A 57,671-nucleotide genomic window follows, 5' to 3' on the forward strand; every position below is an offset into this window, starting at 1 on the left:
CTGAACTGCACCCCATAAGTTAGACTTTTTAAACTTATGAGGTGTGCCCTATGCCAATTCCGAAGCATTCAAAAGAGTTAAAATTAAAAGTCATTCAAGCTTATTTAGATGGAAGTAAAGGATATAAAATCCTTTCACAAGAATTTAATGTTGATCTCCAAACCATCCGCTTATGGATTGAAAACTATAAGGCACAAGGTGAAGATGGCCTGAATGTTAAAACTAAAAAAACCTACTACTCTTCCGAATTTAAAATCAAGGCTGTACAAATGCTTCTTGATAAGATACCGGTAAGAGAAGTTAGAAGACGGTTAAATCTGAGCGGGACGTCAATTTTAAGAAGGTGGCTCGCTCAGTATCATAAAGAAGGGATTGCCGGGTTTAATACTACGAGGATTTATACCAATATGGTTAAACAAGATAAAACCAAAATAACTAAGCCTATAAAAGAAGACAAAGATAAATCTCAACAGGAACTCATTGATGAAGTGACCGCTTTACGAGCGGAGGTTGCCTTTTTAAAAAAGCTAAAAGCCTTAAAACTGAAGCAACGTACTTAAATACACTTTGTACTGCAGACACTGTTCAGGTTATTTCAGAATTAAGGCAAATTTATCCATTAAAACTCTTACTCAGTATTGCAAAGATTGCTCGTAGTACTTATTTCTATCACATGAAAGCTGTACGCTCTAATGACAAATATACTGAGTTAAAACAGCAGATTAAGTCCATATATCACAAGCATAAGGGATGCTATGGCTATCGTAGAATTACTCTTGCCCTGAAAAGTACAGGAATAATAATCAACCATAAATGTGTATATCGCCTTATGAAAACCATGGGAATTAAATCACGTATCAGAGCATTGAAATATCGCTCATATAAAAGTGGTTGTGTCGGGACGGTGGCTGATAACATTATGCAACGGCAATTTAAAGCGAACCATCCCAACCAGAAATGGGCAACTGATGTGACGGAATTTAATGTTAACGGTGAAAAACTTTATTTATCACCAATTATAGATTTGTTTAATGGGGAAATTATTACCTTCCGAATCCAACGTAAACTCAATTATGAGTTAGTGAAAGATATGCTCATTCATGCTTTAGCTAAACTTAAGCGACATGAGAAACCAATTCTCCATTCAGATCAAGGATGGCAATATCAAATGGCTCATTACCAACAGCAATTAAAGCAACATGGTTTAATTCAAAGTATGTCTCGTAAAGGAAATTGCTTAGATAATGCTGTAATAGAAAGCTTCTTTGGAATATTAAAATCGGAATGCTTTCATGGAGAAAAATTTCAATCAATTGATGAATTAGAGAAAACGATACGAGAATACATTCATTATTATAATCATGAGAGAATCAAGGTGAAGCTACAAGGTTTATCCCCTGTACAATATAGAAACCAGTTTATAAAAACTGCTTAACTAACTGTCCAACTTTATGGGGGCAGATCATTCCGCCGCAGAGGGGGCACGCAGGGATGCCCACAAAAAAGAAAGTCTTTTTCGTGTGCTTTGGCTAATGGTCTGCTAAAACCAACTGGCAATGTAGGCCAGCAGGCAAAGGATAATCGGAGGGGTTTTAGGTGTCAATGTGATATTGGCTAGAAATAAAGCTTTAAAAACTCTATAAAATAACTTTACTTAAGATTTAGTCATCCATTCTAGAATCTTTTATTTTTGAAATTTAAAAATATAAGTAAACTTAAAATGTACTCCGCTATATTAATTAAGACTTTGAATGCCGACTGATGCTTATTTTTCCTCCATAATACATAACGAACGGCTAATCCAAGGAAGGAAATGTTATTTTTATGGTTACAATAAGGGATTCAAACTAAAAAATGATTGTTGTTAGATCTAAAACAAGGTGAAGTTTTATATTAGCTAATTTTTTAAGAATTATTCTCTAATTTAACTAGTAAATTTATACACCGATAAAATGAATAATTAAATCCATCTTATCGGCTTGCTAGAAGAGGTTTTTAAAACCTTATTTTTTATTGTTTAATATATTTTGGAAATTCTTTTAAAACCTTATGACAAAAGTGGCCCTGTGTATCCTCTTTCTTCCGCTCTTCAAATTCCTTCATCCCAAATTTCATAACCTCTCTACCATATTTTTCGCCGAGATCATGTTTAGTACATTTTGCGGCAGCCTCTTTTAACTCTTCTGAATAATAGTGATAGTTACAATCAAGTTGAGCTCGGCTTAAAAAACCATGAAGCTCTACTGCTTTCTCACATTGTGTTTGCTCTAGAAGATTTTTAGATTCTTGACTCGCATAAATTGATGTTCCTACTAATAAAGTGAAAATCGTTACTAAAAAATTACGCATTATTTCCCCGACAAAGTTATTAAAAGTATTAGTCATAATATTGCGGGCGTATTAAATAATAATTATCACTAAGTGTCTATTAATAATAAAGAAAACAGGATAACCTTCTTCTCTTTCGAATATTTAATCACCTTATTAAAATTAGGTGATTAAGTTTTAACAAATAAATAATCTTTATTATACTCGCTTATTTAATTGTTAAATTAGTACTTTGGTTAGGGATTAAAGTATGTGCTTTTATGAATTTCAATAATAATATTTAGCCATTTAGGATATTTGATAAGATTTTTGGAAAGATGAGCGCTATGACCAATAAGAATATATTTATTATTTAACCAATATTTGATGAATCTAATGTATGAATCAAAAATTCCTAATATTTGATTTTTTGGGTAAGATCCGCAAAGAGCACTGTTTAGTCACCCTTACTGAAACAGTGCTCTTTGCTTCATCACAACTCCTATCCAGTAGAGTCCGATGCATAGAAATAGTGTATGGCTGTGTCACTCAAAATGTTTACTGAATTTTCAGTTTTTTTAAATGATATCAGCATAAAAATCACGTATATTTAAAATTAACAGAAGAATCTTCTTTGGTTTATATTTTGAACAGCACAGAATACACACTAGATCGCATAGATCGGAAAATATTATCTGCCCTACGTAGAAATGGCCGTTTAACGGTTGCACAGCTCGCCGAAGAAGTCGGGCTTTCATCTTCGCCTTGCTGGACTCGACTCAAACGTTTAGAAAGTCTAAAAATTATTGAAGGCTATACCGTAAACGTAAACCCCAAAGCGATTGGCATTCATGAGTTGTTTTTTATCGAAATTACCCTAGAACGCCACGATGATGAAATGTTAGAAAACTTTAGCGAGGCTTTGGCAGACATTCCAGAAGTGGTCGAAGCGCATTTAGTTACGGGCGACTATGATTATTTGGTGAAAGTGGCCGTAAAAGATGCCGAGCATTACGAACGTTTTTTACGTAAAAAGCTCTACTCGATTAAAGGAATCCGCCACACGCGTTCAACCTTTGCTTTACGACCACTTAAATCTGCCAATACTGCCGATTTAATGTTGATTGAATAATTTACTTATAGGGAGGGCTTTGGGTGGTTCATTGTTTTAATTTGATTTTATTCAATGTTACACATAAAGCCCTCTTGTCAGCTTCTTTAAGTTGAGGATGCTGAACAGGCCACATATAGCTACAGCCATGAGGCGCTTTGTTATTATTTTTCTTAAGTTCATAGGCGATATTTTTTAGCAGCTCTGTGTTTAAAGCGCTAATTTTTAAGCGTACTTCACTTAAGTCTTGAGGCTTCCAGTTGGTTTCCGGACTCGACAACCAGTCGGCGCGATAACGGTATTGGATTGCTTTAGCCACATCCATTTGCACCACTATAAATGGCTTTACTGTTTCGCTGTTAAGCCCAAAAGAGTCAGCTTCAGAAAGCGATTGATCGAGTACTTTCTTTTCTTGTGTTAAATCTTCAATCGGTAAATGCTGCTCTGCCTTATAGCCTGCAACATCTTTCATATAAGATAAACGTTCGTTAATTAAACGCGCGGTTTGCTCATATTGATATGCTTGTGCCAGTGAAGAAAAGCACATCAAAGCTGCCACTGTAGTCGCTACTTTAACCGTTTGTTGAATATTCTTAATATTTAACATTTAAGTACCTTCAAAATTATTGTTCTGTTGTCATTCCAAAGCAGTACTCTATTTTAAGAACACTCGAAAGTAAAATCTCAAGACACGCTAAGCTCTTGACTCCATGCAGTGTTAGGTTGTTGATAGATGTGCTGACAGACTTGTTTAACAGATGAAATAAAGTGCTGGTTTTGCCCATCCCATTTTTCCACCATGCAATATGTCACGTGTATTCCTTTAGGCTGAAACTCTCTTGCCAATGACTGTGATAACGCTCGAATACTCGCAAACATGCTTTGACTTAACACATCGTAGTGAGTCGAGTTATTAGATGGCGCTCCAAGAAAAATAACAGTGCCCCGCTGCCGCTTTAGCATTGGTTTAATCACTGCTTGTGACACGCTCACTGCGCTTAAACCCGTTGTTTGCCAACTGTGCTCAATTTCTTCTAAAGATAAAGCTTCAATATTTGGCGCAGATGAAAAATTTGGCTGAAACACGCATAACTCAATGCTATGACTATGGCTGGCAATATATTTTAGTAAACTTTTTAAATGCTCGGTATTCACCAAGTTTAAACGGACACTCGTTATGCCATCATTTACACGGTTTACTTGTATATTCTGAACGCTAGAATCATGTACAGCTTGATAGACATGCAATGGAGATTGCTCATTTTTGTCTAAAATTACAAAGTTCTGGTCAAGTAGTTCTATATCATGGCCTGCAACCACCACACAGCCCTGCTTTTTTTGAAACTTCTGAAATATTGTTTTTAGCATATGAGTCTCTCAAAATTTTTCTTGATATGGACGTAAATCTAGCTCGTGTGTCCAAAGCTCAGGGCTTTGCTGATAGAGCATCCAATAGTTGTCAGCTATTGCATTAATATTGAGTCCACCCGTTCCCCGTGTGAGTCGAATGAAACGTCCTAGACCAAATAAAGCTTTATTAATTCTGTCGCCATCCACCATTCCATCAATAATGACATGAGCAATATGAATGCCTTGAGTTTTATAAATTTGAGCTAAGTTTAATGCATAAGTCCGCAAGGCAGATTTCCCCATAGTGAAAGCTGCAAAAAAAGGCTTTCCACGCAACGAAGCACTGGCTCCGGTAAAAATAAGCGTACCGTGGTTTTGTTCTTTAAATATTTTTAAACAGCTTTGAGAAACTAAATAGGCCGATAAAAAAGTGGATTGCCACATTTGAGTAAAAAACGATAGCGGACTACGTAAAAAAATTGAGGGAATATTTCCCCCAACATTATGAATAACTGCAGTAATGCGTTCATTCTGACTTATGATGGTGTCAAACAATGCCTGTACTTGATTGATATCTTCTGCATCTAGACGAAATGCCACAGCTTCACCTGCATTGGCATGGATTTCGGCAGCTACTGTCTCAATTTTTTGGAAAGTACGTCCAGCAACGTAAACTTTTAAGCCCTCTTTTGCAAAGCGATGACAGACAGCAGCACCGATGCCCTGTGATGCCCCAACGCCAATAACAACTGCACAATCTCGTATTTTATCTGATGTTGCTGATGCCATAGTCGTCTCAACCTGTTTGTTTTTTATACCATTCTGCCATAAATGGACGATCCAAGATTTCCTTACCAAACTTCTTACTTGTACGAATGACTTCACCAAGTTGAGCAACTACAGCTATGTCTGCAATCGTTTGATTCTCACCTACTAACCATTCACTTTGTGATAAAACCTGCTCAACACGGTCGAGGTGTCGTATAAATTCTTCTTCAACATTTTCAGCTTTCATTCTGCCCAAGCCTTGAAAGAAAAGCTGTGTTTTTAGTTCAGCTAAAATAAAACCCTTCACCATAGGTTTTTCATATGCAGGGCGGCCAATACTGCTAATACGAATTGCTTCTTCTAAAGCTTCCGAATCATTTACTCTTAAATATACTTCATAAAAATAGAGTGATTCATCTGCCCAGTCTTCCCAAAGTTCTGCAAGTGCCTTTTGATTTGCGTCTCCGGGATAAAGTCGAGGTGTATCCGGAAAGGTTTCGTCTAGGTAGCGAGCGATACGGGTACTGTCTTGTATACGCTGCCCTTTATGGTCAATAACAGGTACTTTGCCCACTTTACTGAGCAAAGGAACTTTCGCTCCAAGAATGCCGTTGTAATTAATCGTTTCGTATGGGATTCCCTTAAATTTCAAAGCTCTTGCAACTTTTTGACAAAATGGAGAAATTTCCCATTGATGCAAAATAATATCCGACATTTATTCACCTTTATTTTTAATTGCCTGTTTTGCCACTCAGTTCCTTTTTGGAACTAACTATTAAATATACAGAATATCTTTTTAAGTCAAACTGTTTTTGATGACGACCAAGTTTCAAAAACTAAGAATATTTTAACTTTCTCTTTTTATACTCAAACTATTGTGGACAATATCAAAGGTATCACGCGAATCTATTGAAATAAAAGATCCACGTATATTCTTAAAATTAATAAGTCACTGTCACAACAACACTATCAGAATAGTTTCCCGGTTTAGTTGAAATGGAAGTGCCTTGCGGAATTTTTCCATAAACGGGTGTACTTTGGGCGCTACCTGTACCAGTTTTTGAGACTCCACCTGAACCACCAACATTGGTTACACCTCCTGTGGCATCCCATACCGTACTATAGTTAGAATCTTTATATAGCTGATAGGGAATATAATCATTATTGTCATGAATCATACGCCTAAAACCACCAGCTATGCGGTGGTTTCCATCCCCTAAATAAATGCTATAAGGTGTTCCATAGTTGCAGGTAGTATTCACTGCTCCTTGAGCTATGTAATCACGCTTAGTCGTACCAATATCATTAATATTGCCGAAATCTACAGTTGAAGTTGAGTTTAATTGGCACAGACTTGGGACCACAAAGTTTGCTGTTAGTAATGTATCACCAGAATCCCAACCACCAAGTAAATCGCCACATGACAAACCCAAAAGATCCATATCCCAATACAACCGGACCGAAGCCGTATAGGTTCCTTTAGGATATGCAATGAGAGACCCTGTTCGAGCTGGTACTTTTATATTTACCGAGTAACTCACAATATTATTTGATGCGACTGTTGCTACTGGACCATACCACACATTGGAGGATTGGTTGGTAGTAGAAGAGCCAGCCCCGCCTACAGTTGCAGTAACTGTATAGGGTAAAGTCACACTATTATTCGCAGTGGTTGCTCCTGTAAATACGGTTTTCATACACATAAAATTAGAAATCTGGGGAAGTCCTAAATTCGTACAAGTAATTGTTCCTGAAAGGTTTACGGTTGCATCACTATTAATATTTGCTGCAGTGTAATTAAAAGTACTATTTGTAGTCCCGCTTACCGTGCAAGCAGCTTGTGCAGGACTAAAAAATGCATAAACGAGATAAAACAAGCAAATGCCTATGAAGTATTTTAAAGACCGTGGAAGTTTTTTATAGCTCTCTATTTGAGCCTTATTCATAAAATTTAATGACATACATAAGGTCCCAATTTTTTAGTTGAGTACTGATTACTGTTATAGGTAAAGTCAACTTGGCATGAGCCATGATCAAGAAGATCGACTACAAGTTTGTTTTGTTTTAATAAGTTTGAAATAAACACTTCACCGTCATAGCCAACCACTCCATCTTGCTGTCCATTAATTTGAACGCTATACCCCGGTAATAACGGTGAGTTATTTTTATCAACAAGTTTCACTAATCCTGAGATGACCTGATGTGCACCAAAATCAATCATTGTTCCTTGGCGATAACCTACAACAGTTTTTTGTTCAGTGGAGTTAACGCTCCAATTTAGAGGCAAGAATGAAGGATCTAAATAAATATGGTTCTCTTGATATGGCATGAGACTAGGAATCAAAAATCTCCCTGATTTATCCGTAAAGCCTAAATTTACTCCACCATTTAAGATTTGGCTTTGCGGGCCTGCATTAGTGACAACAGCATATCCATCTCCAATTTCATTGGCCGCAAAGAGCCGTCCTGCTGCAGCTACCAAAGATCCCGTTGCCGAAAGAGCAACCTGATCGTTATCTCCAATTCGGTTATAGCGACCTGCCAAATAAGCAGCACGGGCACGGTAAGAGGCATAGATTGATGCATTGTTGTCATGGTTATCCTGATCTCGCTCAACATAGCCTCCCCATCCAAATGACCCAATTTGCGGATCCGACAAACCGAAAACTTCTTGTCGATAACTCAATCTACCGCTGTCGCTAGAAACACTAGTAATGGCATTGAATTTATTCGAAGGTGTATATCGCAGCGCAAAGTAAATACCGTAGTCCTTGTGATTTTCATAATCTTTATAGGCAGAGGTATAAAATCCCCAGTTCTTGTTCAGACTTCCACTTAAATTGGCCGATAGCAGTTTATATTGGTTATCACTATATTTAATCTGGTTATACCCCAGATAGGCCCCATAACCTGCATAAAAGTTATAGTTAATTCCTGCCCTAAAAATTTCATCTGCCAGCGCACTGTAGTTGAGGTAGTTTTGTGACTCAGCATCGCTCTGATTATCTTTTAAATATCGAACCTGAGATACGCGTGCCAAATCAAAATAGTTATCGAATATTTTGCGGTAACTGGTGTTAAAAGAAATATTTTTACTAATCCGACCTTCTAAACCCAACAAGGCAGAATAACCGTTTTCATCTTTATACTGGCTTGCTGCAATATCAGCATTAATCACCCCAATACCGAACAGGTTCTTGGCAAAGCCTGTTCCAATGTTAGACAAACCATCTGTTGAAGCCTCTACCCCACCGCTTAAGGTTAATGAGTTGCTGTAACCATATCGAATTGACCCTGATGCAAAGGTAGCATCGTCATAATCGTTCGAGTATAGGCCATAGTTATAGCGCGGAACCCCAACATCCACTGAAAACTCATTAATACCTTTTGCCAGAATCTTGGATGAAAAATAGTAAGGCTTTTTGGTAATGCTCTGCCGACCAGTAGCATCCGTAGTTACAAGTGTGACCTCATTTCCGGAAATAAACGGGAGCTGTTTAATATCAAAAGGGCCTGACGGGACAAGTCCTGAATAAATCTTTTGCTGGTTAACGTATAAATCCAGTGTTGAAGGCAGTGCGGCTGAACCGGAGAATTGTGGCAGTGCCGAAGTGACAATATCGCCACGTTGAGTATAGGCACTCGACCATTGAAAGCCTGCAAGGCGGACGCTGCTGCCCCAATCCGAACTATTGGAGATAAAGTCCCCTAGGGTATATATCCTGATCTTTTCAGGGTCTACATATTGCCATTTACTTTCCAGACGTACCCATTTTTCGTGGCTATAACTATTTTCATCATTTCCGTTATATAACACACCAGACGAAAAGTTACCGATCGCACTGTTGAAAATTCCCTCTGCCGAACCGGAGAAAACATTCTCATCATTAGTTATGGTGTGATACAGGCTATAGTTCAGGATTGCAGCGTTTAAAGGCTTTATTTTAAGTAGCTGCGGACTGGTGATCTGCTGCCCTTTTAAGTCAACCGAATAGCCTGTCATCATGTGAGGAGGTACTTGTAAGTTTAAAGACTGCTCATTCTCCAAGTATTTAAACCGGATATCTTTAAGCTCATTAAGACAAATCCACTGGCTATCAGAAATGGAATCATTCATTTTTAGTCTTAAAGTTTTTAAGTCACGGGCACGGATATATAATTTTTTATCTTGATCTTGTCTTACGGCTACTAAATCCTCAGAAGGGTTGGAATTAATAGAAATATTTAAAAAAAGCTGTGCAACGTTATTATCTTGCTCCTGTTCATTCATCTTTATCTGCGTGTTTTTACTTTTGCTGTCAATCGTATCCGGAATACTTGGAACCGGCACATTCGTATTGTCCTGTAACTGTTCAGCAAAAGCATATGCAGGAAGATATGTAACACATAAGACACCTATAATATATTTCATATAAGCCTCTTATAGCGTGACTTTCTTACCATTAACTGTTAAGGAAATACTGTATTTATGGTCGGGCTGATATGAAAAATTACTAATCGGATAGCTTCGTGATTGTTCTGCAAGAATATAACCATTCACTGTATTTACTTTAATGGAGTAACTCTTATTTTCTGTTAGATCTACAAGTTTTAAGTCATTTAAAAGTGCATGCCTGTTTCCAATATTGCTGATATTTAAAGAAGTGGTTTTTTGACTATTATCAATTTTCCAATTTAGTTGAGTAATCGCATCTTTATTCACTACAAATACAGGTAATGATGAGCGAAGTAAGACATTTACACCTTGACTAACTTTGCGGCTATCCATAGGTTTTGGCAGCTCATCAATAATAATACGATAAGTTTTTTCGCCAGAAACTGGCGTTGGATTAACCCTCACTACACGTAAATTATAAGAGTCATTAGGTTGTAATTTTAAAAAAGGTGGACTAACCGCAATTTCATCCGTAGGGGTTAATTGATCCTGTCCATTGTTTTGACTCCATTCAAATACACGCACCTGTAAATCGGTACTTTCATTTGACTGGTTATATAAACTAATCGAAGAAGCACTTTGATTACTTAAAATTTCCACCGTTACGGGTGAAAGACGAATTGTAGCGGCATAAATAGTGCTCGATAAAGATAAGAATAATCCCGTAATAATAAAAATGTTTTTTTTCATAATTAACCCAAGTATATCTTTCTAAAGTATTAGCCCTTTTAAAGGGCTAACTATATTTATAATTTATAAAATTTAATAAGTTACTGTGACTGTCACAGTGTCAACATAGCTACCTGCACTTGGTAAAGTTGTACCAGCAGGGATACGGCCATACACGTTAACTGTCTGGACATTACCCGTGCCTGTTCCACTATAAGCAGTTGTTGCAACTCCAATAGCCGTAGCACGTCCTGTGTCAGAGTAAAGGTTATAAGGAATATATTCTGTAGTAGACGCGCCACCAATCATACGACGTTGAGTTGATAGAACATTTTGTCCACCATCAAATGATAAAGTCCATGGCACTGTGTTGTTACACAACACCCTAATTGGAGTACCACCAGTAGTCGTAGTATCTGCGTCTACATTACCAGCCAGAGAACTTAAGGTGCCAAAGTCTAGAACTGCATTAGCTGTCGTACCAGTAGCTGAGGTATTCAGGACACAGCTATTTGTTACTGTAGCTCTAACCGTCAAGGTGCCTGTTGCTGTAGCGGCATTGGCTGCATTGAGAGAAGATAATCCTACAGCAAATGCTGATAAATAAAAAAAAGTCTTTTTCATGGTTAAAACCTTTTTACATTAAATTGTTGGAATTAATAGATGTAAAAAAATTAATCTTCACCATTACAATCACTTTTATTCGACTGCTCTTTTAAAGCTTATATTTTTTACTCTATTTTTGGCATCATACATAAAAAAATTTAAATTGTATGAGTATGTTTTTATTTCAATTTTCAATTAATAAAATACAATTACCCATTCTAACCCTTCATTAACAATTCATTAACAATACAAAAAACAAATAATTGATTTTTATTAATTTAATTAAATACCAATAAAATAATTTAGAAAAATTTTAAATAAATATTTCAATATTTTTAGCAAAAACTATAAGTATAAAAATAAAATTTATAGAATAATTTAAAATATTTTTCTAATTAATCGATAAGTAGTCTATATTTTTAAGAATAATTAAAAGATATATTTAAAATAAATCATTAATTATTAATTGAGATATAATTCCTATTTCTTTATATTTTTTTGATTTAGTTAATTATATAAAAATAAAGGCCCCTCAAGAGGCCTCTATTCAATATGCTTAAATATTATTAAACGCTCAGCATACTATTTAAAGTTTCAGAAACGTTTTTAGATTTCACTTTAGGCTGCAATGCTTGTAAAGCCTGTTGCACTTGAGTGCGCTGAGGTTCGGCAAGCGTGTACCAGCGAGATAACACCTGTAATAAGCGTGAACCTAAAATCGGGTTTTTCTCGTCCAGATATTCTGCAAGATTAATAAAGTGAGCTACACCAAAGCCCCATGTATTTTCAGGGTTATTTGACAAACCACCACTCACGGCGCGAATACGGTTTGGTGTGGTTAAGTCATAATCAGGATGCTGAGTTAGATATTCAATTGTCTCAACTGTAGCATTTGGGTTTGCCGCCTGAATCATAAACCATTGGTCCAAAGACAATGCTTCGTCTTTAAAGCGGTTATAGAAATCAGCTAGGGCTTCTTGTGCTTGAGGCGCACTTTGCCACACTAGTACACGCAGCGCACCTAAACGTTCAGACATATTCCCCGTGCTTTGATATTGCTTATAAGCTAATTCAAATGCACTTTGGTCACCCTGACGCGCCATCATCATGAGCATAATGTTCTTTAATGCACGTACACCCATCGCTAAAGAAAATTCTTTTTGCAAGTCAGGGTCCAGTGTAAGGTACGTATCTTTCCAGAACGACCCCAACTCTTGAGCCAAACGATTGAGTAAGGCTTCACGTTTTACATGAATATCGGCTGGTGCATAGTTTTGATCAATACGGCTACCTAAATAACCTTCAGTTGGTACATCAAACAAACGCGATGCTAAAAGTGGATCACGACCAACTAATTCAGGCAATGTGCTTTGAATAGCTTGAATATAGGTATCCGCAGAGTGATCTTCTAACAAAATACGTTCAAGCAAGGTTTGTGTTGCTTGCCATTGGTTAAAACCATTTGTTTCATGTTGAATTAAGAATGCTAATTCTTCATCACTGTAATCAAATACCAGATTTACAGGTGCAGAGAAATTACGTAGTAGTGAAACAACAGGTTGCTCAGTTACTCCTGTAAACTCAATAGCTGCCTCGTCTTGGTCAAACAAATACACACCATCTTTAACACCATTTACAAATAGGCTTTCGCTTTGGAGCGTATATTGTTCACCTGTTTTCGCATTAAATAATGCCAACGCTACAGGAATTGGGACAGCTTTTAAATTTGGATATTTCGGATGCGCTTTTAGGCTTTGTTTAAAGCTTAAACGATAAGTTTGCGCTGCTGCATCATATTCACCTTTCGCTTCAAGCTTTGGTGTACCTGGTTGATTATACCAAGTTAAGAATGCAGATAAATCAACACCTGAACCTGCAGAGAGTGCAGCAACCCAGTCTTCAACAGTTACGGCTTGTCCATCATGACGGCGGAAATATTCATCCGTTCCCTGACGGAATTTTTCTTTACCCAGTAATGTCGACATCATGCGGTTAATTTCCGCACCTTTTTCATAAACAGTCGCTGTATAGAAGTTATTAATTTCGACAAAGTGGTCAGGGCGTGGTGGGTGCGACAATGGACCTGCATCTTCTGGGAATTGATGCGATTTAAGAACAGCGACATCGTCAATACGTTGAACCGCAGCAGATTGTAAATCTTCCGAGAAAGATTGATCACGGAATACCGTTAAGCCTTCTTTTAAGCACAACTGGAACCAGTCACGACAAGTAATACGGTTCCCTGTCCAGTTATGGAAATATTCATGGGCGATCACAGACTGTACACGCATAATCGCTGCGTCAGTTGTGTATTCTTCATCGGCAAGTACGCATGAGGTGTTAAAGATATTTAAACCTTTATTTTCCATGGCACCCATGTTGAACTGGCTCACCGCAACAATCATATAGTTGTCGAGATCATAGGCACGGCCATAGTGCTCTTCATCCCAGCGCATAGAATGTTTTAAAGCTTCCATTGCGATATGGCATTTTGGAATGTCTTTCTCAATGGCATAGATTTCTAAAGCGACATCACGTCCTTCCGAAGTCGTATAGCGGTCTTTCAATACAGCTAAATCACCAATCACACAAGCAAACAAATAGCTTGGCTTTTTAGTCGGGTCTTGCCAGATCGCAAAGTGACGGTTTTCACCAACTTCACCTGTTTCAAGCAAGTTACCATTCGCAAGTAAAACCGGATATTTTTTGTCTGCTTCTACACGTGTAGTAAAAACTGAAAGTACGTCTGGACGGTCTGGATAGAACGTAATTTTACGGAAACCTTCAGGCTCATTTTGCGTTACAAATAAGTCGCCAGCTTTATATAAACCTTCAAGCTGAGTGTTGGTTTCCGGGTGAATAATCACTTGAGTTTGTAAAATGACTTCATCTGGTGCATCAGTGATCACCAGTTGTTCACTATCGAGTGAATATTGTGCAGGAGTAAGATCTTGGCCATTGAGCTGAATAGATTGCAACTCAAGATCACGGCCCAGTAGCACCAAGTCTCCAGCAGTTTGACGCTTCATGACTAATGTTGAATCAACAATTGTTTTATCGTCATAGACTTGAATATCAAGATTAATTGATTCGACCAAGAACGCAGGTTTTTGATAATCTTTTAAATAAACTGTTTGATCTGCCTGAACTGGAGGCTGCGCCGCAATATTCATCTTTATTCCTTATATACTTTTGGAAACCGTAGTACGAATTTTATGAACTTGATCATACACATTCATACATACTGTGTTTGTTTACCTTTATAAAATTAATGGGACTTCATTTATACATTTCAAATTAGAATCGTCTTTTATTAGCACAGATTAGACCAAAATTACGATAATCGCTGCTTATATAATCAATCTATACAATAAAAATAAAACTCCTTTCGCTTTTAACATTTTTGAGGAGCTGCTTACATTTTGGGCATGGTTCTTGCCTTATCCAATATACCAGTATAAGTATTTCAATCAGAACAAGAGGAACTCACTATGGAATTAAAAGCTTATTTACATCGAATAGAAAACATTAAAGCGATTCATGATCTAGATGCAGCAGGACTCGACCACCATGTAATTGCCGTGTTCTTGTCTGCCGAAGGTATTTCAATGACAGCTCAGGAGGTAACCACTATCGTTAATACGTATGACGCCTTAGGTAAAGTGAAATTACCAAGTAAAAAAGTGCAGGCACTGATCAATGCCAAAAAACTTGGACAAAATGATGAGACCTTGCCGTGCCCTGTTTAATCTTAACTTTTAACCTCTTATGAAAACCTAAAGTCAAAACAAAGACTTTAGGTTTTCTATTTTTGCATCAAACAAAAAGACAATCTCATCTATCGGCAATGCGGCTGTGTATAATAGGTCAGTCATGATTAATTTAAACGTTCGGAGCGAAATGGCCTTACAAATTCTACAAAAACAGCTAGATGAAAGTAGCCATTGCCCTCTCTGCCAAGCGTCGATGTACTGGGTAGATGCCGAACAATTTGAGCAAGACGTTCAATTTCATGAATGTAGCCATTGCCAACACCGTGTATTTAAAGACACAAAAATGACGTGTCATTGCGACCAATGCACTAAACAAAGAAAAAAGCTTTTACAGCAGACCAGATTACAAGAACAACGCCAGTTTAAGTCAAAAGATCAACCTCAGCGCAGTCTGGAGCAACTTAGTTTTTTAAATAAACTTTTTATGCTTAGTCTGCTCGATGACTATGCACGAGACGATGTTGCACATGACGAATACATTCACTGGGACCAGATAAAATATCAGCCGATAACCCCCAACTGGATGTTCCAAAGCCATCTGATTAAACAACTTCATAAAGATGGGATTTTAAATGCACAAGATCAAACCGATGAACCACAGTGCTTTTATTTAAATATTCGTCTAGATGGTTATAGCGACCCAAGTTTATTTAGTGTAGCTCAGCAACTACGTCACTGGTTTTATGAAAACCTAAGTCTTGGTATTCCATTTCGTAGTGCAGATGAAGTGAAGGACGTGCTGTTTCAGGTGCTCTATCAAGAAATTATTCAGTTCACCCAGTTCTATTGCCGAACTTGGGGTATCCAAATTGCAGGAAGCTCTAATTTTCAAGCCTTTTGCTACCGTTTAATGGACTCATTGGCGATTGGTCAAATTTATTATCTTATTCAGACTGCACTTGAATATCTTTATAAACAAAAGGCACTACAGCCACGAAACGAAAAATTTATTAACACCAATCTATTAAAGAAAACTTTAGAGCAATATCGGGAACGAGCTTTGGCTGAAAAGTGGGAAACTTCGATGTTGCCCCGCCCTTACAATATTCCTTACAGTAAAATGAGCCATATATTATTTAACCGCTTTTTAGGTTATGACGAACAGATATTTGTACAACCTGTATGGAAAGCATGGCGAAAAATCGAACCTCGTTTAAACTTTTACTCGGTTAAACGTTGTATGTACTGTGGTTCAAATGATCTAAGCGTGGACTATGATGCAGCAGATTATGTGTCGCTGATTTGCCAAAATTGCAAACATCAAGATCACTATTTTACCCGTTAACTTTCTTATCTCTGGCTTAATAAGGATTATTAGATGATTTCGACATCCAACCTCATTGAACAGGTGATTGAAGCTTGGCAAAACATGCAGGCAAAAACGCCGCTGGTACAATGTATTACCAACAGCGTTGCTGCCAACTACACAGCCAATGTATTACTTGCTTCCGGTGCTTCACCTGCCATGATTGATAATCCTTATGAAGCAGAAAGTTTTACCAAAATTTCATCGGCTTTAAGCATTAATTTAGGCACACCGACTTCAGAGCAAATGCAAGCCATGCAAATCTCTGCCAAGACCGCACAGCTCAATAACATTCCGTGGGTACTCGATCCGGTGGGATATGGGCCAATATTAGCTTGGCGTAGTCAAATGACAGACGAGCTTTTACAGTTCAAACCAAGCGTTATTCGTGGTAATGCCTCAGAAATCAGTACGCTTGCAGGCAACCAAGTTCAATCTAAAGGTGTGGATAGTACCTTAAGTAGTGATCAGGCCTATCAACAGGCTTATGCACTATTAGCACATGCAGACTGTATCGCTATTTCAGGTGAGTCAGATTATATTTTATCTAGAGAATTAGATGCTGTGATCCAAGTAAACGGCGGAAGCCCGTTACAACCCAAAATTACTGCAACTGGCTGCGCTTTGGGTGCATTAATTGCTGCATATAGCGCCGTGACGACACCAACCATTGCAGCTCTTTCAGCTCATATTCATTTTGCAATTGCAGGTAAACTTGCTGCAAATCAAGCTCAAACGATGGGTAGTTTTAGTAGCATATTTATGGATTATATCCATATGCTAGATGCTAACCTGATTGAGCAATACGCAGATATCAAACTTTTAAATAAACAGGCATAACCTAAATTATGCCTGAATTACACTAGACTCACTTTAAAAGTAAGTAGATGTCGGTAATAAGTCAGACTACTTTTACATAGTGCTCATTGCTATTCTTGATCGAAATTGCGCTTTTTTGAGTTATACAACTTGCTTGAAATAATCGTCTCTTGGCATGTCGATAAGTTCAACACACAATTGAATTTCTTTATTAAACTCTTGTGGTAGATATTTTTTGTTGCTGAGCGCCGCTAATAATTGCTCACCCACAAGCTGTTTTTGTTCAGCAGTTCTTCCCGACAAAATATAGGCTTTTACATGGATATAGGCTTGATCAACCCCTAAGCCAATCAGAAACACCTCATCTCTACGCGCACGACTTTTAATGTCTTCTGGACTAAACAACTCTGTTTCAATCAACGTGGTATTAATTTCTTCAAGTAATTGTTTTGCATTTAGTCCAGTTAAGTTATCTGAATAATCAACTACAACGTGCGGCATAGCCACCTCAATTTATATAATAAGTCATTAAGCCAATTAAACTTTATTCAATAAATAATAAAGCTAATCGAACCTGATCATATCCCATTCGAGGGCTAGTTGCTTCAACAATTGGTCTTAGTTTGATCGAACCATCATCAGAAAAATGATCCGGATTTTGGCGTTTTTTCAACTTCTTATAAATTTTACGCACTTCTTCGACCACTTCTTCACCAGGATGGGCAACCGAAATATCTAGCTTTTGTTCTTTATGCAGTCGAGCCAAGTGATTAATAATGGTTGCAGGTGTTAGACCTCGTTCATGTGCGATATCTTCAATTTCGTAGCCTTCTTCAAACAATGCACGAGTTTCGTCCAAAGTCGCTGAGGCGTAATTTTGCTTCTCGCCTCTCGCTAGTTTTTTCTCATTTCTTGAAATTTCAGTTTCATTTAAGGTTCCACCACAATGACGAATAAAGGCTTTATGTTGAGCCGTTAAATCGACATTAGCAAAATTATCTTCGGCTTCTTTAGAAAGTTCTTGAAAACGGCGATCAGCTTTTACAGCCAGACTATCTAACTCCAAAGCTTGTTCATTAAAACCTAATAATTTTAACCCTGTTAAAGACTTCAAACGTGAGAGCGCAACATAACCTTGCCCTTTTTCAAAGGTATGCATCAGGTTAATTTCAGCAGCTTCCAAAGTCATACCTTGGCTTTTATGAATGGTAATCGCCCACGCCAAACGAAGTGGAATTTGCTGGAAACTTGCAATGACTTTTCCTGCTTCATTTTCAATTGACCATGTTTCAGGCGCTACCAGCAAAGTTGTACCATCGGTTAATTTTACCTTTGGCAATAACCCATTTTCGTCATCTTCTTCAAAACCGATCACCTCACCTAAACTTCCGTTGATATAACCCATATCAAAGTTGTTTTTTACAAACATCACTTTGGCATGTTTTTTAAGTGTGAGTTCTTCCGGAGCACGAACTGAAGACTTTAAAGTTTCTAATAATTTTTCATTACCGTCTAAAACGGCATTAAATTGATGCCCTTCATTATCAATTTCGTTTAAGTGCTGATAATTGATATTATCGACATCCATGTTATGCGTATAAAGACGAGTAAAGGTTTCGCCAATGTCATGAGTACGGGATTGATGCAAAGCTTGCAAATGCTCGGTTTGAATACTTTGCGCACGAATCGCATTTAATATCTGATTCAGAATTTCATCATCTTGGCGGTGTTGTTCTGTTAAATAACATACCCGAAATTTGGCTTCGACCCATGCATCAGACATAAAACAGAACTTGTCACGGTTGGCTTCACCATTACGGCCTACAGGTGGCAACTGGAAGAAATCTCCAGCCACAATCACTTGAATGCCACCGAATGCTTCATCACTTTCTTTAAAATATTTTAAAACCTGATTGACCAGATTAAGCTGCTTCGCATGGAGCATTGAGATTTCATCAATCACAAGAACTTGCGCGTTTTCAAGGTGTTCCTTGAGATATTTACGCTCTTTCATCCGTTTCAAGTCATCGTCAGTTAGATGATCTTTGATGCCAATACCAGCCCATGTATGAATGGTCATGCCATTCATATGCGTTGCAGCAATACCGGTAGACGCTGTAATCGCTACAGGTACTTTACGCGCTTTTAAATAATGGATGTACTGATTGAGTGTATAGGTTTTCCCTGCACCAGCCGAACCGGTTAAAAAGACATTTTCACCTGCTTTTAGCAGTTTAAGTGCAGTTTCCTGTTTCATAATCTCATATGTACATCTTCAACAGCCCATAGCTTAACGATTTTCCCGAAAAATTTAAATGAATGAGCCAAACTTTCTATAAAAACAATATAAATCAATAACTAATACCAAGTTGGTATTTGGTAGGTTTTTGGTAGGTAGGAAAATAATCTACACATCACAATACTAAGGCCATGGTGAGGCTCACCTGTAATAACAAACAATGGATTTATGGAAAAAGGAATCACTCCATGGCTTTTAAAAATATTGCAGATCAAACAAACGGTTTTTATATTCCTTGCGTATCACTCTTTGGACCAGGATGTGCCAAAGAAATTGGAACAAAGGCGCAGAACCTCGGCGCAAAAAAAGCATTAATTGTGACCGATGAAGGGCTATTTAAATTTGGCGTTGCAGATCTTATCGCAAGCTATTTAACCGAAGCAGGCGTAGCGAGCCATATTTTCCCGGGCGCGGAACCTAACCCAACCGATATTAATGTTCACAACGGTGTGAATGCCTATAACGAAAATGGCTGTGACTTTATTGTGTCGTTAGGCGGCGGCTCATCTCATGACTGTGCAAAAGGGATTGGCTTAGTGACTGCGGGTGGTGGTCATATTCGTGACTACGAAGGCATCGATAAAAGTAAAGTCCCAATGACGCCATTGATTGCAGTGAATACAACGGCTGGTACTGCATCTGAAATGACTCGTTTCTGTATTATTACCAATACCGATACTCACGTAAAAATGGCTATCGTGGACTGGCGTTGTACCCCTCTCATTGCGATCGATGACCCGAAACTCATGATTGCAAAACCAGCTGGTTTAACCGCTGCAACAGGTATGGATGCGCTAACCCATGCAGTTGAAGCATATGTTTCTACAGCAGCAAACCCAATTACCGATGCTTGTGCAGAAAAAGCAATCACCATGATTAGTCAATGGTTACAACCCGCTGTCGCAAATGGTGAAAACATCGAAGCTCGTGATGCTATGAGCTATGCGCAGTACTTGGCTGGTATGGCATTTAACAATGCATCTTTAGGTTATGTTCATGCAATGGCACACCAGTTGGGCGGGTTCTACAACCTACCTCATGGTGTATGTAACGCAATCTTGCTACCACATGTTTGTGAATTTAACTTAATTGCTTGTCCAGATCGTTATGCAAAAATCGCAGAATTAATGGGTGTAAATACCCACGGTCTCACCGTAACAGAAGCTGCATATGCTGCAATTGATGCCATTCGCAAACTGTCTTCTTCAATTGGTATCCCATCTGGCTTAACAGAACTTGGCGTAAAAACTGAGGACCTCGCGGTGATGGCCGAAAATGCTCAAAAAGACGCATGTATGCTCACCAACCCACGTAAAGCAAACCATGCACAAGTTGTGGAGATTTTCAAAGCAGCACTTTAATACTGATGTAACGCTATGTTCCTGTAGTAAGTCAAATCCCTCCGACCGTTGACTTACTTTTTGGGGAATACTTAGCTCCAGCGGTATTCCCTTTTTTTTAAAGCCTATACTCCAACCTTCTCTAAACCTGATTGACAATTTGCCCATTTCATTGAAGGATACTCAACATGACTTAATGACAATAGCTCGATAAAAATGAATACATCTACAGCTAAACACAATTATGCCCCAGATATTTTAGGTGCCGGCTATGAACAGCTAACGCTCAACTTTCCAGATGATTATGAAGGTAAAGTTGTAGCCACCTTAGTTCGTAAAAAAGCCACTCAACCGACTCAAAAAGCCGTACTTTATATTCATGGTTTTTTAGATTATTTCTTTCAAACCGAAATGGCCGAGCAATTTAATGCCCATGGTTATGACTTCTATGCACTCGATTTAAGAAAATATGGCCGCTCAAAACTGCCTCATCAAATTTTCTATAATGTGCTCGATTTAAATGAATATGATGCCGAAATTACTCAAGCATTAGAGATTATTGGCCAAGAAAAACATACACAAGTTTTACTTGCAGGTCACTCAACAGGCGGCTTAACGGCAACGCTTTATGCTGCGCATCATCCTGATCATCCCCTCATTAAAGCACTCTGGGCGAATAGTCCGTTTTACGATTTTAATTTAAGCTTAGTCGAAAAGAAGTTTGGTATTCCAATGCTCAGTCGAGTAGGAAAATATCTGCCAAAAGTTAAATTTCCAAGCCAACTGAACAAATGGTACACCACCAGTCTTCATAAGCAGCTTAAAGGTGAATGGGATTTCAACCTCGATTGGAAACCAACCTCTGCCCCGACAGTTCAACTCAGCTTTGTACATGCAATTCATACTGCGCAAAAAGAAATTCACCGCGGTGTTAAATTGAATATTCCAGCCCTGATTATGCATTCGCACCAAACTAAAAACCCACGCAAATGGGGACCCGATGCAACTCAAAGCGATGTCATTTTAGACGTTAAAGACATTGCTAAATTTGGGAAAAAAATGAAAGGCGATGTCTCGGTTGTCTCTATTCACAATGGTTTACACGATTTAGTCCTTTCGGCCCAGCCAGTAAGGGAACAAGTCTATCAGCAACTATTCCAATGGCTGGATCAAAAAGTCACCTAACTTAGCTTAGGTGAGTCAATATATTTCACTAGCAATTGATACGCAGGATGTTCACTCGGTAATAACTCCATAAGACGTTCTACCGCATCGATTGCTTCAGGGAAATGAGCTAAATGCTTAAGTAATAAATCTGTTTCTTGTGTTTTAAAAATCGCATCACTTAAGCGCGACTCAAGGCAGTCACGCCATGCACACAGAAAGGGACTTTCGGTTTTTGCCAGAAATACACCCGTATAAAGCTGTAATGCAGAGGCGACATATCCAGCATCAAGCGCTTGTTCAGCTTGTAAAAAATCGGCCTCAACATGCACAAGTAACCGATATGGACGTGAACCAAGCAAACCTCCCAATATATCTCGCAATTGAGACATTTCAGCTTTAAGCGTACCCATGCTTACTTTACGCTCACCATAAAGTGCCTGATAGAGATGCTCTAAGGTTAAACCATGCGGACATAGTGCCAATATCGTTAAAATTTCAATTTGACGCGGCGTCAATAATAAACTTTTGCCGTTAAATTTAACTTGCGGCGTCGAAAATGCCCGGATGTGTAAGTGCTGGCGCTGTTGTTCTAACAAGGCAGATTGAATAATGGAGGCACAACGCTCAGCGGCCAAAATACCCAAGGTATTATGGTTTTTCCATGTGGTTGATAAATCTACCACCCCCAAGGTTTGCTTTGAGTATGGATCGATAATGGGTGCTGCATAACAAACCCAATCGTGAATCGACTCCATATAATGTTCATTGGAAAAAACACAGCTTGATTGTTGAGTTTTTAAAGATAACGCCAATGCATTCGTACCTACAAATTCTTCACGCCATTGACCACCTTGTACAAAATGTACACGTTCAGCAGCGCTCTGCATTTGAGCACTTGAGGCTGTCCAGATAATGGTACTACCGATGTCACCCACAGCAATAACCATAGAAGACTGCTCTGCAATATGACGTAAGTCATCAGCACACTGGCTTAGTGCCAGATCTAAAGCATTTTGTGAAGCAGATTTTCTTTCAAGTAGAGGTGCTGCAAATCGTTCTTTAGGAATCGCAGCAGAAGCTGATCGTTCCCACGAGCTCGCAATACTTTGGCCGAGTTTGGCAGCGTTCTGAGGAGAGAGACTATTTTGCGTGCGCAGTTGATCAATCAACATCCGTTGCTGCAATAAATCCTTTTTTGTGAACATTTGTAAATTCCTTATATATTCACATTTCTATTCCAACCTTTCTCCAACCTTCTTCTTTATATCCTAATTATACAAAGTACGAAAGTACTTACTGACAGGGTTCTTGTTAGTCTTTAGTCCTAAAAAAGCAAAGGAATATTTATATGCGCTATATCGATCCAAATCAACCAGGCTCAAAAGTTCAATTTAAATCACAATATGAAAATTTTATTGGCGGTGAATGGGTTGCACCTCTAAAGGGTGAATATTTTGATAATGTGTCACCAGTGGATGGAAAAGCTTTCACACGCATTCCACGCTCTAGTGCTGAAGATATTGAACTTGCTTTAGATGCAGCACACAAAGCGAAAGCTTCATGGAATAAATCTTCACCGACTACACGTTCTAATATACTTTTAAAAATTGCTGATCGTTTAGAAGCAAATCTTGAAATGCTTGCGGTTGCAGAAACTTGGGACAACGGTAAAGCAGTTCGTGAAACTTTAGCAGCTGACCTTCCACTTGCAATCGACCATTTCCGTTATTTCGCAGGGTGTATTCGTGCTCAAGAAGGCGGCATCTCTGAAATTGATGAAGATACCATTGCCTACCATTTCCATGAACCACTAGGTGTGGTTGGTCAAATCATTCCATGGAACTTCCCGATTTTAATGGCTGCATGGAAGCTCGCGCCAGCTTTGGCGGCTGGTAACTGTGTGGTGATTAAGCCAGCTGAGCAAACTCCGGTAGGTATTTTGTTGGTTGCCGAACTCATCCAAGATATCTTACCGCCGGGCGTACTTAATATTGTGAATGGTTTCGGTGCAGAGGTTGGCCGTCCGTTAGCGACAAGCCCACGTATTGCCAAAATCGCGTTTACCGGTTCAACTCAAACTGGGCAAATGGTGATGCAATATGCGACCGAAAATATTATTCCAGTCACGCTAGAGCTTGGTGGCAAGTCACCGAACCTTTTCTTTGAAGACATCATGGATAAAGAAGATGACTTCTTAGAAAAAACGCTGGAAGGTTTTGCCATGTTTGCCTTAAACCAAGGTGAAGTATGTACTTGCCCTTCTCGTGCTTTAGTACAAGAAAGTATTGCTGATCAATTCTTAGAGTTGGCCGTCGAACGTGTAAAACGTATTAAAACTGGTCATCCTCTTGATACTGAAACCATGATTGGTGCTCAAGCATCTTTGCAACAACAAGAGAAAATCTTACGTTGTATTAATACGGGCCGAGAAGAAGGTGCAGAACTCTTACTTGGTGGTAGTGGCCGTAAAGAAGTAGGTGATGGTTTCTATGTTGATCCGACTATTTTTAAAGGCCACAACAGCATGCAAGTTTTCCAAGAAGAAATTTTTGGTCCTGTACTGGCTGTGACAACATTTAAAGACTTTGACGATGCAATCAAAATTGCCAACGACACTATGTATGGTTTAGGTGCAGGTGTATGGTCACGTTCAGCCCATATTTCTTACCGTGCTGGTCGTGCTATTGAGGCGGGTCGTGTCTGGACAAACTGCTATAACATCTACCCTGCTCATGCTGCATTTGGTGGCTACAAGAAGTCTGGTATTGGTCGTGAAAACCATAAGATGATGCTAGATCACTACCAACAAACCAAAAACTTGTTGGTGAGTTATTCAACCAAACCAATGGGCTTCTTCTAAGTTTCGCACCAAGTTGATACCAAACTATCAATGCTAGAAGGAAACAAGCTCATTAATTATATAAGAAGCCGGTAATTTAAATTGCTGGCTTTTTTATTTAGTACAGTCAGCTCTCAGATTTTTACTATCTGGATTAAAAAAGTATCATCTAATATTTAAAGCACATCATTTAGGCATTGCTTTTGCATTCATTCATACAAACCAACTCGCAGGAGTATTGTATGAATCAACCAGAAACAGCTTCCGTTATTTCTTCAAGTGCAGAAGTCTCATCAGCAGAATATTTTGCTCAGCGCCAACTTAAACAAGGTACCGTGGGTTGGTTACTCCTGATTGGTTTAGGCGTAGCTTATGTGATATCAGGTGATTTTGCCGGCTGGAACTTCGGTATTGCCCAAGGTGGTTGGGGTGGTATGTTTATTGCCACTGCTCTTGCTGCCTTGATGTACCTGTGTCTATGTCTTTCTATGTCAGAAATGTCCACCATGATGCCGACAGCAGGTGGCGGTTATAGTTTTGCACGTGCTGCCTTTGGACCTTTTGGTGGTTATTTAACAGGTACAGCGATTTTAATTGAATACGCAATTGCGCCTGCCGCTATTGCCGTATTTATTGGTGGTTATTGCGAATCTCTATTTGGTATTAATGGCTGGATGATTTACCTCGCCTGTTACGCCATTTTTATGGGTATACATCTCAAAGGTGCTGGCGAAGCTTTAAAAATCATGTTTGCGATTACACTTGTCGCCGCTGTTGCCCTTGTCGTGTTTATTGGGGCAATGATTCCACACTTTAATGCACAAAATTTATTTGATATTCCAGTTAGTACAGGTGTTGGCGCAAGTCTTTTTTTACCTCATGGCTACTTGGGCATCTGGGCCGCGGTTCCTTTTGCTATCTGGTTTTTTCTTGCAGTAGAAGGTGTTCCGTTAGCAGCAGAAGAAGCAAAAGATCCAGCCAAATCTCTGCCACGCGGTTTAATCGGTGCAATGCTCATCTTAACAGCATTTGCCATGCTTATTTTGTTCTTGGGTGCAGGCGCAGCAGGTGCAAGTACTTTACAAAACTCAGGCGCCCCTCTGGTAGATGCTTTGGTTAAAGTTTATGGCACCAACACTTGGCTTGCGACATTCGTAAACTTTGTGGGTTTAGCTGGTTTAATCGCAAGTTTCTTCTCAATTATCTATGCCTATTCGCGTCAAATCTTTGCATTGTCACGAGCTGGTTACTTACCTACTTCACTCTCTTTAACCAATAAAAATAAAGCCCCTTATCTTGCAATTATTATTCCGGGCATTATCGGGTTCTTGCTTTCACTTACCAAAGAAGGCGATTCACTCATTTTAATCGCGGTTTTTGGTGCAACTATTTCTTATGTGCTGATTCTTTTATCACACATCAAACTGCGCTTATCTAAACCCGACATGCCTCGTCCTTATAAAACTCCAGGAGGAATCATCACTTCAAGCATTGCACTAGTTTTAGCAGTCGCTGCTGTGGTCGCAGGTTTTGTTGTTAATCCGAAAGTGTGGTTTATTGCTGCCGGTATCTATGTCGTATTTATTGCTTACTTCTTGTTCTACAGCCGCTATCATTTAGTGAAAGGAACACCAGAAGAAGAGTTTGCAAATATTAAAGCCGCAGAACAAGAACTATAAATAAAAGGATGTAACTATGAGTTATCGCAATATTGTCGCCAATCAACAGTATCACTTTGCTGACCTAAAAACGTTAATGGCCAAAGCTACACCGTTACGTTCAGGCGATGAGTTAGCAGGTGTAGCTGCCAGAGATGCAACCGAACATGTTGCGGCACAAATGACTTTGGCTGATGTGCCATTAAAAACCTTTTTAAATGAAGTTGTAATCGATTATGAAACTGATGAAATTACACGACTGATTATTGATGAACATGATCTGGCAGCCTTTACCCCTATTTCACACTTTACAGTAGGCGATTTTCGAAATTGGTTACTTGGAGAAGATGCCACTGCCCAAAGCTTAAAAGCTTTAGCATCAGGTTTAACTCCAGAAATGGTGGCTGCTGTCAGCAAAATTATGCGTAATCAAGATTTGATTTATGTCGCCAGCAAATGTGAAGTGGTCACCCAATTTCGCAACACAATTGGTTTAAAAGGACATCTTTCTACCCGTTTACAACCCAACCACCCTACCGATGATGTGCTCGGTATTTCAGCCAGTATTTTAGATGGGTTGATGTATGGCAATGGCGATGCCGTAATTGGCATTAACCCTGCCACGGATAACCTGCATAATTTGTCAGAGCTACTGAAATTGCTTGATCATGTCATTCAGGAATATCAAATTCCAACGCAATCTTGCGTACTTACGCATATCAGCTCAGGCATTCAACTGGCTGAAAAAAATGTACCGATTGATTTAATGTTCCAATCAATTGCCGGCACCCAACTGGCTAATGAAGGTTTTGGAATCTCACTCGATTTACTACAAGAAGGATATGAAGCCACCCTCGCACTTAAACGCGGAACCATTGGACAAAACGTCATGTACTTTGAAACGGGTCAAGGTAGTGCCCTATCAAGCAATGCTCATCACGGCGTTGACCAACAAACATTAGAAACTCGTGCTTATGCAGTAGCCCGTAAATACAATCCGCTTTTAGTGAATACAGTCGTTGGCTTTATTGGTCCCGAATATCTTTTTAATGGCAAACAAATTATACGTGCGGGACTGGAAGATCACTTCTGCGGCAAGTTACTCGGAGTACCAATGGGCTGCGACATTTGTTATACCAACCATGCAGATGCCGACCAAAATGATATGGATGTTCTCCTTACTCTATTTGGTGCCGCTGGCATTAACTTTATAATGGGGATTCCGGGTTCAGACGATGTCATGCTCAACTATCAAACCACTTCCTTCCATGATGCCCTCTATTTAAGACAACTCTTAGGTTTAAAACCCGCTCCTGAGTTCTCCGCTTGGCTTGAACAACAAGGGATTTTTAAACAACAAAACTCTCAAATTTGTTGGGCAGACCATATGCCTGACCAATTCTCTCGTCTGCTTATGAACTAGGGAGAACACCATGAAACTTAATCGTGATATTCAATATCCATCCTCTACCCATCAGGATCAGTGGGAAAAGCTCAAACAGTTTACCGATGCCCGCATTGCTCTGGGTCGTGCAGGTTGTAGTATCCCAACACGCGCCTTACTTGAGTTTCAGTTGTCTCATGCGCAAGCAAAAGATGCAGTTTATCAAGAGATGGATGTTTCCTACCTCTCGGAGCAATTAGCACAGCAGCAGCTGCAAAGTTTTCATATACAAAGTAATGCACCTAATAAAGAAATTTATCTTAAACGTCCAGATTTGGGGCGCCAACTTTCAAATCTATCAAAAGATACCTTAATTAAGAAGTATGCAGAAAACCCGCAACAGTATGATGTTTGTATTGTGGTAGGTGACGGTCTCTCTGCAAGAGCGATTGAAGCAAATGCCATCGCATTTATTGCAGCGCTAAGTGAACATATTCAGCAAGAAAATTGGAGCCTTGCCCCAATTGTACTTGCAACAGGGAGCAGAGTTGCTTTAGGCGATGAAGTTGCAGAAATATTTAAAGCATCCATGCTTGTGATGCTAATCGGTGAGCGCCCTGGTTTAAGCTCTCCTGACAGTATGGGAATTTACTACACATGGAATGCATATTCAGGCTGCCTCGATGCCAAACGTAATTGTATTTCTAATGTTCGCTCAGCAGGTTTAAGTATTCCAGTTGCAGTACAACGTTTAATCGCTTTAATGAAAAAATCCAAACAACTTGGTTTCTCAGGAGTTAATCTAAAAGATGAGCATCAACTTTCAAATATAGATTTTGCAGAAACTCAAAAGCTATTATTTTAGGCAATGGAATATGCTAAGAGATTTATTGAAAAATAGATAATCCTTCGCATAACAATATTATCTTAACGAAAAATAGCAATTTTCAGGTATTGACGATTTGTATGGATATTTTCTTCTTTATATTTATCGCTATACTCCACCTATTGATCTTCTATGAATCATTTGTATGAACACAACAAACGCCTTCCCTAAAACTATTTATGCCATTCAGCATCTTGCTTTCGAAGACTTAGGTTCATTAGAAGATGTCTTTTATCAACTCGGATTTCGCGTTCGTTATTTTGAAGCAGGTGTAGATGATTTAACTGCTGCTTTTGCACATGATGGATTAACTATTATTTTAGGTGGCCCAATCGGGGTTTATGAAACTGAAGATTATCCATTTTTAAAAGATGAAATTGCCTTACTTAAACAACGTTTAGCAGCAGATAAACCTACACTTGGTATTTGTTTGGGTGCACAGCTTATTGCTCATGCACTTGGTGCAAAAGTATATGCAGGACATCAAAAAGAAATTGGCTGGGGTCCACTGAGCTTAAGTTTACGTCCTAATCAGGTATTATCTGCTTTGCTTAATAATATCCATGTTCTACATTGGCATGGTGACACTTTTGACCTCCCTGAAAACGCGGTGTTATTAGCTAGTTCAGAGATTTATACCAATCAGGCATTTGAAGTTGGAAATAATATTCTCGCGTTGCAGTTTCATATTGAAACAACGGAAGAAAATTTTGAGAAATGGTTAATTGGCCATACATGTGAACTTCGTAATGCCAAAATTTCAATTCCAAAACTGCGTGAGCAAAATATTGAATATGCCCCTGCACTTGAGCAAGCTGCATTTGAAATCATTCAAAAATTCTTAAAAAAAATTGGATATAGTGCTTAAATGAGTGATTTTTTAATCCGCATTAAATATAGCTTTTTACTACCTCGTATTTTTTGATTGTTTTTTAAACAAAAAAAGCTTTATATTTTATTTTTAGAAACATTTCAGAAAAATTTCAGTGTATTATTAATTTGTAACATAAAATATACGCTGATTTACTATGGATATCTGGAAGTTTATTAAAAGCTTTAATACGGTTAATACTTATTTAATGCTTTCAACTATGCTTCTCATACTATTAGTTCTTTATTTTTATGTGATTAACCCGGCCTAAGCTACTTTGCCAAGGACGTTAATCATAAAGAAAAAGAAAATATGAGAAGACACCTAAATAAAAAGCCCAACTTTACAGTTGGGCTTTTTTATATCTGCTGTTTACTCACCACATGGTATTCATCTTGCGAAAAAGTAAGAGATAATCAATCTCTTACTTTTTCTCAGGCTTGAAGCTGTCTTTTAAGTCAAGAACACGGTTAAACACAGGCTTCTCAGGAGTATGATCGTATTGATCAGCAACGAAATAACCTTCGCGTTCAAACTGGAAGCGATCTTCTGGCTTCGCTTGAGCTAAAGCAGGTTCGATTACAGCTTGAACCACTTTCAAGGAATCTGGATTTAAGTTTGCTAAGAAATCATCACCAGTTTCAGGGTCAGCTTCTGTAAACAATCGATCATAAATACGTACCTCAGCAGGAATACCTTTAGTTGCAGATACCCAGTGAATTACGCCTTTTACTTTGCGGCCTTCAGGATTTTTACCTAAAGTATCCGGATCGATTGAGCACTTCAGCTCAACGACTTCACCGTTTGCATCTTTAATGACTTCATCACACTTAATCACATATGCATGGCGTAAACGAACTTCACCATCAGGAATTAAACGTTTAAAGCCTTTTGGCGGTACTTCTTCAAAATCTTTACGGTCAATATAGATTTCTTTAGTCAATGGAATCACGCGCTCACCCATATCGACATTAGGATGACGAGCATGGGTAAGGTCTAAATCTTCCGGTAAGTTCGTAAGTGTTACTTTTAATGGATTTAACACTGCCATACCGCGCGCTGCCGTATTCTCTAAAGATTGACGAATACAGAACTCAAGCATTGCGACATCCACAATACCGTCAGTTTTAGACACACCTACACGTTTACAGAAATCACGTAGGCCTTCTGGTGTGAAACCACGGCGACGCATACCGACAACCGTTGGCATCCGAGGATCATCCCATCCATTCACATAACCGCCTTCAACCAATTTACGTAATTTACGTTTAGACGTAATGGTGTAATCTACGTTTAAACGAGAAGATTCATACTGGTGCGGCACAGCTTTAGACTTAACTTTTTCAACAATCCAGTCATAAAACGGACGGTGGTCTTGGAACTCTAATGTACAAAGTGAATGTGTGATTCCTTCGATCGCATCAGACAATGGATGAGCATAGTCATACATTGGGTAGATTTTCCACTTATCGCCTGTTTGGTGATGCTCTGAATGTAAAACACGATACAAAATTGGGTCACGCATATGTACATTCGGGCTTGCCATATCAATTTTGGCGCGTAAAACAGCTTCACCCTCTTTAAGTTCACCATTGCGCATTTTTTCAAAACGAGCAAGGTTTTCTTCAACAGAAGCATCACGATATGGCGAATTTTTACCTGGCTCAACAAAGCTACCACGATTTAATTTGATTTCTTCTGGAGACTGCAAATCAACATATGCATCGCCTTGTTCAATCAACTGAATTGCCCAAGCATAAAGCTGATCAAAATAACCGGAAGCATAACGTGGTTCGCCATTCCAGCTAAATCCAAGCCATTTCACATCATTGGCGATACCATCAACATACTCTTGTTCTTCCGCATCCGGGTTAGTATCGTCAAAACGTAAATTACAAAGACCATTAAACTCTTCAGCAACGCCAAAGTTGAGGCAAATTGCTTTTACGTGACCAATATGTAAATAACCATTTGGTTCTGGCGGGAAACGCGTTACGATTTGTTTGGCACGTCCGGCAGCTAAATCATCGGTAATGACTTGGCGAACAAAATCTAATCCAGCCTGTTGTTCTTGCTGCGCAGAATCGACAGAGGCATGAGTATTCGGTGTCGGGTTGTTTGGCAGGTTCGAGACAACATCATTAGGCTTCATAGTGTATCAATCACTTCTTTGTAGATAAATTTTCGAAAAAATAAACGCTATCTTCATTTTTCACAAAGATTTTAACGTTTTTTACTTGCCTTGTAGTTTACAGTTTGCTTATGCTTCTCTCAACCAAAAACCCATGGTCAATTTGCCCATGTTTAGGAGATTAATGTAATGAGTTTTCCTCAAGTCGAATTAAACACCAACAAAGGTCGTATTGTTCTTGAGCTTAACACTGAAAAAGCACCGAAAACGGCTGCTAATTTTCTAGAATATGTACGTGACGGTTTCTATGATGGCGTGATTTTCCACCGCGTTATTGACGGTTTCATGATCCAAGGTGGTGGCTTTGACGAAAACTTCAAAGAAAAAGCAACTCGTGATGCGATTGAAAACGAAGCTGACAACGGTTTAAGCAACGATGTAGGTACCATTGCAATGGCACGTACTCAAGCTCCACACTCTGCTTCTGCACAATTCTTCATCAACGTAAAAAATAACTCTTTCCTGAACCATACTTCAAAAACTGCACAAGGTTGGGGTTATGCTGTATTCGGTAAAGTTGTTGAGGGTATGGACGTTGTAGAAGCAATCAAAGGCGTACGTACAGGTAACCGTGGTTATCACGCTGACGTTCCTTTAGAAAACGTTGTTATCGAATCTGCTAAAATTATTTCTGAATAATTTTAGGATAAAGCTGTGACTTATCTGTTTATTTCAGATTTACATTTGTCACCTGAACACCCTCGACTCGTTCGAGGGTTTTTAGATTTGTTGGTGCATTATCAAAATAAACAAACACAGCTTTATATTTTAGGTGATTGGTTTAATGCTTGGATTGGTGATGACTATTCAGCGCCTTGGCTCGACGAAATTGTCGAGGCTTTAAAAGTATTTAACCAAAAAGGTAATCGCGTTTATTTCCAAGTGGGTAACCGAGACTTTGCTTTAAATCAGGTTTTCCTAGATAAGTTTAATGGTGTATTACTTCCTGATATTTATTATCTCAACATTGCAGGTCACCAATACCGTTTGGAACATGGCGATGCGTTATGTACTGATGATATTTCCTATCAAAGATTTAAAAAAATTATCCGAAATCCCTTCCTAGTTGCTTTTTTACGCCGTACCCCCTTGAGTTTCCGTACAAAACTGGTCAATGGTTTTCGCAAAAGAAGTCATTCAGACAAACAGCAAAAAAGTTATGAAATTATGGATGTAAATGAACAAGCTGTTCTCTCTGCCCTCACAGATGTAGATATACTTATTCATGGACACACTCACCGTCCAGCAATTCATCAATTACAACATAAACAGCGGATTGTTCTTGGCGATTGGCGTGAAGATCATGCACAAATTTTAGAAATTAATTCCTCTTCACATCTGCAGCAAATCAAACTAACTGATTGGTATTATTAATTAATATTCAGTTATTTTTCAAAATCTTAGCTTGTTTATTTAAATCAAAATCCCAAATCATACATAGACAGGTAATAAATACAAATTTCCAGTTTATATGTACATACTTTTGATATTCGATATATAAAATTAAAAGACACAATACAAATGCAAAAATTAAAAAGGCTTTAATAATTCTAATTTCTCGCAGCCTACTTTTTCGATTAATTGATATTAATTCAAACATTTTCAATAAATTAGTAAAAAATTTATATAAGTATTATATTTCTTTATCACATTAAAATGCAGATGTTTTTCTCTAAAATCGCGTATGATGCCAAAGATTAGAACCCTTCCATTGTAATAAGATTGATATGGAGTAAAGTATGGATTTATTAAATACGGTTAAAAGTCGCTACACAACCAAAGCGTACGATCCTGAGAAAAAAATTCCTCAAGTAAAATTCAATAAGTTATTAGAAATTTTACGCTTTACCCCTTCTTCAGTGAATATTCAACCTTGGCATTTCTTGGTTGCAGACAATCCTACTGCTAAAGAACGCATTGCCAAAGCCTTAACAGGACGATATGCCTACAATGCACCCAAGGTTCTTGAGTCATCACATACCCTTGTATTTTGTACAAGAACAGATATTTCACCCGAATATTTAAACCAGTTACTTGAACAAGATGATTTAAGTGGCCGTTTTAAAGATGAGAAAGCCAAACTTGGTCAAAAGGATACTCGTCATGGCTATGTTGAGTTTTACCGTAATGAGCAAAAGAACTTATTCGGCTGGATGGAAAATCAAACTTTTATCGCTTTAGGACAACTACTGTTTGCAGCTGGTCTTGAAGGTATAGATGCAACTCCAATGGGTGGCTTTGACGAAGATGTTTTAAATGAAGAATTTGGCTTAAAAGAAAAAGGTTTGCGTAGCTCTGTAATTGTTTCACTGGGTTATAGAAGCGAAAATGACTTCAATGCGAAATTGCCAAAATCTCGTCTGCCGGATGAAATTATTTTTACACATTTATAAGAATTCAGTGGAGTTCAAAAGAACAGTCTTTTGAACTCCTATTTCATAGCTAAGGCTAAACAAACCAATCCACTTATTCCCAAAATCGTTCCTAAAATCGTTGGGAGTTTTAATTTTTCTTTATATAAAACTACGCCACAAACTATTCCAAGTAACACAACCAAAATATTCATACTCGCAAAGACAATGGCTGGAGAATCTTTGAGTAAAATATGCGCTTTAACGTATAGGGCAATGTTTGAAAAATTTAGTACGCCTAGCATTAACCCAGCAAAAGTATTTTTAAACTGCCATGCTGAATTTTTTTGAAATATTAAATAAATAATCGATAAAACAAAGGCCGTTATAAAAATTAGATTTAAAGTCAAAGTAAACTGTAGGCCTAAGCTACTCGTATATTTTAACAAGATATCTACAGCGGCATATCCAAACCAGACACTCATCAAAGCAAAAATTGCTTTTTTTGATTGAGATCCGGAAGACTCGTTAAAATGACCTAATAAAATTAAGAGAACAGCAAAAATTCCCAAACCTATCCCTAATAATTTAAGAGAATTAAACTGCTCTTGGAAAAAGAAATAAGCCGCTAATAAAGAAAGTACCACGGACAGCCGCTGAGCAATTTCGGTTTTGACAATACCTGCGTACTCTAAAGATTTAGCAAGGCACAAAAAAATACTCGGTAGAATGACGCCTAAAGCCACTATTAGCCACCAAGGTGTATGTTGTATAGAAATATGCTGAATATCTGGCTTAAACCACAGATAACATAGCAAGCTGGCACTTGCGTAATTCCATGCAATCATTTGCATGGGTTGATATCCCTTTTTCTTTAAATTTTTAAGTAGTACAGAAACCAGAACACTGCACAATGCTGCAGCAAATATTAATACCATTTGCAAAGAACCTATTAATTTAAATTTTAAGAAACAGAGATGGACCGCAGGTAGCTTTAATATGCTTTTTTATATTTTTAAAGCCATAAAAAAACCAGTCATCACTGACTGGTTTTTTTCAAGCTAATCAATTAACGATTGTTTTCGTCATCTTGACCATCTTCAAATTTAGAATCGTTATCAAAACCGCCTTGATGTCCGCCGAAGCCGCCTTGACCACCGAAGCCGCCTTGACCACCGAAGCCGCCCTGACCACCGAAGCCGCCTTGACCACCGAAGCCACCTTGACCACCGAAGCCACCTTGACCACCGAAGCCGCCTTGGCCACCGAAGCCAGCACCTTGAGCACCACCAAAGCCAGCGCCTTGACCACCGAAGCCACCTTGACTACCACCCTGAGCTGGGAAACCTGCACCTTGTGCACCTGCTGGACGTGGGTTACGAGCTGGAACAACTGTAGAAATTGCGTGTTTGTAAACCATTTGACTTACAGTATTTTTTAATAAAACAACATATTGGTCAAAAGATTCAATATGACCTTGTAATTTAATACCGTTAACAAGGAAAATAGAAACTGGGATGCGTTCTTTACGGAGAGAATTTAAGAACGGATCTTGTAAAGTTTGACCTTTAGACATTTTTAACTCCAAAAAAAAATTTTTAAATCAGCGCAAAAAAACTATCTTTATTTTTCAACTAAAAATTATAAAAAGACAGTGTGCAAATTTTGCTTTATCCATAAGAGTTTCGCAAGTCTTCTTTCGCCTGCTTTATCGTCAAGTAAGTTTTAAAATCGTGTATTTCTTGCAAAGAACGTAACCACGTATATTGACGTTTGGCAAGTTGTCGTGTTGCAAATAAGGCTTTATCCTCCATTTCCTGCTTTTTTTTGAGACTCATATCACTTTTTAATAGAAATTCTAGAGCTTGTCGATAACCAACAGAACGCATAGAGGGTAAATTTTCATCTAAATCGTATTTTTCAATTAGAGACTCGACTTCACTCAAAAAACCGATATCCCACATTTTGCTTAATCTTTGCTCAATGCGTTGATGTAATTCTAACCGATCTGGAAGTAAAGCGTAGTTATGAAATGTGTATCGATATGGTACATTTTTTGGTTGTTCTGCCTGCAATTTGGTAATTGGTTGACCTGTAATACGGTAAACTTCCAACGCCCGAATAATTCTTTGTTTATCAGAAACCTTAAACTTCACTCCAGCCGCCGGATCTACTGCCACCAGCTCCTCATAAACAGCTTGCCACCCTTCATTTGCTGCTTTTTCTTCAATTGCTGCGCGAACATTTGTATCTGCACTTGGCAAGTTACTTGATAATCCTTCTAAGAGAGCTTTGAAATACAGCATGGTTCCTCCTACCAAAATAGGAGTTTTGCCACGTGAATGCATCTCATCAATTAAAGCACAAGCATCTTCAACAAACTGAGCAGCCGAATAGACCTCAAGTGGAGTAATAATATCAATTAAATGATGTGGATATAGCTCCTGCTCTTCACGTGTTGGCTTAGCCGTACCAATATCCATATCTTTATATACAAGTGCAGAATCAACTGAAATTAATTCAAAATTTCCACGTTCATAGAGTTCACATGCCAAAGCGGTTTTTCCGCTTGCAGTCGGTCCCATTAAATTGATGACGGGCAATTGGTTTGACATGTAAAACTACTCTCCTCGAGCAAATAATTTATCTAGTTGAGATAATGGAAATGCACGCCAAGTTGGGCGACCATGGTTACATTGGCTCGCAAATTCGGTTTGTTCCATTTGGCGAAGTAAAGCATTCATTTCTGAGAGACTAAGTTGTCGATGTGCACGTACTGCACTATGACACGCCATACCAGCTAACAGTTCATCACGCTTTTGCAATAAACCTTGTGCTTCATCATTTGGATCTAAGTCATTGAGAAGTTCGGGAATAAGATTTTCAAAATCTGCTTTTTGCAAAATAGCCGGCACGCCACGCACAATGACTTGCTCATCGCCATATAAATCAATCTCTAACCCTAAGCGTTCAAGCTGAGGTTTTAAATCCTCAACACGAATAGCTTGCATACGACTAATTGAGATCACTTTAGGGATAAGCAACTGTTGAGATGTCCAGAACTCAGGTTTATCCCAAGCATTTTTCATTTGTTGCAGCAAAATACGCTCATGTGCTGCATGCATATCAACAATAATCAGGCCTTCAGTATTTTGCGCCAAAATATAAATTCCATGAAGCTGGGCAATTGCGATACCTAATGGAAATTCATCTACCTTAGCGACAGGCTCAATATTTTCATCAACTGAAAAATTAGCAGGTTGATCACGTAATGGAGCCAAGTAAGTCTTTAATGCATTATTTAACTGCGCAGAACCATTATATTTTGGAGTTTGTTCCGCATAATGAACAGCTTGGGGACGACTATTATTAAAATCAGTTAAAAGCTCAGTAGAAGGCTGATAACCATTAGGTTTGTCTACTGCTGTATCAGCGGCTTGCGCTGTACGGTGCAATGTAAATTGTTCTTGGTATTTAGGCTGAGGTTGTACCGAAAGACTTTGAGTATCGTCCACTTTCATGGCTTGTGCTAAATCAGCACTAGCTGTCTGAAATTGTGCTAGCGTTTCTTTAGCATAATGTCTTACAAACTCATGTACTTCACGTTGATTTAGAAAACGAATCTCATGTTTCGTCGGGTGAACGTTAACATCAATATTTTCAGGATCAACTTCTAAGAAAAGTAAATAAGATGAATGCTGATGGCCATGTAAAATACCGTCATATGCCATTCTTAAAGCATGTGAAATGGTTTTATCTTTCACAATTCGGCCATTTACATACACATATTGTAAGTCTGCTTGGGCACGTGCATCTGAAGGATGCCCTAGCCAACCTGACAAACGCATGTTAATACTTTCGGCATCGATCCAGTAAGCATTTTGAACAAACTGTTGACCCAATAATTGCTGTACACGCTGAAATCTTAATTCACCGCTATCTGCTATTGGTAAATTAATTCGAATATTATCGTTATGCTCAAGTACAAAACGTATATCAAAATGCGTTAAAGCTAAACGGCGTACAATTTCTTCAATATGCCCAAATTCAGTGGTTGGTTTTTTTAAAAATTTACGGCGAGCGGGCACATTAAAAAACAAGTCCTGAACTCGAATATGGGTGCCCTTTTGTGCAGCAACAGCTTGGACTTGTTGATGATCAAAGGCGGTACCATTCACCTCAACCTGATGACCAATTCCGCTTTCATCTTGGCTACTGGTTAAAGTCAATCGTGAAACTGCTGCAATAGAAGCAAGTGCTTCACCACGGAAACCTAAGCTAACAATGGCATGTAAATCTTCTGCTGTTTTAATTTTACTGGTTGCATGGCGCATCACTGCCAATGGTAAATCATCAGGATGAATCCCATGTCCATTGTCAATAATCTCGATTAATGTTGAGCCGCCTTGTGCAATCCGCACAATTAATTCGGTTGCACCTGCATCAATTGAGTTTTCTAATAATTCTTTTACGACCGATGAAGGACGTTCAATCACCTCACCGGCAGCAATCTGGTTCGCTAACGCGGCGTCTAATGTATGAATACGACGTTGTGTTAGCTTTTCATCAGTCATGAAGCTGTTCCTGCAAAGTCTGGTACAAATGCTCTGTTGGTAAAGTTAAGGTGACGAAACGATTGAGTTCATCATCTGATTTTTGAATATCAATGACGATATCTGCTTCAGGGATTTCGTCTCCACCTTTCGATGGCCACTCAAATAAAAATAGTGCATTCTGAATATCTAGATAATCACGGATTCCCATTAATTCAAGTTCGTACGGATCATTGAGACGATATAAGTCAAAATGAAAAATTTCTTTATTATTGATTTTATATGGTTCAACCAACGTATACGTCGGACTTTTAACCGAGCCTTTATGCCCTAGAGCTTGCAAAAAATAACGGGTCAATGTCGTTTTACCGGCGCCCAAATCTCCAATCAGATAAATCACGCCAGCCTGAACATGCTGCGCCAATGCCTGAGCTAAACGCTGGGTATCTTCTTCATGATTTAAGACCATTTTCAATGAATACGACATAACACACATAACATGATTCAAAATAATCGATATGATACCATTGCCCTGCTTTAAAGCCTACTTAAGTGCTTAAAGTTGGCTTTTTTTACATCACATTTATTAAATATTGACACACTTTTATGTCTAGCTCGATTGAATTTTTCCCACCTATGATTGATGGCGTAAGCGCAAGCCAAGTCTATCTTCCTTCACAAACGACAGCACAAACCATCTATCAATTTCTTTGCGAAAATTTTCCACATATAAAAGCAACAGAATGGCAGCAGCGTTTTCAAGATGGGCTTATTTACGCGGCAAATGGCGAAAAATTAACATTAAACAGCTCTTATATAGCAAACACACATATTTTTTATTACCGATTCCTTGCTAACGAAGTACATGTTCCCTTTGAGCATCAGATTTTATTTGAAAATGATGACTTGCTTGTTGTAGATAAACCCCATTTTTTAACGATTAGCCCAACAGGGCAATATGTACAAGAAACTTTATTAGTCCGATTAAAAAAGCAAACTGGCAATGAGTTTTTAACCCCGATCCATCGATTAGACCGTGAAACTGCCGGTGTCGTTTTATTTTGCAAACGACCACAGTCACGTGGAATTTACCAACAGTTATTTGCAGATCGTCAAGTCAATAAGATTTACCATGCAATCGCTGCATATAAAGCTGAATTAAAATTTCCTCAGAATTTAAAATTGTATTTAGATAAAGGTACACCCTTTTATACAATGCAGGTAATTGCACATACAAAAACCAATACCGAAACTAAAATTGAGCTGATTGAACATAATCACTCATGGGCTAAATATTGTTTAACGCCATCCACCGGAAAACAGCATCAACTCCGCGTCCATTTAAATCATTTGGGAATTCCGATTAAAAATGATCCGTTTTATCCAATAGTTCAACATAAAGCCGATGATGATTTTTCTCAGCCCTTACAGCTTCTAGCTAAGCAAATTTCTTTTATAGACCCGCTAACAAAACAGGAAATGGTTTTCAATTCACAACTTGAATTGACACTGTAATCGCATCGTAATGACAAAAAGATTATTTTTTATGCTGAAAGACATTGAAATTACATTCCGATGGTTTAAAATAAATCCCTAAAAATTAAAAATCATTTGGTTTTGTTATTCATGCGAAAAACAGAAGTTTATCAGGTTCGACTTGACTCCCAAGAGAAAAAACAGGCTTTTGCTGTTTTTAAACAATTGGGGATTACCCCTGCCCAAGCAGTACGACTGTTCTTTAAACAAGTCGTCTTAACCAAATCTATTCCTTTTGCGATCGAAAACCAGAATATTAATATGGAACAATTATTAAAACTGAGAAAAGCAAAAGCATCTTCATTAAATCAAAACGCTTCAACTTTAAATGAAGATGATGACCACGAAGATTTATTTGAAGAGTTAAATGCACTATTAGGTGAAAGTGACAAAACTTAACGGTGTTGCATTTTTAAACAACTTTTAACGTCAATTCGCTTCTTTTTTAGTTATGCTCTCTTTGTAAAAATATAAACATAAATACAAGGAGCGCCTAATGATTGTAAAACGAGCGACCTATGAAGACCTAAGCCAACTCGCTGTCCTATTTGATGAATACCGTCAATTTTATGGTGCATCTTCTAATCTAGAAGAATCTCATCATTTTTTAAAACAACGTTTTGAGAATAAAGAGAGCGTATTTTTTATCCATATTAAGGACGAAAAAATTACTGGGTTCGTATTGCTTTATTTAGGTTTTTCTTCAGTTGCTTGTTCAACTTACTACATCTTAGATGATGTATATGTTACCCCCCTATTCCGTCGTCAAGGCTCGGCAAAACAACTCATTGATACAGCGATTTTATTTGCAAAACAAGAAAATGCTTTACGTATTAGCCTAGAAACCCAATCGAATAATCATGAATCTCACCGCCTCTATGAAAAAATGGGGTTCATCCGAGACAGTGAGTTTCAGACATTTCATTGTTTTCTTAAATAATATTTTGAGCGAGTTGTTTTTCCTGCTCCGACAAATATACCCAGCCCCCTTCCTCAATTTCAGGTAAAACCAATTGACCAATTTGATGTCGATGTAACTTCTCGACTTTATTGCCTACGGCTGCAATCATTCTTTTAACTTGATGATAAACACCTTGATGAATAGTCATCGTTAATTGATGAGTTCCTAGTAGTGCTACATCTGTGGCAGCAAATACCCCCTTTTCTTGGTGTAAATTAACACCTTGAGTAAGCATTTCAATTTGCTCAGGGGTTACGGGGTCGTAAGTTGTAACGTGATAAACCTTTGGTACATGTTTACGAGGATGAGTTAAAGCTTGTAGATATTTACCATCATCAGTAAGTAAAAGTAGACCCGTTGTGTCTTGATCCAAGCGTCCAACCGCCTGCACACCACGATGAATCATGGTCTCAGGCAGTAGGCTAAAAACACTTTGATGATGCTGAGGATGATGAGAACACTCAAAACCTTGAGGTTTTCTTAGAGCAATATAAATTTTTTCTCTATATTGATAATTTTGACCAAAAACGGAAAACTCAAAATTTTCTGGGGAGAACTGCTTTTTGAGATCACTCACAACCTCCCCATCAATACTTACTGAACCATTTTTTATTAACTGCTGACAATATTTACGTGAACCAAACCCTTGTGATTGTAAAATTTTTTCCAGCAGCATAAAGCTTTCTCTTTAAAACGAAACCATTATTTTAACGTAATTTTAGTGTTTTATTACCTTCTGCTTTATCATCTTCGCATTTAACTTCATTAACTTTGAATTATTCTTCAATGACACGATAAATTTTTTCGTTTTGTTCACTTTCAAATAGCAATTCTGTAGTGGGTAAGATCACCTCATTATCTACAATAATATGTTCGATACGCTGACTTAGCTTTAAAGGCTCATTTTCATGTTCAACTAAATTCTTCTTTAATTGAGCTTTCGCATCATGAATTTGATCAAATTGGTCTTTGATCTTGATATCTATAATATCCATAAGATTAATCCTGTACTCATGAGTAGTGATTATTTTTATATCACACTATCTCAAAAGAATACTTTTTAAGTTGTTAATTTATATAACATTGTTTCCAAGCGTAACCACAGATAAAACTCTTTATCATTGAGTCATATACAAGAAAATTTCCACTAAAAAGCCTTTGTTTGATCTTTTTTAACCTTAAAAGCTCTGACATTTTGGCTCTCAATTATTATACAATTCAAATTATTTGCTTTTCTTGCCGCTTCTCATGCTTGCCCAATTTGATGTTAATTTAGTTGTTTTATTAGTTTTACTTATCTGCGGTTTACTAAGTCAAAATGCAGCTGTAACTATCGCAGCAGGTATTTTAATCGTCATAAAAATCACGCCATTAAATCAATTTTTTCCTTATATTCAGGCCCATGGCCTAAACTTAGGCATACTTATTCTAACAATTGGCGTACTCACCCCTATTGCAAGTGGCAAGCTTAGTGGAGAGAGTATTTTAAAATCCTTTATTAGTTTTAAATCTTTAGTCGCTATTGCAATTGGTCTGCTCGTCGCGTGGCTAGGTGGTCGTGGTGTAAAACTTATGTCGAGCCAACCTGATGTTGTGGCAGGCTTACTTATTGGTACGGTTGCAGGTGTAGCGTTACTCCGTGGTGTACCTGTTGGCCCGCTGATTGCAGCAGGTCTATTATCTTTGTTTATAGGTAAATAAAAGGCACCCGAAGGTACCTTTTAATAAATGCTTAGGCTAAATAAGTACTTTTAGCCTGAATAGTAAGAAGTGCGTTTTAAAGAAAACTTTTCTAGCTGCTTTAAGAAACCTTCAAAGTAGCTCTTCTCTTTTTCTTCAGTTCGATAACCTGCATACAATGTACGTCTTAAACCTGCTGGAGAAACACAATCTAGACGACGGCTAGTCACCCAACCTTTTTGTTCGTATTCATTGACTACCCAATCTGGCAAAGCAGCAATACCTCGGCCACTCGCAACAAGTTGAATAAGCATTTGCGTTAAGTCTGTTGTTCGGATTTGTTTTGGTTGAATATTTGCAGGTATAAACAGTTTCGACATGATATCTAAACGGTGCTTATCAACCGGGTAAGTAATAAGAACCTCTTCTGCGAGATCCTGAACAGTAATATTTTCAGCACGAACCAATCGATGAGTATTTGATAAAACCAAACGCGACTCATATTCAAAAATCGGGAAGTATTCGATTCCTTTTAGCGCAATCGGATCGGCTGTAATAAGTAAATCAAACTCAGCATTTTGTAAAAGTTCATGTGGATTCGCTTCAAACCCCGAAGCAAAGTCTAAATCGACGTCTGGATATTGCTGACGGTACTGATTGAGTAAAGGCATTAGCCAGTCAAAACAGCTATGACATTCAGATGAAAAAATAATTCTGCCCGTTTGTCCGTGCACAATACGTGTAATGTCACTCTGAGTAATCTGAATTTGCGGCAATACATCATCAGCTAACTTAAGTAGGCGTTGTCCTACATTAGAAAAACTAACAGGTCGACTGCGGCGATTAACCACCTCTACCCCATACCAATGATCTAATTCTTTTAATTGGTGAGAAATAGCCGAGGGCGTTAAGCATAGGTCATTAGCTGCAGCGACCAGTGAACCATGTTCACGTAAAGCAACTAAAGTTTTAAGGTGTCGAATTTCTAACATGGGCACAAGCCTGAATACATAAATTTATCTATAAATTTTCAAGTTATCTCTTGTTTATTACTAAACAGAGTTAACGGAGATAAATCATCACTAATGAATACCATTCATCTTATCACAAAATTAATTAATTTGTCTCAACATAAGTTTTTGTTAATTACATATGGACTTTACTAACAAATAAAAAATAGACCCAGTCAGATCTATTTTTTTATAAAATGAAATATTCTTACTCGGTCACTTGTAAGCTAACAATCGTATAATTTTGATTTTTAGGCTTTAACCTTAAATCTACTGGAGCTGTGACTTCCATTAAATATTCTCCAGCTTTTGGAAATTTAAGTTCAACTTGTCCTTTATCATCAGCTTTAAAAAGTAGTACTTGTTTATCAGTTGCACCTTTCTCTCTTAAATTAATTTCAGCATAAGGTAGGTTCTTGCCTTTTTCACTTATGGTTAGCTGAACTGCTTGAGTAACTTTAAGCTGGTTAGGATGAACAGAAAAATTAACTTTAACTGGTGTATTTGGAAGTTGAATATCTGAAACTTTACCTTTTGAAAGATAACTTTGTAACACCCATTCTCTTGTTACTTCCTCTGTTTTAATTTTTTTAGTTTTAAGATCAGCAGGAATTAGATAGTCACGCTCTTTTCTTGGCGGAGCTTTATCTGCTGGTAAATCAAAAAATAAATGCCACTCCTTTTGATCATATACATATTTTAAAGGGTAAGTCGCCTGAGTTTGCAGAATATATGTACCGTCTTCCGGTAAAGCAACATCGAAAACAGTTACAGATTTATGTAGGGCTTCAGCATTAATAACTTTAGGATCTTGTTTAGGGGTAATGACGGTAAGCTTGGCATCTTTTAAAGCGTATTCACTATTTAGTGCTTCTTCAGCATAACCAGCTACTACCGGTACTTGTGTCTGCTCAGTTTTATACGCTAATGGCGCAACATAAGGTTCATGAGCAAGGCTGTAACTACATACAAAAACAAGTGATGTTACTAATAATCTATTTATTCTTTCTCGATCCTAATTAGGAAAATTTAAATTTTTACAGACAAATCATAAGCAAATGTATTATACACAAATAAAAATAATTCTTATTATCATTAATAAATTTAAGTTAAAGATTTTTATATAAAAAGAAAAAGGCCAAGTGGCCTCTTTCATTACCTCATTGTTCTTTTACTTTTGGAAAAGCTTGATTAAAGTCAATAAGCTTATAACTTTTTACTAAATCATCTTCACCATAAGTCACTTCATAAGTTGTTTCTTTACCATTAAAGTATGCTTCAGCTGGAGTTCCAAAAACTTCCCATAAACCTATTGAGGCAACGTCTGCAACCCCATGCCCAAATGCACGACCTACTTTTACCCACTTTGAATAACCTTGCTGGAATGTATAGATTTCAACTCTTGTCCCATCACGGTACTCAGACAAGACAGGTGCCCCAAACTCTGCAATAACATAATTACGAGAGCTACCCGGATTTAAAACATTTAAATTTTTTTTACTTGGTTGATTACCAGCCATAAATACGGCACAACCAGACATAGATAACATAGCCATACCAATAAGGCAGGCAATACATAATTTTCTCACGATTTAACTTCTCTATTTCTTAAGTATTTATACAACTTATTGTAATGCTTAAAGTATTACGCGCTCATCATATCCAATTTGATAAAAGAATTCGATAAATTATTCAATATAAAGATAAAATATTCCGGTTTTAAATGTGCAAACTTCCTCTCGAGATTCTAGTTTTTTATTATTTTGGTCTCTTTTCCCTTATACTTTCTTTTTTGAGTTTCCTTTTATTAATTTATTATGGCGTCCCCCCAATCCCCTTCTTCTTCCCCTCGACATTACTCACTCTTCTTGGCAATTTTTTCTCTTGCAGTAGGCGGTTTCTGTATTGGCACTACAGAATTTGTCGCAATGGGTCTTATTCAGGAAATTGCACACAATTTAAAGATTACAGTACCTGAAGCTGGGCATTTTATTAGTGCTTATGCATTAGGTGTTGTTATTGGTGCCCCTATTATTGCCATTTTGGGTGCCAAAGTACCTAGAAAGACCCTATTGCTTTGCCTCATGCTGTTTTATGGTATTGCCAATGCATGCACAGCTTTAGCACATACCCCAGAAACCGTTTTAGTCTCTCGTTTTATTGCAGGTTTACCTCATGGCGCATATTTTGGTGTCGGCGCTTTAGTCGCGGCTGAACTAGCAGGCCCTTCACGAAGAGCTTCAGCAGTTGCGCAAATGATGATGGGACTAACCGTTGCTACCGTTATTGGCGTACCCTTAGCAACATGGTTAGGTCAACATTTTGGTTGGAGAGCAGGTTTTGAATTTTCAGCAACGATCGCATTCTTTACTTTAATTGCTGTAGCTTGCTTTGTACCGAATATTCCAGTTCAAGCTACTGCCAGCATAAAAACAGAATTAGCTGGGCTTAAAAATATAAATATGTGGTTAACCCTTGCAGTCGGCGCAATTGGCTTTGGGGGCATGTTCTCGGTATATAGCTATGTCTCACCAATTCTCACTGAATACACTAAAGTTAATATCCAGATTGTTCCTATTGCATTAGCGCTGTGGGGCATCGGGATGGTGATTGGTGGTTTAGCTGCGGGTTGGCTTGCAGATAAAAACCTCAATAAAACTATTGTGGGCGTACTCATTAGCTCAGCGATCGCATTTGTAGTCGCAAGCTTTCTAATGAGTAATATCTATAGCGCAATTGGCTCTTTATTCTTAATTGGCCTAACCGTTATGGGTTTAGGTGGGGCTTTACAGACACGCCTCATGGATGTTGCAGGTGATGCACAAACGCTAGCAGCTTCACTTAACCATTCCGCCTTTAATCTTGCTAATGCATTAGGCGCTTTTTTAGGTGGTTGGGTACTGAGCCATCAGATGGGTTGGATTGCACCAATCTGGGTAGGTTTTGTACTGAGCCTTGGTGGCCTTATTATCTTACTCATTGCATTTGCTGTAGAAAAAGCAACTCAAAAAGCCTGAGTATGATCAGGCTTTCGTTGAATCTCTAATCTGTTAACTTTTCACCACAGTGCGGGCAATAACATTTCTTCTCTCTAACAGCTTCTTTCTCTTCTAATACTTTTTCGCGCATAATTTGAATAATCAGATTATGCGCTTGTTCTTTTGGTAGCCCTACTTTTTGTCGAATACGTTCTATTTCAACTTCATCATGCATGATATCAATACCACGCACTTGAAGTAACTCTCGGAACTCTTGTTCAAGGCGCTGATTACGCTGGTTAAGTTCATTGGCCAAACCAGAAGCTAAAATACCAGCCGGTAAAGCAGCAATCCCTACCCCTAGAATTGTAATTAAGGCTCCCAATAATTTTCCTAGACTAGTTACTGGTGTGACATCGCCGTATCCGACTGTAGTTAAAGTCACAACCGCCCACCACATTGCTTTAGGAATAGAGCTAAAAGCTTCCGGTTGCGCTTTATTCTCAACAACATAAATACCAGAGGCAGTCATAATAATCATAATGATTAAAATAAAAATCACTGCCTGAAAAGAACCTTTTTCTCGCTTAATCACACATAGCAATATTTGTAGTGAGATGAAATAACGAGTTAATTTTAATAATCGAAGTAACCGTAAAATTCTTAACATACGAAGATCTATTCGTACAAAGAAATTTAGATACGCAGGCAAAATTGCCATGAGGTCAATCAGTGCTTCACCACTTTTCATCCATGCTAAACGTTGCTTCCATGCAGCTTGTGTCGGATCACGCTCGACTATACTCCAGAGCCGTAAGAGATATTCAATACTGAAAATTGCAATTGAGACATTTTCAAAGTAGTCAAACCATATACGGTAGCTGTAATACAGATCATTTACTGTTTCTAGTAATACAGCAACTACATTCCCAATAATTAAGAAAACTAAAAAGTAGTTAATACATCTACTTACTGTCGCTTCGTAATCATGATTATGAAGGTTGTTATAGAAGAACCGACGTACTGTCTTCCATGCTAAAATTCGCATACGGATCTGAACCACGTTATATTGAACATATATTAAGCTCACATACGTAAATTCACCACTATAGCAGCCAATAAAATATTTTATTAATTGTATTAGCTAAACAATCATAAATAATATTTCATATTTACTAATTATATTTTAATGCGCTGCAACATATCTAAACTCATTTTCCTCCCACCATTGCACATCATATATACCGGCATGGGACTTCAAAATGACATTAATATAATTTTGTAGCAACATAATATGGTGAGTAATATCTAACTTTCTAAAAAGAAATCTTCTTAAAATTGGTGTATTTGGTGAAATGAATATTGCAAAACCATTACTGTATTCTTCATAAACGCTAATACCGATATACATCGTAATCTCAGGTAATGGTACTTCTATTTCCCAGCCCCAACGCTCAGCATTTAACTCAATATTTAAGTGATATCTATTTTTTAATATACTATAAATATATTGTGCAATATCTTCAGTTTTCTGTACTAAAGTATTCCCGTCTTCTGCTGATAAATTTTGATCATATAGCTGATAATCATCAAATTTAAATTCAACAATTGTCTTTAGCATTTTAAATTCCATATATAAAATACCCGTGTTCTTTTTAATTATTTTTAAGTTCATGCAAATATTTTAAAACAAAATCTTCTTTAATATCTAGCGTTATATTTATTTTTACATTTTATTAGAATAAAACATGATTAATTTATTATTTTAATAATTAAAATATGTACCAATTCTCATTAAAATAAAAAGGAGCTGAATAATCAGCTCCTTTTTTGTACTAAATCGACCTATTAAGTCAACTGAGCAGCAGCAATTTTCTTAGTATCTACTTTATCAGCAGCATTTGTATATTCGCCCATTTGGTCGAAATTCAAATATTTGTAGATGTCAGCAGACATACTGTCAATTTGAGCTGCATATTGTTGGTATTCTTCTGGAGTTGGTAATTTACCAAGTACAGCAGCAACAGATGCAAGCTCAGCAGACGCTAAGTAAACGTTAGAACCTTGGCCTAAACGGTTAGGGAAGTTACGTGTAGAAGTCGAAACAACAGTTGTGTTCGGCGCAACACGTGCTTGGTTACCCATACATAATGAACAACCAGGCATTTCTGTACGCGCACCAGCACGGCCATAAGTGTTATAGAAGCCTTCTTCCATTAACTGATGTTCGTCCATACGTGTTGGTGGAGCCAACCATAAACGAGTTGTTAATGAACCGCTTGGCACTTTCTCAAGTAACTGACCAGCAGCACGGAAGTGACCAATGTTAGTCATACAAGAACCGATGAATACTTCATCAATTTTGTCGCCTTGAACGTCAGAAAGAAGTTTCGCATCATCTGGATCGTTCGGGCAGCAAAGGATAGGTTCTTTGATTTCTGACAAGTCAATTTCATACACTTTAGTGTATTCAGCATCAGCATCAGCTTTAAGTAAGCTTGGGTTTGCTAACCATTTTTCCATGTTTTCAACACGGCGAGCCATCGTACGTGCATCACCATAGCCTTGTGAAATCATCCACTTAAGCATTGTGATGTTAGAACGTAAGTACTCAGCAACTTTCTCTTCTGAAAGTGTGATTGCACAACCAGCAGCTGAACGTTCAGCAGAAGCATCAGAAAGTTCGAATGCTTGCTCAACTGTTAAGTCAGTTTCCATTTCTGTTAAGTCGATTTCTAAGATACGACCAGAGAAGATGTTTTTCTTACCTTTTTTCTCAACAGTAAGATCGCCTTCTTTGATTGCATAGTAAGGAATCGCATGTACAAGGTCACGTAAAGTGATACCAGGCTGCATTTTACCTTTGAACTTAACAAGAACTGATTCAGGCATATCAAGTGGCATTACACCAGTTGCAGCAGCGAAAGCTACAAGGCCAGAACCTGCTGGGAACGAAATACCAATTGGGAAACGAGTATGCGAGTCACCACCAGTACCTACTGTATCTGGAAGAAGCATACGGTTTAACCAAGAGTGGATAATACCGTCACCTGGACGTAAAGATACACCACCACGGTTCATGATGAAGTCTGGAAGTGTATGTTGCATTTGTACGTCAACTGGCTTTGGATAAGCAGCAGTGTGACAGAAAGACTGCATTACTAAGTCAGCAGAGAAGCCCAAGCAAGCTAAGTCTTTTAACTCATCACGAGTCATAGGACCAGTTGTATCTTGAGAACCAACTGTAGTCATTTTAGGTTCACAGTAAGTACCTGGACGGATACCTTGACCTTCTGGAAGACCACATGCGCGACCAACCATCTTCTGAGCTAAAGTGAAACCTTTGCCAGTGTCAGCTGGTTGTACTGGAGTACGGAATAATGTAGATGGAGCTAAACCTAAAGCTTCACGCGCTTTAGCAGTTAAGCCACGACCAATAATCAAGTTAATACGACCACCAGCACGTACTTCATCTAAAAGTACTGGAGTTTTAAGTTCAGACTCAGCGATTTGTTCGCCATTTTTGAACGCAGTAACTTTTGCAGCAGCATGATCGATTTTAAGAGTAACTTCGTCACCCATGTTCATGTTAGAAACATCGATCTCTACTGGTAATGCACCAGCATCTTCCATTGTGTTAAAGAAGATCGGAGCAATTTTACCGCCTAAACACACACCACCGTCTTTTTTGTTTGGAATGTGAGCGATTTCATCACCAAAGAACCAAAGAACAGAGTTTGTTGCAGATTTACGAGATGAACCTGTACCAACAACGTCACCAACATAAGCAACTTGGTTACCCTTAGCAATGAGTTCTTTAATTTGGCTTAATGGACCAACTTCACCTGGTTTTTCAGGGTTGATACCATCACGCTCATTTTTCAACATTGCATTTGCATGCAATGGGATGTCTGGACGGCTCCATGCGTCTTGAGCTGGAGACAAGTCATCAGTGTTTGTTTCACCTGTTACTTTGAACACAGTGATTTTGATTTCTTCTGGTACATCTTTACGACTAGTGAACCATTCAGCATCAGCCCAAGATTGTAAAACAGCTTTTGCATTTGCATTGCCAGCTTTAGCTTTATCAGCTACGTCATGGAACGCATCAAATACAAGTAATGTTTTTTTCAAAGCTTCAGCAGCCAAGCTACCTAATTCAGCATCATCCAGAAGCTCAACTAAAGGCGCTACGTTATAACCACCAAGCATCGTACCTAGTAAATAAACTGCACGTTCTTTAGAAACTAGCGGAGATGTCGCTTCGCCTTTTGCAATCGCTGCCAAGAAAGCTGCTTTTACGTAAGCTGCTTGGTCAACACCTGCAGGAACACGGTTTTCAAGCAAATCAACCAAGAATGCTTCTTCACCTGCCGGTGGGTTTTTTAATAACTCAACAAGTTGAGCAGTTTGAGCATCATCAAGTGGCTTCGGTGGGACTCCGAGTGCGGCACGTTCAGCAACGTGTTGGCGGTAAGCTTCTAGCACGGTGTTCATTCCTCTTTTTTTAAAAAATTACTTGTAAATTCCAGCTTTCACAAAGCTTCACAAGTAATATGGACTACAAAATTTTACTAGAGTTCAAGCCAAAAGTTAATGAGCGCGGGGTGTTTCTCCGTGATGCCCATTATTTTGTAACTAAATACCCGTGTATAAATAATGATCTTAATGATGGATTTATCATGCGGTATTTTAAGTTAAAAGAACACTCCACCTTAGTGGAGTGTTTGACGATGTCTTATACACTTAGAATTTTTTGTAGTTTGGCATTTTGTCATGTGGGGTAACCAAACACTCATCTGTCATTTGTTTTCTAATCTTTTCTTGTAAGGCTTCTGGATTCGTTTTTAATTCGTCTTGTGGAATGGCGTAAACTTTTTCAATAATATTAAAGATGAATTTTTTCGTAATTTCGTCTTCAATTTTATTAGCATGCTCAATAGCTTGAGACTTCTCAATTGCTTGCTGACGGTCAAATAGAATACTTCTTGCTGCATTTCCCACACTTGTACAATAGCCATGCCATTGCTCTTCAGGTGTTAAAGGCTTTTTTTCTGTACAGCCGACTATTAACATGCCCATTAAAACAAATAAAACTTTTTTCATCATTACTCTACACAGACTATGCTGCCCACATCATACTGAATCTGACAGACTTTGCAAAAATTCTACTTATATGTCTTTATTTTTGCCCAATATTCAATAAAAAACCGAGATGTTTTCATCTCGGTTTTTAGTGTTCTTCAAACCTTTAGAAGCGCCAATTGTAGAATAAATCTATTGCTCGTTCTAAAGATTGACTTGCTTCCAAATACAAACGTCGGTTCATTTGATAACGCAACGTCAGTTTATTGACCGGGGTAAATACACCTACACCATAACGAATAAATAAATCAGGTGTAATGTAACCAGTTAAGCTTACTTGAGTATCATCCCCTGTACCTTGAGCATCTAATGCAAGACCACTCAAACCAAAAGTACGTCCAATTTGATTCGTTAAAGCACGAGTACCACCCAAGCCCATACTAATACCGGCAGCAGCAATTGTATTGTTCACATCAGATTTAAAGCCTTCTGCATTACTTAAACCACTTGCACCTTCATTAATACGCCCTGTCACGAGTGCATTTAATGCCTCTTGCTCAGAAAGGCCTGCATCATTATAAACTTGAATGTTTGGTGATGAAGCAGTACCAGTGACACGAACCCCAACCATACTACCCTGAACATTTTTATTCGCATCAATATCTAACGTCGGGTTTGCTAATGGACCATTAAAACGGGCAATTGCACGGTTTAAATCTAGGCTTTGACCATAGGCCTCAATTTTCACTTTTTGACTTACACCAATAGCACCCATTGCTCGCATTGCTGTTTCATAACCGCGTTGGGTTAAATTCAAACGCCCCACTAAAGGTATATTACTGTTAAAGCCTTGGAAGATGACTTGATTGCCAATATTTACCGAGATATCTGCACGGATATCCCACGGTTTTGCCGCACGTAAAATTGCAAGTGGGTCCTGACCTTGGCGAACAATACGAACATCTGAAGATGTGTTAACCACTGGTGCAGTTGTTTCAGGCATTGAAATACGTGCACGAGGAACATCTACTGATCCTTTCAAGCTTAAACGCTTATCAAAAGGATACATATCAAGTGTCAAATTCGGATTTGCAATAGCCGTAATTAATGGAGCTTGACGTACAAGTAAGTTATCGCCTTTTAAGTTTAACTGTAGACGCGGTGCATTTTTCCAGTCAAAACTACCTTTAAGTAACCCTACACCTTGTCCACTATTGAATGCACCATCAATTGTTGCCATGTCCTGACGAATAGATGAATACACCTGTACATTGGTTAAATTAACCGGCAGGGAAATCATACTGATCGCCCCATTTTTCAAACGCATTTCGCCCGTAAACTGTGGCTGGGTCAAAGTACCATTCACTTTGCCAGCTAAGGCTAAGGTACCACTCATTGAACGTACATCTTGAATGAATGGTTTTAACACTTTTAACTGTACATCGTTAAAAGCTACCTCTCCATGCATCGGCATAGATGATTGGTATGGATTAATAATAACATTCGCATATCCTGTACCAATATCAGGTGTTTTTACATCGACACGGAACAATAAGCCTTCTGAAATACTTTTTGCAATTACACTCAGTTCATCATAAGCCAAAGTAGTCGGTGGATCTTGCGGATCTTCCGCTGCTAGGCCCAGTTCACCTTTTCTGGTCATTAAGCGTGCATCAAGCTTAGGATGCCCACCATTTACCCAAGAAGCTTTAGCATAACCATTAAGTTGGCCTGTTATAGCCAAACCTTCCGGCATGAACGCAGCAAAATCACCTAAATCTAGATTCTGAGTAACAAATGAAATATTACCTTGTGCTTTACTCACACGCACAGGCTGGTCAAGACACAACTGGCTATTTGTACTTTGCCAGCAATGTTGCCCAACATATAACTCAGAACGTGCCGATGAGAAAACAACTGGTGCATTTTGATTTTGTGCTAGACGAATTCGGCGTGAATCAAAACTTCCTTTTTGAATTTGCCCTAACCAATCATTCTTCGCATTAAATCCACCTGCTAATTGAACATAGAATTTAGAAACATTATTATTTCCTTGCACTTTTAATAAATGTGCTTTTCTTGTTCCTGTTAAATTCACCTCAGCAGACTGAATTTGACGGCTACCACTACGTAAATTGTCTAATTTTGCTGTTAACTGAGTTGGTGTTGTTTCGGAAGTAGGCAATTCACCCTGGATACGAAGTTTTTTAATACTGACTAATGTATTAAATGCAAAATTATCAACCGCAATGTTCGCCGTAGCTTTCAAACGCGGTTGAGATTGGACACTCAAGTCTCCATATGCACGCCCACTTAAACCCGGATACAACTCATAAAGTGCAGGTGCATTCAGCTTAATTTTTAAATTCTGTGCATTACCAGTCGCCTGCAACTGATTTTGCGCATAAACTAAAAATAGATTATTTGCTTCAAATTGCTGAGGTAAAAAGCCTTTTTGGTTCGAATCCATAAGTATGGATAAGTTACCTTTACCTCTGACTGGCTTATTATTCAAATAACCCGCAAGGTTCAATTGTTGAATATCAATACGCTTTAACTTGTCAGACCAGATGCCTTGTGTTTTTACATTTCCTGAAATTTCACCTTTTACACTAGAGGCAAAATATTGAGGTTTAAAGCGTACTAACGAGCTATTAATATCCCAAGCAATACGGTCTTTTAAATTTAATGACCCAGTCGCATAGATTTTCCCAGCAACACCATCATGTTGTAACTGACTAATTCGGATAAATTCTGGGGTGCCTGCAATAGAAAACTTTAATAGTCCATTGGCTTGATTAAGCGCTTTTAAAGATCCGTCATAATTGACCGCAAAGCCTTTAAAACCGCCACCTGCTTTAACATCATTAAATAATAAAGCTGCTGTACTTTTTCCAGCTAGCGCAACCATTTCTTGACCTGCTTGAGCCAAGCGACCTTTTAAATCAATTTTTTCAAGCTGAATAATTTGTTGATTTGGCTTTGCAAAACCGCTGGCTTTAATTGATCCGTTGAGCAAGTTAACAGGCGCCGCTGTATGTATACTTTGTGGATTAAAGTCTTTTGCATTTAATAATGCATTCCATGCCAGCTGACGTTTTTCACTTGGTAATAAGACTTTGGCCTGACCTGTGAGGCTACCCTTTTGAGCCGCAAAACTAAAACTAGGAACATTAAGAATATTATCTTTAACATTCAAAGTTGCTAAATATTGTCCAGCCGGTAATAAGGTCTGTTCATGCTGATATACTTTTGTCGAAACTTTAATATCTTGCTGACCATCTCGCAAAGTCAAATCAACTTGACCACTATCACTACTTAACCAACCTATATATGGCATAGCACGATCTATATTTGCCCAAGCCACATTCATAAACATTGGTTGTGGCTTCTTATTCTTTTCAGGTGCTTGGGTTAGTTTAAGTTTCCAAGATTCATAGCGGTCAAAGTCTACATTGGCAAATACTTCCGTACCTTTTTCCAAAGAGCCAGTTGAAGAAACGGCTGCATCTAGACTTGGCGGCAAGAAATCCTGAACGACCTGTGGAATAGCTTTGTCTTTAGGATTAACATGATCTAGGCGACCTTTGATGTCCCAAGTGACATGATCTTTCCAGTTCACTAATCCTTTAAGATTAACTGCACCCTTCATGACCTGACCGTTAAAATCAGTAATATTCAACTGATGAACCAGATCAGTATTCATTAAGGCGTTGTACTGGCCTTCAGGTAAATTCTCCCCTTTTAAATCTGTCTCAAGTGCTAAGTTGAGTTGCTTAATATCACCCTGAAATTTAATTACACCGTTTTTAGCAAATAATTTTTGCTCAACCAATAAAGGCAAGTGATAATTTTTGAGTAACAATGCACCTTGCATAGGCACTTCATGACGAACAGGATGTAAAACAACCCAACCTGTTAATAAATCTGGTGTTGTCGTTGCTACACCGGCTTGCAAGGTATCTAAGCTACCTCGCGCTGCCACCTTAATATTTTGGATGTTTAAACTTTTTAAAGAAGGAACTCTTAAATCTGCAGTCGCATTCAGTGGATATTTACCGCTAAAGTCCATATTTCCTGTTGCGTTATGAACAGAAAGATATCCCATATCCATACTTGAATTTTCAAATTTCAGTTTTGTCTCTGACCACAAAGCATCATTTAGATGAACATCATGGAAATTTACGACAGAACCTGAATTTTTAATTTCTAAATGATCAACATCTCCAACATCTACACGAAGCACAAATGGTAATTTAATGGGTTTAAACTCAAATGGCTTATCCGATGGCGGAGCTTTGTTAATAATAACTAGGTTACGGACATCTGCATTGCTCAAATGCACTTCTTTTTCTAATATTAAAGAACGCCACCCTAAACGGACATCAGCTCTATCTAAAGTAACGTCAACTTCTTTTAACTGAACAATAATATTTTTAAGAATAATTCCCCTGAGTAAATTACCCCCCTCATATTCATATTTAATGACTTGCTGAGCTTGTAAAACACGATCTAATAAAAAACGGCTTCCACGGTCAGTCGACATCATAATAATGATGGAAGCAACAAGTAATAAAAGTATGATCAAGATTGTCAGCAAGAAGCTACGCAAAATACGTCGCTTCTTAGGAGAGCTAGGTGCCGAAGTGGGCTGCTGTTCTACTTCCGCCATAAAATAAACCTAATAAAATTTTATTTTTAAAGTTGTGGACCAATAAAGAAATGCAAACGAATCGGATGGTTATCATCAGAAATACCAGAAGCCACGTCTAAACGAATTGGTCCAATTGGGGACTTCCAACGAATACCAACACCCACACTATAGGCCGTCGGATTACTAAAACTCTTATCGTAAGCATTACCAAAATCAGAAAAAACAGCTGCTCGCCAACCCTCTTTGAATTGATAGTTATATTCTAAAGAGCCTACTGCTAGAGCCTGTCCACCAATCTTATATCCATTATCTTCTGGTGAAAGACTTTTATAATCAAAACCACGAATTGTCTGGTCACCACCAGTAAAGAATCTTAAATTGTATGGAACTTTATCAAACTCATCGGTAAAAATATAACTAAAATCGGACCGCCCAACAAACTGATGGTCATCATTTTCACCTAAAGAATAAATAAATCTCCAGCCCGCTGTGGCAATCGCCATATTGGCATCTGAAAGTAAACTTTCGCTACCTAATTCTAATTTATAAGTTTGTTTAAAAGCTTTGGTCGGGTTTAAGCGTGTATTACTTGAAGTTTTAGAGGTCTCATAACTAAATAATAATGCTTCTTGCTCTGATGCAGCAGTTTTAAATGCATCTGGTAGCTCAGAGATATCCACATTCCCCTTTTGAGTTAGGCGGTCGAGACGATAACGTACCCCAATAGTATGTTGCCAGTTTCCGAGTGGTTTTTTAATAACTCGCTCACCCCCTAAAACTGCCGATTCTGTAAGTAAGCTTACATCCGGACCAATATCATCTCTCGTCTCACGTTCGTAACCACCCACAATATTAAAGTAATCATTTAACGGATGTTTATAAGGAATACTATAGCGCCCATCTATAGATTGACGAATTTGGGAAAGCTCCAAGTTTGCATCAAATGAATGACCGTATTTATTTACAATCGAACGTCTATATTGACTACGTAAACGGGCGCCAGTGTCGGTACCATAACCAATACCTGTTTCCAGACTATTTAGTTTATCGGCATTTAACGTCACAATCACTGGTATACGTTTTT

The 57,671-nt window shown here is 38.2% G+C and carries 52 protein-coding genes (1 of these 52 running past the window's edge); 21 read left to right on the top strand and 31 right to left on the bottom strand.

Annotated elements, in window-relative coordinates; all coding sequences use genetic code 11:
- Positions 1-50: 50 nt before the first annotated feature.
- Both MKL62_RS09040 and MKL62_RS09045 read left to right on the top strand, forming a co-directional pair.
- Positions 51-560, top strand: coding sequence for a helix-turn-helix domain-containing protein (locus MKL62_RS09040; RefSeq protein ID WP_001122273.1), 510 nt, complete (start codon positions 51-53; stop codon positions 558-560).
- 32 nt (positions 561-592) lie between these two features.
- A complete protein-coding gene (locus MKL62_RS09045) occupies positions 593-1,435 on the top strand; it encodes an IS3 family transposase (RefSeq protein WP_223673390.1) in 843 nt (280 codons plus the stop codon).
- A gap of 575 nt (positions 1,436-2,010) precedes the next feature.
- Here the strand turns inward: MKL62_RS09045 and MKL62_RS09050 are convergent.
- Positions 2,011-2,349 carry a hypothetical protein gene (locus MKL62_RS09050; RefSeq protein ID WP_001243508.1) on the bottom strand — a complete coding sequence of 113 codons (339 nt, stop codon included), beginning with the start codon at positions 2,347-2,349 and terminating at the stop codon, positions 2,011-2,013.
- A gap of 604 nt (positions 2,350-2,953) precedes the next feature.
- On the opposite strand from MKL62_RS09050, the gene MKL62_RS09055 reads away from it, so the two are divergent.
- Complete coding sequence (locus MKL62_RS09055) at positions 2,954-3,439, top strand: Lrp/AsnC family transcriptional regulator (RefSeq protein ID WP_001089197.1); 486 nt, start codon at positions 2,954-2,956, stop codon at positions 3,437-3,439.
- A 28-nt stretch (positions 3,440-3,467) separates the two neighbouring features.
- Here MKL62_RS09055 and MKL62_RS09060 read toward each other — a convergent pair whose 3' ends face one another.
- From MKL62_RS09060 to pepN, 9 genes are all read right to left on the bottom strand, one after another.
- Complete coding sequence (locus MKL62_RS09060; RefSeq protein WP_000932097.1) at positions 3,468-4,025, bottom strand: chorismate mutase; 558 nt, start codon at positions 4,023-4,025, stop codon at positions 3,468-3,470.
- Between the two features lie 77 nt (positions 4,026-4,102).
- Positions 4,103-4,786: an SDR family NAD(P)-dependent oxidoreductase gene (locus MKL62_RS09065; protein ID WP_005128409.1), complete on the bottom strand. Its 684-nt coding sequence runs from the start codon at positions 4,784-4,786 to the stop codon at positions 4,103-4,105.
- Positions 4,787-4,795: 9 nt separating this feature from the next.
- Positions 4,796-5,557 carry an SDR family NAD(P)-dependent oxidoreductase gene (locus MKL62_RS09070; protein ID WP_005128407.1) on the bottom strand — a complete coding sequence of 254 codons (762 nt, stop codon included), beginning with the start codon at positions 5,555-5,557 and terminating at the stop codon, positions 4,796-4,798.
- A gap of 7 nt (positions 5,558-5,564) precedes the next feature.
- Entirely contained in the window at positions 5,565-6,251 is a 687-nt protein-coding gene (locus MKL62_RS09075; protein WP_001279999.1) for a glutathione S-transferase family protein, read from the bottom strand.
- A gap of 226 nt (positions 6,252-6,477) precedes the next feature.
- Complete coding sequence (locus MKL62_RS09080) at positions 6,478-7,497, bottom strand: Csu type fimbrial protein (RefSeq protein ID WP_005128406.1); 1,020 nt, start codon at positions 7,495-7,497, stop codon at positions 6,478-6,480.
- Positions 7,488-9,947: a fimbria/pilus outer membrane usher protein gene (locus MKL62_RS09085; protein WP_005128404.1), complete on the bottom strand. Its 2,460-nt coding sequence runs from the start codon at positions 9,945-9,947 to the stop codon at positions 7,488-7,490. The genes MKL62_RS09080 and MKL62_RS09085 overlap by 10 nt, the downstream gene beginning before the upstream one ends.
- 9 nt (positions 9,948-9,956) lie before the next feature.
- The gene (locus MKL62_RS09090; protein ID WP_000739317.1) at positions 9,957-10,661 is read right to left on the bottom strand and encodes a fimbrial biogenesis chaperone; all 705 of its coding nucleotides are present in this window, start codon (positions 10,659-10,661) and stop codon (positions 9,957-9,959) included.
- A gap of 72 nt (positions 10,662-10,733) precedes the next feature.
- Positions 10,734-11,264 (bottom strand): Csu type fimbrial protein, encoded by a 531-nt coding sequence (locus MKL62_RS09095; RefSeq protein ID WP_000750672.1) that lies wholly within the window; start codon positions 11,262-11,264, stop codon positions 10,734-10,736.
- A gap of 548 nt (positions 11,265-11,812) precedes the next feature.
- A complete protein-coding gene (pepN, locus tag MKL62_RS09100) occupies positions 11,813-14,419 on the bottom strand; it encodes an aminopeptidase N (RefSeq protein WP_001017226.1) in 2,607 nt (868 codons plus the stop codon).
- 318 nt (positions 14,420-14,737) lie between these two features.
- Between pepN and MKL62_RS09105 the strand changes: the two genes are divergently transcribed.
- The 3 genes from MKL62_RS09105 (at position 14,738) to thiM (ending at position 17,165) form a co-directional block, all read left to right on the top strand.
- Positions 14,738-14,995, top strand: a complete 258-nt coding sequence (locus MKL62_RS09105) for a hypothetical protein (RefSeq protein WP_000420540.1) — start codon at positions 14,738-14,740, stop codon at positions 14,993-14,995.
- A gap of 151 nt (positions 14,996-15,146) precedes the next feature.
- Positions 15,147-16,304 (top strand): hypothetical protein, encoded by a 1,158-nt coding sequence (locus MKL62_RS09110; protein ID WP_002157510.1) that lies wholly within the window; start codon positions 15,147-15,149, stop codon positions 16,302-16,304.
- A 33-nt stretch (positions 16,305-16,337) separates the two neighbouring features.
- The gene (thiM, locus tag MKL62_RS09115; protein WP_002069981.1) at positions 16,338-17,165 is read left to right on the top strand and encodes a hydroxyethylthiazole kinase; all 828 of its coding nucleotides are present in this window, start codon (positions 16,338-16,340) and stop codon (positions 17,163-17,165) included.
- Positions 17,166-17,285: 120 nt separating this feature from the next.
- On the opposite strand, the gene MKL62_RS09120 is transcribed toward thiM, so the two are convergent.
- Together MKL62_RS09120 and MKL62_RS09125 are read right to left on the bottom strand one after the other, a co-directional pair.
- Complete coding sequence (locus MKL62_RS09120) at positions 17,286-17,645, bottom strand: 5-carboxymethyl-2-hydroxymuconate Delta-isomerase (RefSeq protein WP_001120984.1); 360 nt, start codon at positions 17,643-17,645, stop codon at positions 17,286-17,288.
- A gap of 43 nt (positions 17,646-17,688) precedes the next feature.
- On the bottom strand, positions 17,689-19,401 hold the full coding sequence (locus MKL62_RS09125; protein ID WP_000808297.1) for an AAA family ATPase: 1,713 nt from the start codon (positions 19,399-19,401) through the stop codon (positions 17,689-17,691).
- Between the two features lie 230 nt (positions 19,402-19,631).
- Between MKL62_RS09125 and mdh the strand changes: the two genes are divergently transcribed.
- Positions 19,632-20,804: an iron-dependent methanol dehydrogenase gene (gene mdh / locus MKL62_RS09130; protein WP_000874704.1), complete on the top strand. Its 1,173-nt coding sequence runs from the start codon at positions 19,632-19,634 to the stop codon at positions 20,802-20,804.
- A 195-nt stretch (positions 20,805-20,999) separates the two neighbouring features.
- Positions 21,000-21,968: an alpha/beta hydrolase gene (locus MKL62_RS09135; protein WP_001098142.1), complete on the top strand. Its 969-nt coding sequence runs from the start codon at positions 21,000-21,002 to the stop codon at positions 21,966-21,968.
- On the opposite strand, the gene MKL62_RS09140 is transcribed toward MKL62_RS09135, so the two are convergent.
- Positions 21,965-23,155: a helix-turn-helix domain-containing protein gene (locus MKL62_RS09140; protein ID WP_000494376.1), complete on the bottom strand. Its 1,191-nt coding sequence runs from the start codon at positions 23,153-23,155 to the stop codon at positions 21,965-21,967. The two genes, MKL62_RS09135 and MKL62_RS09140, sit on opposite strands and share 4 nt — an antisense overlap.
- 143 nt (positions 23,156-23,298) lie before the next feature.
- Between MKL62_RS09140 and exaC the strand changes: the two genes are divergently transcribed.
- The 5 genes from exaC (at position 23,299) to MKL62_RS09165 (ending at position 29,585) form a co-directional block, all read left to right on the top strand.
- Positions 23,299-24,810 carry an acetaldehyde dehydrogenase ExaC gene (gene exaC / locus MKL62_RS09145; RefSeq protein WP_001269055.1) on the top strand — a complete coding sequence of 504 codons (1,512 nt, stop codon included), beginning with the start codon at positions 23,299-23,301 and terminating at the stop codon, positions 24,808-24,810.
- Between the two features lie 221 nt (positions 24,811-25,031).
- Entirely contained in the window at positions 25,032-26,468 is a 1,437-nt protein-coding gene (eat, locus tag MKL62_RS09150; RefSeq protein WP_001075435.1) for an ethanolamine permease, read from the top strand.
- A 16-nt stretch (positions 26,469-26,484) separates the two neighbouring features.
- Complete coding sequence (locus tag MKL62_RS09155) at positions 26,485-27,870, top strand: ethanolamine ammonia-lyase subunit EutB (RefSeq protein WP_005128400.1); 1,386 nt, start codon at positions 26,485-26,487, stop codon at positions 27,868-27,870.
- 10 nt (positions 27,871-27,880) lie between these two features.
- A complete protein-coding gene (gene eutC / locus MKL62_RS09160) occupies positions 27,881-28,696 on the top strand; it encodes an ethanolamine ammonia-lyase subunit EutC (RefSeq protein ID WP_005128399.1) in 816 nt (271 codons plus the stop codon).
- A gap of 166 nt (positions 28,697-28,862) precedes the next feature.
- Positions 28,863-29,585: a glutamine amidotransferase gene (locus MKL62_RS09165; protein ID WP_030423593.1), complete on the top strand. Its 723-nt coding sequence runs from the start codon at positions 28,863-28,865 to the stop codon at positions 29,583-29,585.
- Between the two features lie 427 nt (positions 29,586-30,012).
- Here the strand turns inward: MKL62_RS09165 and MKL62_RS09170 are convergent, their stop codons facing one another.
- Positions 30,013-31,740: a glutamine--tRNA ligase/YqeY domain fusion protein gene (locus MKL62_RS09170; protein ID WP_000803938.1), complete on the bottom strand. Its 1,728-nt coding sequence runs from the start codon at positions 31,738-31,740 to the stop codon at positions 30,013-30,015.
- 168 nt (positions 31,741-31,908) lie between these two features.
- On the opposite strand from MKL62_RS09170, the gene MKL62_RS09175 reads away from it, so the two are divergent.
- Together MKL62_RS09175 and MKL62_RS09180 are read left to right on the top strand one after the other, a co-directional pair.
- Positions 31,909-32,418 carry a peptidylprolyl isomerase gene (locus MKL62_RS09175; RefSeq protein ID WP_000009660.1) on the top strand — a complete coding sequence of 170 codons (510 nt, stop codon included), beginning with the start codon at positions 31,909-31,911 and terminating at the stop codon, positions 32,416-32,418.
- Between the two features lie 15 nt (positions 32,419-32,433).
- A complete protein-coding gene (locus MKL62_RS09180) occupies positions 32,434-33,153 on the top strand; it encodes a UDP-2,3-diacylglucosamine diphosphatase (protein ID WP_005128397.1) in 720 nt (239 codons plus the stop codon).
- A 7-nt stretch (positions 33,154-33,160) separates the two neighbouring features.
- Here the strand turns inward: MKL62_RS09180 and MKL62_RS09185 are convergent, their stop codons facing one another.
- A complete protein-coding gene (locus tag MKL62_RS09185; RefSeq protein WP_005128394.1) occupies positions 33,161-33,379 on the bottom strand; it encodes a hypothetical protein in 219 nt (72 codons plus the stop codon).
- A 139-nt stretch (positions 33,380-33,518) separates the two neighbouring features.
- Between MKL62_RS09185 and nfsB the strand changes: the two genes are divergently transcribed.
- Positions 33,519-34,172, top strand: coding sequence for an oxygen-insensitive NAD(P)H nitroreductase (gene nfsB, locus MKL62_RS09190; RefSeq protein WP_005128393.1), 654 nt, complete (start codon positions 33,519-33,521; stop codon positions 34,170-34,172).
- Between the two features lie 38 nt (positions 34,173-34,210).
- On the opposite strand, the gene MKL62_RS09195 is transcribed toward nfsB, so the two are convergent.
- The 5 genes from MKL62_RS09195 to tsaE all read right to left on the bottom strand — a co-directional run bounded on the left by MKL62_RS09195 (position 34,211) and on the right by tsaE (position 39,170).
- Positions 34,211-35,068, bottom strand: coding sequence for an EamA family transporter (locus MKL62_RS09195; RefSeq protein WP_005128392.1), 858 nt, complete (start codon positions 35,066-35,068; stop codon positions 34,211-34,213).
- A gap of 131 nt (positions 35,069-35,199) precedes the next feature.
- The gene (gene hfq, locus MKL62_RS09200) at positions 35,200-35,706 is read right to left on the bottom strand and encodes an RNA chaperone Hfq (protein ID WP_000033651.1); all 507 of its coding nucleotides are present in this window, start codon (positions 35,704-35,706) and stop codon (positions 35,200-35,202) included.
- 94 nt (positions 35,707-35,800) lie between these two features.
- On the bottom strand, positions 35,801-36,745 hold the full coding sequence (gene miaA, locus MKL62_RS09205; RefSeq protein ID WP_005128391.1) for a tRNA (adenosine(37)-N6)-dimethylallyltransferase MiaA: 945 nt from the start codon (positions 36,743-36,745) through the stop codon (positions 35,801-35,803).
- A 6-nt stretch (positions 36,746-36,751) separates the two neighbouring features.
- The gene (mutL, locus tag MKL62_RS09210; RefSeq protein WP_005128385.1) at positions 36,752-38,704 is read right to left on the bottom strand and encodes a DNA mismatch repair endonuclease MutL; all 1,953 of its coding nucleotides are present in this window, start codon (positions 38,702-38,704) and stop codon (positions 36,752-36,754) included.
- Complete coding sequence (gene tsaE / locus MKL62_RS09215; RefSeq protein WP_031945805.1) at positions 38,697-39,170, bottom strand: tRNA (adenosine(37)-N6)-threonylcarbamoyltransferase complex ATPase subunit type 1 TsaE; 474 nt, start codon at positions 39,168-39,170, stop codon at positions 38,697-38,699. The genes mutL and tsaE overlap by 8 nt, the downstream gene beginning before the upstream one ends.
- 119 nt (positions 39,171-39,289) lie before the next feature.
- Here tsaE and MKL62_RS09220 point away from each other — a divergent pair, with 119 nt between their 5' ends.
- The 3 genes from MKL62_RS09220 (at position 39,290) to MKL62_RS09230 (ending at position 41,159) form a co-directional block, all read left to right on the top strand.
- The gene (locus tag MKL62_RS09220; RefSeq protein ID WP_005128384.1) at positions 39,290-40,198 is read left to right on the top strand and encodes a pseudouridine synthase; all 909 of its coding nucleotides are present in this window, start codon (positions 39,290-39,292) and stop codon (positions 40,196-40,198) included.
- A gap of 111 nt (positions 40,199-40,309) precedes the next feature.
- Entirely contained in the window at positions 40,310-40,618 is a 309-nt protein-coding gene (locus tag MKL62_RS09225) for a type II toxin-antitoxin system RelB/DinJ family antitoxin (protein WP_001232531.1), read from the top strand.
- 97 nt (positions 40,619-40,715) lie between these two features.
- Positions 40,716-41,159, top strand: coding sequence for a GNAT family N-acetyltransferase (locus tag MKL62_RS09230; RefSeq protein ID WP_005128383.1), 444 nt, complete (start codon positions 40,716-40,718; stop codon positions 41,157-41,159).
- Here MKL62_RS09230 and MKL62_RS09235 read toward each other — a convergent pair.
- Positions 41,152-41,856: a pseudouridine synthase gene (locus MKL62_RS09235; RefSeq protein ID WP_000923643.1), complete on the bottom strand. Its 705-nt coding sequence runs from the start codon at positions 41,854-41,856 to the stop codon at positions 41,152-41,154. The two genes, MKL62_RS09230 and MKL62_RS09235, sit on opposite strands and share 8 nt — an antisense overlap.
- Before the next feature lie 100 nt (positions 41,857-41,956).
- Complete coding sequence (locus MKL62_RS09240; protein ID WP_000351255.1) at positions 41,957-42,175, bottom strand: hypothetical protein; 219 nt, start codon at positions 42,173-42,175, stop codon at positions 41,957-41,959.
- 253 nt (positions 42,176-42,428) lie between these two features.
- Here MKL62_RS09240 and MKL62_RS09245 point away from each other — a divergent pair, with 253 nt between their 5' ends.
- A complete protein-coding gene (locus MKL62_RS09245) occupies positions 42,429-42,881 on the top strand; it encodes a DUF441 domain-containing protein (RefSeq protein WP_000880860.1) in 453 nt (150 codons plus the stop codon).
- Positions 42,882-42,931: 50 nt separating this feature from the next.
- Here the strand turns inward: MKL62_RS09245 and MKL62_RS09250 are convergent, their stop codons facing one another.
- From MKL62_RS09250 to MKL62_RS09260, 3 genes are all read right to left on the bottom strand, one after another.
- Positions 42,932-43,852, bottom strand: coding sequence for a LysR family transcriptional regulator (locus MKL62_RS09250; RefSeq protein WP_000890088.1), 921 nt, complete (start codon positions 43,850-43,852; stop codon positions 42,932-42,934).
- A 226-nt stretch (positions 43,853-44,078) separates the two neighbouring features.
- A complete protein-coding gene (locus tag MKL62_RS09255) occupies positions 44,079-44,873 on the bottom strand; it encodes a DUF4198 domain-containing protein (protein ID WP_025470012.1) in 795 nt (264 codons plus the stop codon).
- 157 nt (positions 44,874-45,030) lie between these two features.
- Positions 45,031-45,459: a membrane protein gene (locus MKL62_RS09260; RefSeq protein WP_001228338.1), complete on the bottom strand. Its 429-nt coding sequence runs from the start codon at positions 45,457-45,459 to the stop codon at positions 45,031-45,033.
- A gap of 228 nt (positions 45,460-45,687) precedes the next feature.
- Between MKL62_RS09260 and MKL62_RS09265 the strand changes: the two genes are divergently transcribed.
- The gene (locus MKL62_RS09265; protein WP_002014361.1) at positions 45,688-46,887 is read left to right on the top strand and encodes an MFS transporter; all 1,200 of its coding nucleotides are present in this window, start codon (positions 45,688-45,690) and stop codon (positions 46,885-46,887) included.
- Between the two features lie 25 nt (positions 46,888-46,912).
- On the opposite strand, the gene MKL62_RS09270 is transcribed toward MKL62_RS09265, so the two are convergent.
- The 6 genes from MKL62_RS09270 to MKL62_RS09295 all read right to left on the bottom strand — a co-directional run.
- Positions 46,913-47,896: an ion transporter gene (locus tag MKL62_RS09270; protein ID WP_005128379.1), complete on the bottom strand. Its 984-nt coding sequence runs from the start codon at positions 47,894-47,896 to the stop codon at positions 46,913-46,915.
- Between the two features lie 138 nt (positions 47,897-48,034).
- On the bottom strand, positions 48,035-48,469 hold the full coding sequence (locus MKL62_RS09275; RefSeq protein WP_000920881.1) for a hypothetical protein: 435 nt from the start codon (positions 48,467-48,469) through the stop codon (positions 48,035-48,037).
- A 227-nt stretch (positions 48,470-48,696) separates the two neighbouring features.
- Complete coding sequence (locus MKL62_RS09280) at positions 48,697-51,336, bottom strand: bifunctional aconitate hydratase 2/2-methylisocitrate dehydratase (protein WP_000888596.1); 2,640 nt, start codon at positions 51,334-51,336, stop codon at positions 48,697-48,699.
- Positions 51,337-51,594: 258 nt separating this feature from the next.
- A complete protein-coding gene (locus MKL62_RS09285) occupies positions 51,595-51,957 on the bottom strand; it encodes a hypothetical protein (protein WP_000976734.1) in 363 nt (120 codons plus the stop codon).
- A gap of 142 nt (positions 51,958-52,099) precedes the next feature.
- Positions 52,100-56,605, bottom strand: a complete 4,506-nt coding sequence (locus MKL62_RS09290) for a translocation/assembly module TamB domain-containing protein (RefSeq protein ID WP_005128378.1) — start codon at positions 56,603-56,605, stop codon at positions 52,100-52,102.
- 26 nt (positions 56,606-56,631) lie between these two features.
- A protein-coding gene (locus tag MKL62_RS09295) for an autotransporter assembly complex protein TamA (protein ID WP_005128376.1) crosses the window boundary here: on the bottom strand, positions 56,632-57,671 show its final stretch. The gene runs 1,681 nt beyond the window's last position; 1,040 of the gene's 2,721 nt are visible here — the last part of the coding sequence; the start codon falls outside the window, past its right edge — the gene reads right to left on this strand; the stop codon is at positions 56,632-56,634.

It is taken from the genome of Acinetobacter sp. AOR01_HL, assembly GCF_027855455.1.
Lineage (GTDB): Bacteria > Pseudomonadota > Gammaproteobacteria > Pseudomonadales > Moraxellaceae > Acinetobacter > Acinetobacter baumannii.

What these genes read in the sequence shown, in the direction of transcription:
- MKL62_RS09120 (WP_001120984.1), bottom strand. Translation starts at nt 17,645, where the DNA reads ATGCCGCACGTTGTAGTTGATTATTCAGATAACTTAACTGGACTAAAT.
- MKL62_RS09060 (WP_000932097.1), bottom strand. Translation starts at nt 4,025, where the DNA reads ATGTTAAATATTAAGAATATTCAACAAACGGTTAAAGTAGCGACTACA.
- MKL62_RS09040 (WP_001122273.1), top strand. Translation starts at nt 51, where the DNA reads ATGCCAATTCCGAAGCATTCAAAAGAGTTAAAATTAAAAGTCATTCAA.
- MKL62_RS09105 (WP_000420540.1), top strand. Translation starts at nt 14,738, where the DNA reads ATGGAATTAAAAGCTTATTTACATCGAATAGAAAACATTAAAGCGATT.
- MKL62_RS09110 (WP_002157510.1), top strand. Translation starts at nt 15,147, where the DNA reads ATGGCCTTACAAATTCTACAAAAACAGCTAGATGAAAGTAGCCATTGC.
- eutC (WP_005128399.1), top strand. Translation starts at nt 27,881, where the DNA reads ATGAAACTTAATCGTGATATTCAATATCCATCCTCTACCCATCAGGAT.
- MKL62_RS09085 (WP_005128404.1), bottom strand. Translation starts at nt 9,947, where the DNA reads ATGAAATATATTATAGGTGTCTTATGTGTTACATATCTTCCTGCATAT.
- MKL62_RS09090 (WP_000739317.1), bottom strand. Translation starts at nt 10,661, where the DNA reads ATGAAAAAAAACATTTTTATTATTACGGGATTATTCTTATCTTTATCG.
- mutL (WP_005128385.1), bottom strand. Translation starts at nt 38,704, where the DNA reads ATGACTGATGAAAAGCTAACACAACGTCGTATTCATACATTAGACGCC.
- MKL62_RS09095 (WP_000750672.1), bottom strand. Translation starts at nt 11,264, where the DNA reads ATGAAAAAGACTTTTTTTTATTTATCAGCATTTGCTGTAGGATTATCT.
- MKL62_RS09065 (WP_005128409.1), bottom strand. Translation starts at nt 4,786, where the DNA reads ATGCTAAAAACAATATTTCAGAAGTTTCAAAAAAAGCAGGGCTGTGTG.
- nfsB (WP_005128393.1), top strand. Translation starts at nt 33,519, where the DNA reads ATGGATTTATTAAATACGGTTAAAAGTCGCTACACAACCAAAGCGTAC.
- mdh (WP_000874704.1), top strand. Translation starts at nt 19,632, where the DNA reads ATGGCTTTTAAAAATATTGCAGATCAAACAAACGGTTTTTATATTCCT.
- MKL62_RS09070 (WP_005128407.1), bottom strand. Translation starts at nt 5,557, where the DNA reads ATGGCATCAGCAACATCAGATAAAATACGAGATTGTGCAGTTGTTATT.
- MKL62_RS09230 (WP_005128383.1), top strand. Translation starts at nt 40,716, where the DNA reads ATGATTGTAAAACGAGCGACCTATGAAGACCTAAGCCAACTCGCTGTC.
- MKL62_RS09125 (WP_000808297.1), bottom strand. Translation starts at nt 19,401, where the DNA reads ATGAAACAGGAAACTGCACTTAAACTGCTAAAAGCAGGTGAAAATGTC.
- MKL62_RS09285 (WP_000976734.1), bottom strand. Translation starts at nt 51,957, where the DNA reads ATGATGAAAAAAGTTTTATTTGTTTTAATGGGCATGTTAATAGTCGGC.
- MKL62_RS09245 (WP_000880860.1), top strand. Translation starts at nt 42,429, where the DNA reads ATGCTTGCCCAATTTGATGTTAATTTAGTTGTTTTATTAGTTTTACTT.
- MKL62_RS09050 (WP_001243508.1), bottom strand. Translation starts at nt 2,349, where the DNA reads ATGCGTAATTTTTTAGTAACGATTTTCACTTTATTAGTAGGAACATCA.
- MKL62_RS09290 (WP_005128378.1), bottom strand. Translation starts at nt 56,605, where the DNA reads ATGGCGGAAGTAGAACAGCAGCCCACTTCGGCACCTAGCTCTCCTAAG.
- MKL62_RS09220 (WP_005128384.1), top strand. Translation starts at nt 39,290, where the DNA reads ATGTCTAGCTCGATTGAATTTTTCCCACCTATGATTGATGGCGTAAGC.
- MKL62_RS09185 (WP_005128394.1), bottom strand. Translation starts at nt 33,379, where the DNA reads ATGTTTGAATTAATATCAATTAATCGAAAAAGTAGGCTGCGAGAAATT.
- MKL62_RS09175 (WP_000009660.1), top strand. Translation starts at nt 31,909, where the DNA reads ATGAGTTTTCCTCAAGTCGAATTAAACACCAACAAAGGTCGTATTGTT.
- MKL62_RS09265 (WP_002014361.1), top strand. Translation starts at nt 45,688, where the DNA reads ATGGCGTCCCCCCAATCCCCTTCTTCTTCCCCTCGACATTACTCACTC.
- MKL62_RS09170 (WP_000803938.1), bottom strand. Translation starts at nt 31,740, where the DNA reads ATGAAGCCTAATGATGTTGTCTCGAACCTGCCAAACAACCCGACACCG.
- tsaE (WP_031945805.1), bottom strand. Translation starts at nt 39,170, where the DNA reads ATGTCGTATTCATTGAAAATGGTCTTAAATCATGAAGAAGATACCCAG.
- MKL62_RS09270 (WP_005128379.1), bottom strand. Translation starts at nt 47,896, where the DNA reads ATGCGAATTTTAGCATGGAAGACAGTACGTCGGTTCTTCTATAACAAC.
- exaC (WP_001269055.1), top strand. Translation starts at nt 23,299, where the DNA reads ATGCGCTATATCGATCCAAATCAACCAGGCTCAAAAGTTCAATTTAAA.
- MKL62_RS09240 (WP_000351255.1), bottom strand. Translation starts at nt 42,175, where the DNA reads ATGGATATTATAGATATCAAGATCAAAGACCAATTTGATCAAATTCAT.
- thiM (WP_002069981.1), top strand. Translation starts at nt 16,338, where the DNA reads ATGATTTCGACATCCAACCTCATTGAACAGGTGATTGAAGCTTGGCAA.
- MKL62_RS09275 (WP_000920881.1), bottom strand. Translation starts at nt 48,469, where the DNA reads ATGCTAAAGACAATTGTTGAATTTAAATTTGATGATTATCAGCTATAT.
- MKL62_RS09075 (WP_001279999.1), bottom strand. Translation starts at nt 6,251, where the DNA reads ATGTCGGATATTATTTTGCATCAATGGGAAATTTCTCCATTTTGTCAA.
- MKL62_RS09165 (WP_030423593.1), top strand. Translation starts at nt 28,863, where the DNA reads ATGAACACAACAAACGCCTTCCCTAAAACTATTTATGCCATTCAGCAT.
- MKL62_RS09080 (WP_005128406.1), bottom strand. Translation starts at nt 7,497, where the DNA reads ATGTCATTAAATTTTATGAATAAGGCTCAAATAGAGAGCTATAAAAAA.
- pepN (WP_001017226.1), bottom strand. Translation starts at nt 14,419, where the DNA reads ATGAATATTGCGGCGCAGCCTCCAGTTCAGGCAGATCAAACAGTTTAT.
- MKL62_RS09155 (WP_005128400.1), top strand. Translation starts at nt 26,485, where the DNA reads ATGAGTTATCGCAATATTGTCGCCAATCAACAGTATCACTTTGCTGAC.
- MKL62_RS09250 (WP_000890088.1), bottom strand. Translation starts at nt 43,852, where the DNA reads ATGTTAGAAATTCGACACCTTAAAACTTTAGTTGCTTTACGTGAACAT.
- MKL62_RS09195 (WP_005128392.1), bottom strand. Translation starts at nt 35,068, where the DNA reads ATGGTATTAATATTTGCTGCAGCATTGTGCAGTGTTCTGGTTTCTGTA.
- MKL62_RS09135 (WP_001098142.1), top strand. Translation starts at nt 21,000, where the DNA reads ATGAATACATCTACAGCTAAACACAATTATGCCCCAGATATTTTAGGT.
- hfq (WP_000033651.1), bottom strand. Translation starts at nt 35,706, where the DNA reads ATGTCTAAAGGTCAAACTTTACAAGATCCGTTCTTAAATTCTCTCCGT.
- miaA (WP_005128391.1), bottom strand. Translation starts at nt 36,745, where the DNA reads ATGTCAAACCAATTGCCCGTCATCAATTTAATGGGACCGACTGCAAGC.
- MKL62_RS09235 (WP_000923643.1), bottom strand. Translation starts at nt 41,856, where the DNA reads ATGCTGCTGGAAAAAATTTTACAATCACAAGGGTTTGGTTCACGTAAA.
- MKL62_RS09225 (WP_001232531.1), top strand. Translation starts at nt 40,310, where the DNA reads ATGCGAAAAACAGAAGTTTATCAGGTTCGACTTGACTCCCAAGAGAAA.
- eat (WP_001075435.1), top strand. Translation starts at nt 25,032, where the DNA reads ATGAATCAACCAGAAACAGCTTCCGTTATTTCTTCAAGTGCAGAAGTC.
- MKL62_RS09140 (WP_000494376.1), bottom strand. Translation starts at nt 23,155, where the DNA reads ATGTTCACAAAAAAGGATTTATTGCAGCAACGGATGTTGATTGATCAA.